Origin of the sequence: Salmonella sp. NW884, assembly GCF_051700745.1 — a bacterium.
GTDB classification, from domain to species: Bacteria; Pseudomonadota; Gammaproteobacteria; order Enterobacterales; family Enterobacteriaceae; genus Salmonella; species Salmonella enterica.
In genome coordinates, this window is the sequence record NZ_JAMMDE010000009.1 from 115,343 (window position 1) to 173,013 (window position 57,671).

Here is a 57,671-nt window from a genome sequence, read left to right on the forward strand (position 1 = left end):
TCGCTGAAAACGCATCAGGCTCACTTAGCTTTCCTCAGTGGCAACCAGCATGTAGCCAAACCCGCGAACCGTGCGAATGCGCGACTTGCCGACTTTGTCGCGCAAATTATGTATATGCACTTCCAGAGTGTTGGTCGAGGGTTCGTTATCCCAGTTGTAGATATCGTTATAAAGAATTTCCCGGTGCACCGGACTGCCTGCCTTGAGCATCAACCGTGAGAGCAACGCGTACTCCTTAGGCGTCAGGGTCAGCTCCTGTCCATCCCTCCATGCCTGATGGCGGCCTATATTGAGCGTCAGATTGCCAACCGTCAGTTCACTTTCACCCTGATTATTATGGCGGCGCAGCAGCGCGCGGATGCGAGCGTGCAACTCCTCCAGGGCGAAGGGTTTAACCAGATAATCATCTGCGCCGACATCCAGCCCGGTAATGCGATCGTTGAGCGTATCGCGGGCGGTCAGAATGAGTACCGGCAGGGTGTATTTTTTCTGTCGGATTCGCGTCAGGAAATGCAGGCCATCCTCATCGGGCAGCCCTAAATCCAGCACCATCAGACTGTAATGACCAGACTCCAGACTATGCTCGGCGGCACGCGCTGTCGAAACGCCATCACACGCATAGCCTTCGGTTTGCGCGGCGAGTATTAACCCCTGTAATAATAGCGTGTCGTCTTCAACAATCAGTATCTTCATTCGCTTAGTCTCCTGCACGGTTGCAGAATATCATCTGCGGCCTGGTAATACGTCGTTTGTACGCCGGTTAATCCCAGCATGGTTGAGAAAAGATTGTCCTGTGAATAATCCAGCGTGCTCGCCCGTTTTTGCAGGCAGGCCTGATCCACCTGATAACGCTGTTGATAATCTTTAGAAAGCCAAATGAGCATCGGGACATGTTTTTGCGTATCCGGCGCAATGGAATACGGCAAACCGTGTAAATAAACGCCATTTTCACCCAATGATTCGCCGTGATCGGAAAGATAGACCAGGCTGGTGGTGAATTTATCCTGATGAGATTTCAGCAGATTAATGGCTTTATCTACAATATAGTCCACGTACAGCACGGTATTATCATAGGTGTTGATCAACTGCTGTTGGGAACAGTTCTGAATTTCGTTCGTGTCACAGGTTGGGGTAAATTTTTTAAACTGCGGTGGATAACGGTTGTAATAGGTTGGGCCGTGGCTGCCGATGGTATGCAGTACAATAACGCCATCGCCTTTCAAATGGTCGATATAGTCTTCCAGACCGTGAAATAACACCTCATCGTAGCACTCGCCGTCGATACATTGTCCGGGCAGGTTTAGCTCGGTGACATTTTGATGCGGAACGCGATCGCATGCGCCTTTACAGCCGCCGTCATTATCATTCCACAGTACGTTAATCCCCGCGCGCTGGATAATATCCAGCAGCCCTTCCTGGTGATGCGCCAGCTCTTCGTCATAATGTTTGCGCGGCATATCAGAAAACATGCAGGGAACGGAGATCGCGGTCGCCGTACCGCAAGAGGTGGTATGCGGGAAATAGATCACATCGTCTTTCGCCAGCCGCGGATTGGTGTCGCGCGGATAGCCGCCAAGAGAGAAATCATCGCCGCGCGAGGTTTCGCCAACGATGAGAATCGTCAGGTTTTTGCGATCGCCTTTCAGCATTAATGGATTGCGATGGGCATCCTCGCCAATGCGTACCAGCGGCAAATTCGCCAGCCGTTGATGCGAATACCATGACCAACTGGCGACAATACTGTTCGATGGGCTTAACGCTTTGATCAACTGTTTATTATTTCGAAATAGCGAGGCGTAATCTTTATAGAAAAAGGCGGCGACCAGAATAACTAATAAAATAGAGATCAGGACGCTGGCCAGGCGGTAAAGCCCGCTACGTAAGCGCGGCGTCGCCGGACGGATTTTGACCCAGAAGGCAATCACGGCTGCCAGAACGCCGCTTAATCCCAGAGTCAGCACCATTTGCGGCGTCATCAGCGCAAAGGTTTCCGCGGGCGTGGTATCCATCATATTGGCGATCATGGAGCGATCGATGATGATGCCGTAAGTCAAAATAAAATACTGCGCGGCAGCGCCGACCAGAATAAAAACGCAGGCCAGCAGTCGGTTTAGCCAAATAAATGAGGCCAGCGTCAGCACACTATTGACCACGCTAAACGCGACGACCGGCATGGAAATAAACACCAGCACATTGCGCAGCGAGTTTAACGGTAGGTCTTGTAGTACCTGCTTGTAGAACGCAATGTTCAGGCAGACGGCAATATAAAAGGAAAAAAGCAGAAGCCAGGCGATTTGCCCAAGAACAGGTCTTTTAAGAAAGCGCTTTAACATGTTGATGCGTCCATCGATTCGGTGACGCTAATCGTGACAAAGTAAAATTAAGTGAACCTTAAGAACTTAATGTTGGTGGTGGCCGGATAACCTGCGCTATCCGGCCTGTTGCGATAACATTAACTACACGTGGTCAATCTTGTTTAACCGGCGCATCCAGCGGATACGGGTTTTTGTGAATGCGGTTGTAGTTCAACGCATACAGCGCGGTGATCACCATCAACGTGACGAACGACCACATCACTTCTTTGGCGCCGGAACCGATAACCGCCCAGATGCAATATACAAACGCGACGAAGGTAATCAGCAGATACAGCGGGCGCGCTTTACCAAAGTGACCGTGGCCCAACAGTAACAGCGCGGCACAGGTGTAAAGATAAGGCACCAGGGTGAAGATAACCGACACGGAGGAGACCAGACCAAACTCTTTCGCGGCGTTCGGCGACATACTGCTGAACTGGAAGATAGTCATCAGCACGCCGACGATAAGCAACCCAGCCACTGGCGTACCAGCTTTATTAACCCGCGCGAAGATCGGCGGGAAGAGACCATCGTCCGCCGCCGCTTTTGCGGTTTGACCGGCAAGCAGCGTCCAGCCGCCGAGAGAGCCCAGGCAACCCGCTGCCGCACAGAAGGAAACAATAGCCCCTGCGGTATCGCCCAGCGCCATACGCGCCGCGTCACCGAAAGGCGATGCCGACACACGCAGCGCCGCGTTGGGGATCATCCCCATAATCGCCGTTGTGGAGAGTACATAGCAGACGGCGGCGATCAGTACCCCGCCGATGGTGGCGATAGGCACGTTGCGTTTCGGGTTTTTGACCACCCCGGCCGCAACGGAGGCGCTTTCTACCCCGATGAATGACCACAGCGTAACGTTCAACGTGCTTTGAATCGCCCCGAAGGTATTCATGCCGCTCACGTTCCAGGCCGCCATATAGGTTTCGCCTTTAAACCAGAACCAGCCGAAGACCGCAATCCCTACGATAGGCACCAGCGCCAGTACGGTGGCGACGGCCTGTACGCGGGTAATCATTTTCGGCCCGACGATGTTCAGCAGAACAAAAATCCACAGCACCGCGACGCAGGTAAGCGTTAATACCAGCGGATCTTTCAGAATCGGGAAGAAATAGCTCAGATAGCCGACGCCGATAACGACCATCGCGATATTACCGATCCAGCATGCCAGCCAGTACAGCACGTTCGTTTGATAGCCCAAAAACGGCCCGAAGCAGCGGCGTGCGTAGGCATAGGAACCGCCGGGACTGGGATCTAAGGACGACATTTTGGCATAAACCATCGACAGCGCCAGGGCGCCGATGATAGTGACCAGCCATCCGTAGATTGCAATCCCGCCAGTGGCCGCCAGGTTGGCAGGGAGTAAGAATACCCCTGAACCCATAATATTCCCCGATACCATTAAGGTGACGGGGATTAGGCCCACTTTGTGAGCATCAGCATCCGAAGACATAATTTGGACTCCTGAAAAGGTGACTTCGTTACGATAAATTACGTCGTATCATACCCCCTCAGAATGCCGCTGAATTATGTCGGAGACGGGTTATCGCCAATGCTGTTATTATCGTGTCTTATCGTTGAGTGTAGAAAAATTAGGCAGCCGATCGTTCCCGATGTTGGCTAACATAATGCAGGGGGGTCATACCATAAAACTCTTTAAACACGGAAATAAAGTACGATGTGCTGTTATACCCACACAGCTGTGAGACTTGAGAGATATTCTTTCCGTCCATTAATAATTGGTTTACGGCATAACGCATTCGGCAGGTCGTGATTATTTGGCTATAACTGGTATTCTCGTTTTTGAGCTTTTTCTTTAACAAGCTTGGACTCAGGCACAGGCAACTGGCAACGGCGCTCAGATTCCAGTCTTTATGAATATCGCTCTGAATGATGTGGTAAACGCTGTCACTGATGCGGCTGCGCAGCATGTGCATTAACAAAGAAATAAATTTTTTGTGGTCAAGAAAGCGGGATAAAACGGTGAAAAGGAGCGCACGGGTACGTTCACTAACAATTTCATCCGGTGCTTCCATCGCGCTGTAGCGGGCAGCGACCCTGAAGATATCCGGCGTCAGACAGTTGGCGGTCAATAAGGGATCGGCGTTGCGTTGCCAGACGGGAAGGTGTGAGAGATCTTTATTCAGGAATTGTAAATAGTCTTTAATATTATTGCGACTCACTTGTATTACTAGCACGCTATTTAATGATGAAATGTCAATAACGTTATTTTCACAAGCCAGAATGGCCATATAATTCGCTTTTAAACTGATTGGCTCCTTACCATTTACTCGTAACCATGTATCTTTTTCGGTTAATAACACTATGCAAGGCTCGTTGCTGCAAATCCTCATACCCGAACTCCTGGAATATGAACATAAAAGACCGGATCTCGCCAAACGGGAGAGATAACGGGGACTGAGTCAATTGTGTGATGAATTGAAACTGCACTAAAATAACTTTCCTGAATAATATTACAATATTTGTACGATGAATTAGGGTGTACAAAAAGTTGTACGCGAGTGGCAACTTGTCATTTTTGTATAAAAAAAGCGCGGGATGGGGCCCGCGCAAAAAGGTATGACAGTATTATTGTTTTGCAGCAATACTCAGGGAATACATGCCATCCTCAAAAAAAAGACTCTTTGTGATTAGGCTTTCACGCACATAACGTGATATACGCCATCAATAATTTCCGTGCCTTCGGTTTCATGCTCAAAGCCAGGGAAGTGATGATCCCAGGATTGCAGTGAGCGTAAGTAACCCACCTGCGGACTGTTTTCATCGCCAAAGTTTTCGCCGGAGAGCAGCATCGGGATTCCTGGCGGGTAAGGAATAACGGAGTTCGCCGCAATGCGACCCGGTAGATTTTCAATCGCCACCATTTCAATATTGTCGTTCACGATCGCGTTGTAGGCGTCGCGCGGGGTAATCTCCGCAACCGGCAGGGTGGAATAGGCGGCGTTGAGACGGGCGCCCGGGTTATTTTCACGTAGCCAGGCAAACATTTTATCGCCCAGGTCATGAATACCCATGTTCGCGTAAGTGTCAGGATAATCCTGCACCAGTTCCGGCATCACCTGCGCCAGCGGCGTATTCGCGTCGTAATGATGTTTGAAGGAGCACAGCGTGTTGATCAGCGTTCCCCATTTCCCGCGAGTTACCCCCATAGAGAACAGGAACATAATCTGAAAGTCGGTGGTGCGGGTCGGCACGATACCGTGGCGGCCAAGCCATGCTGTGACCAGTGCAGCAGGTACGCCGGATGCTTCCAGTTCGCCATCGTCGCCCATACCCGGCGCCAGGATACTGACTTTAATCGGGTCCAGCATACTCCAGTTATCCGGCAGGTCTTTAAAGCCGTGCCAGGTTTCTCCGGGGCGCATGACCCAGCAGTTCTGGTCGGTGGCCAGCAGTTTTGCCGGCGCGTCGGCGAAGTCATATGTTTTACCGGTTTGTGGATCGGTGACGACGTCTTTATTCCACGGTTTAAAGAACCAGTCGCCTTCATCGGTAAACTCTTTATAAAGACGCGCCATCGCCTGACGGAAATCAACCGCTTCGTCAATCACCTCTTGAGTCAGGGACAGACCGCTGTTACCGTCCATCATCGATACCGCCACATCGTTGGATGCGCAGATGGCATATAACGGAGAGGTGGTGGCATGCATCATATATGCCTGGTTGAAGCGGGAGAAATTCACCGCGCCACGGCCTTCACGGACGTGAATGTAGGAAGCTTGTGAAAGCGCATTCAGGAGTTTGTGCGTGGAGTGGGTGGCAAACACGGTCGGACCGTTATGGTCGCCTGGCTCGCCGCGCATCGCGTAGTGATCGCAATAAATCGGGTTGAAGCGCGCATAGCCGTACCATGCTTCGTCGAAGTGAATGCGATCGCTGGTTTTTGCCAGCAGATCCTGCGCCTCTTTGGCGTTATAGCATACGCCGTCATAGGTACAGTTGGTCACCACGCTGTAAGACGGTTTCTGTCCAGCTTTGGTTTTGGTCAGCGGGCTGGTGCTGATTTTTTTCTGCAAGGTTTCAGGCTGCATTTCCTGCGGGTAGATTGGCCCGATAATGCCGTAACGGTTACGGCTTGGCACCATATATACCGGTTTGGCCCCAGTGAGGATCAGCCCCTGCTCGATGGATTTATGGCAGTTACGATCCAGTACAACGACATCATTATCCGTCATACAGGCCTGCATAATAGTACGGTTAGAACCTGAGGTCCCGACAACCACGGACCAGGAGCGGTCAGCACCGAATACGCGGGCGGCATTTTTCTCGCTTTCGCCAAACGCGCCGGTATGGTCGAGGAGTGAACCGAGCGTGGTACGCTCAATCCCCATATCGCTGCGGAACAGGTTTTCGCCATAATAATCGTGATAAAAGCGACCGGCAGGCGTTTTAGTGAAACCGACGCCGCCCTGGTGTCCCGGCGCCGCCCATGAATATTCATGAATGTCGCTGTATTTCATCAACGCGTTAAACAGCGGTGGTAACAGCTGCTGGCGATACCGGGTCATGGCGGCAACGGCGCGTCCGGCGATAAAGTCAGCGGTGTCTTCCAGAATCCAGGCGAATTCATCGACAAGCTCCAGCAGGTCGCGGTCCAGCGATGCCGTCGCTTTTTCCCTGTCGCCTAACAGGAAAACGGGCACGTTTTGCTGACGCTCGTGAAGCTTACCGATCAATTGCCTGACGCTCAGGTGCTCATCCGGTTGTTCCATTTGGTAGCTAAACATCAGACAGTCAATGGCTTCGTTCGCGGACAAGATGGCATAGCCGTCATCGAAGGATGTCGATTTAATGACGGTAACATTTTGTTGGCTCAAGGCATCCGCCAGACGCTCAACCGCGTTGCCAACCCAGGTGTCCTGATGCAGAAACTCACTTTCAACAATTAATACTTTCATCATCTTTTACCCGGTTGTGGAGGCCGTGCAATTTACGCCTTGCCGACCCGCCGTATGAATGTGACGTGGGCAAGTATTACCCCGTCAAATAGGGGGTGTAAAGTGATGGAATAATGGTCAGTTATTGATATTATTGTTTAATAAACAATGGGTTAATTATTGATAGCGAGCGATTTCACCCGCGGTTTATCGACAGGTGAATTATTTTTTTGGCTGATAGTGGTATCCGGCTTTAGCCGGGCATCGTCTGGCGTCGTTGCTGGCTTAGCTTGCGATATTGTTGCGGCGACATACCGACAAATTTGCTAAAAGTACTGTAAAAACGGCTGCTGGATCGAAACCCGGCAGTCAGAGCGACATCGAGGATCGTTTTGTCAGTATCGCTCAATAAGGCACGTACGTGATTGATGCGCATCGCCGTGATGTACTGCTTCATCGTCAATTGCATAACCCGCTGGAATATCCCCATCGCGTAGTTAGCATTGAGTTTGACATGCTCCGCGACGTCGTTAATGGTGAGCGCCTGATCGTAGTTATCGGCAATAAATCCCAGCATCTGGCTTACGTAAAACTGCGCATGGCGTGAGACGCTATTCTTGTGGGTGCGTGATGTTTTATTGAGCAAAATGGGCTGCCAGCCGGAAAGGCTAAAGCGTTTAAGCATCAGACCGATTTCATCGATCGCCAACTGGCGAATTTGCTCATTCGGGCTGCTTGTTTCCTGCTGCCAGCGCAACACTTCAAAGGTGCTAAGCTGCTGGGTCGCCAGTGATTTAACCACCATCCCGTGCGTGACATGGTTGATAAGATCGCGATCCAGCGGCCAGGAGAGAAACAGGTGCATCGGCAAACTGAAAATCGCCATCTGGCGGCAGTTGCCGGGGCGGGTAAGCTGGTGTGGCGTACAGGCCCAAAACAGGGTGATATGTCCCTGCTTTATCTGCACGACTTCATTGTTGATTAAATACTCCACATCGCCGTCAAACGGAACATTCACTTCTACTTGCCCATGCCAGTGACTGCTGGCCATTCTGTGCGGCGGCCTCAGTTCAACGTCCAGTCGTTGATATTCGGAATAGAGCGACAGCGGGCTACGGGTTTGCTTTTCATCGCCGTTGCACATGTGCGGGTCGGGCGGGAGGAGGGATATTGCTTGCGTACTCATCGTCACTCCATTTCCTGAATTATCAGAATTATGCCCCTTTAGCCGGGAGGAAACCGGGAATCCGGACACAGAATCCGTCGATATTGTAGAGCGTAGCCTGACTATCAGGCCGAATACTCTGCTTTTTACGCCATTTTGTCCCAAAAACTCAGATCTCCCGCGCGCCAGCATACGATCTGAGTTTTCGGGAATGCTCATCGGGGAAGACGGAGGTTTTCACCGGGAACGCGTGCCACCATGAAGGTGTTCACTACTGTTCTGGAGAGTCATGATGACGGCACCCAAAATTACCTTTATCGGCGCAGGTTCTACGATTTTCGTCAAAAATATCCTCGGCGATGTGTTTCACCGCGAGGCGCTAAAATCAGCGCATGTCGCCCTGATGGATATTGACGAAACCCGGCTGGAAGAGTCGCACATTGTGGTACGGAAACTGATGGACTCAGCGGGCGCTTCTGGCCGGATTACCTGCCATACCCACCAGAAAGCGGCGCTACAGGATGCGGATTTCGTGGTGGTCGCCTTTCAGATTGGCGGCTATGAACCCTGCACCGTGACCGATTTTGAGGTTTGTAAGCGTCATGGCCTGGAACAGACGATCGCCGATACGCTGGGGCCGGGCGGCATTATGCGCGCGCTGCGGACCATCCCGCATCTGTGGCGGATTTGCGAAGACATGACGGAAGTTTGTCCGAAAGCCACCATGCTCAATTACGTCAACCCGATGGCGATGAATACCTGGGCGATGTATGCCCGTTATCCGCATATCAAACAGGTCGGCCTGTGCCATTCGGTACAGGGAACGGCGGAAGAACTGGCGCGCGACCTGAATATCGATCCCGCCTCGCTGCGCTACCGCTGCGCCGGCATTAACCACATGGCGTTTTACCTCGAACTGGAGCGCAAAACGGCTGACGGGACTTATGTCGATCTCTATCCTGAATTGCTGGCGGCCTATGACGCCGGACAGGCGCCGAAGCCCAATATTCACGGCAATGAACGCTGCCAGAACATTGTGCGCTATGAGATGTTCAAAAAGTTGGGCTACTTCGTCACCGAGTCATCAGAGCATTTTGCCGAGTACACGCCGTGGTTTATTAAACCGGGACGCGAGGATCTGATTGCACGTTACAAGGTGCCGCTGGATGAATATCCGAAACGCTGCGTAGAACAACTGGCGAACTGGCATAAAGAGCTGGAGGAGTATAAAACCGCCGAGCGTATCGACATCAAACCGTCCCGCGAGTACGCCAGCACCATTATGAACGCTCTGTGGACCGGCGAGCCGAGCGTGATTTACGGCAATGTGCGTAATGAGGGGCTGATTGATAACCTGCCGCAGGGAAGCTGCGTGGAAGTGGCTTGTCTGGTGGATGCCAACGGCATTCAACCGACGAAGGTGGGGACGATCCCTTCCCATCTGGCGGCGATGATGCAGACCAACATCAACGTGCAAACGCTGTTGACCGAAGCCATCCTCACGGAAAACCGCGATCGCGTGTATCACGCGGCGATGATGGACCCTCATACCGCAGCGGTGCTGGGTATCGAAGAAATCTATGCGTTGGTTGACGATCTGATCGCCGCGCATGGCGACTGGCTTCCGGCCTGGTTACGCCGTTAATCTCCAGCCGCGCTGGACGGCAGATCCGGCGTTTAACCTCTACTAACAGAAGGCGGGCGCTGGTAACAGCGACCCGGTACCCTATGAGCATCTCTCTGACAACAAAGCTGAGTTACGGGTTCGGTGCGTTTGGTAAGGATTTCGCCATCGGCATTGTGTATATGTACCTGATGTATTACTACACCGATGTGGTGGGACTCTCGGTCGGCCTCGTCGGCACCCTCTTTCTGGTCGCGCGAATCTGGGATGCGATAAACGATCCCATCATGGGCTGGATTGTCAACGCCACGCGTTCGCGGTGGGGGAAATTTAAGCCGTGGATATTGATCGGCACCTTAACCAATTCGCTGGTGCTTTTCCTGCTGTTCAGCGCTCATCTTTTTGAGGGAACCGCGCAGGTTGTATTTGTCTGCGTAACCTACATCCTGTGGGGCATGACGTATACCATTATGGATATCCCATTTTGGTCGCTGGTGCCGACCATTACGCTTGATAAGCGAGAACGCGAACAACTGGTGCCGTTCCCGCGTTTCTTCGCCAGTCTGGCTGGCTTCGTCACTGCCGGTATAACGCTGCCGTTTGTGAACTATGTTGGCGGGGCGGATCGTGGGTTCGGCTTTCAGATGTTTACGCTGGTACTGATTGCGTTCTTTATCGCCTCGACTATCGTGACATTACGCAACGTACACGAAGTGTACTCCTCCGACAACGGTGTAACGGCAGGCCGCCCACATCTGACGTTAAAAACGATCGTTGGATTGATATACAAAAACGATCAGCTCTCTTGCCTGTTGGGAATGGCGCTGGCGTATAACATTGCCTCCAATATTATCAATGGCTTTGCGATCTACTACTTCACCTATGTGATTGGCGATGCCGATCTTTTTCCCTATTACCTTTCTTACGCCGGCGCGGCGAATCTGCTGACGCTGATTGTCTTCCCCCGGCTGGTGAAAATGTTATCGCGGCGGATATTGTGGGCGGGCGCCTCCGTGATGCCAGTTCTGAGTTGCGCAGGGCTCTTCGCGATGGCGTTGGCGGATGTCCATAATGCCGCTTTAATCGTGGCGGCGGGTATTTTCCTGAATATCGGGACCGCGCTCTTTTGGGTGCTTCAGGTGATCATGGTGGCGGATACGGTCGATTATGGGGAATTTAAGCTCAATATTCGCTGCGAGAGTATCGCTTATTCCGTACAGACGATGGTTGTGAAGGGCGGCTCGGCGTTTGCGGCGTTCTTTATCGCTCTGGTGCTGGGGCTGATTGGCTACACGCCGAACGTGGCGCAGTCTGCGCAAACCCTGCAGGGGATGCAGTTTATTATGATTGTCCTGCCGGTACTGTTTTTCATGATGACGTTGGTTCTCTACTTCCGCTACTACCGTTTGAACGGCGATATGCTGCGCAAGATTCAGATCCACCTGCTGGATAAATACCGGAAAACGCCGCCATTCGTCGAACAGCCGGATAGCCCGGCGATTTCTGTGGTAGCGACCAGCGATGTAAAAGCGTGAGCATGGTCTCTCGTGCAGGCCGGATAAGCCGGATAAGCGTAGCGCCATCCGGCAATTAACCGATAACGCGGCCCGGGAGAACGCCGGGCCTGCCAGGTTATTTCGCGCAGTTAGCGCACTGTTTGCTGACAATCTGCTGGAAGAAATCGTTGCCTTTGTCATCCACCAGGATAAAGGCCGGGAAATCTTCTACTTCAATTTTCCAGATAGCTTCCATGCCGAGTTCCGGATACTCGACGCACTCCAGATGCTTAATGCTCTGCTGTGCCAGTACCGCCGCCGGGCCGCCGATACTGCCCAAATAAAAGCCGCCATGTTTTTTACAGGCATCCGTGACCTGCTGACTACGGTTGCCTTTCGCCAGCATGATCATACTGCCGCCGTGGGATTGCAGCAGATCGACATAAGAGTCCATTCGGCCTGCGGTGGTGGGGCCTAATGAGCCAGATGGATAACCTGCCGGCGTTTTTGCCGGACCTGCGTAATAGATGGGATGGTCTTTAATATACTGCGGCAGGTCTTCGCCGGATTCAATACGCTCTTTTAGCTTCGCGTGGGCGATATCGCGACCTACGATAATGGTGCCCGTCAGCGACAGGCGAGTCGAGACCGGGTACTGCGATAGCTGGGCGAGGATCTCTTTCATCGGACGGTTAAGATCGACTTTCACCGCGTCGCCTTCGCCCGCCTGACGCAGCGCTGGCGGAATATACTGGCCCGGATTGTGTTCCAGTTTTTCGATCCAGATGCCTTCGCGGTTGATTTTCGCTTTGATGTTACGGTCTGCCGAGCAGGAGACGCCCATCCCCACCGGACAGGAAGCGCCGTGACGCGGCAGGCGAATTACGCGAATATCGTGGGCGAAATATTTCCCGCCGAACTGGGCGCCGAGGCCAAGTTTTTGCGCTTCTTCCAGCAGTTCCTGTTCCAGGTGGAGATCGCGGAATGCCTGGCCGTGCTCGTTACCTTCCGTCGGCAGCGCGTCGTAATAGTGGGTGCTGGCGAGCTTAACGGTTTTCAGCGTGCTTTCCGCCGAGGTGCCGCCAATGACAAAGGCGATATGGTATGGTGGACAGGCCGCGGTGCCCAGCGTGCGCATTTTCTCAACGAGGAAGTTTTTCAGCTTGCCTGGGGTGAGCAGCGCTTTGGTCTCCTGATAGAGATACGTTTTGTTTGCTGAACCGCCGCCTTTCGCCACGCAAAGGAACTTGTACTCGTCGCCATCGACGGCATAGAGATCGATTTGCGCTGGCAGGTTGCTGCCGGTATTGACCTCTTTGTACATATCCAGCGGGGCGTTCTGCGAGTAGCGCAGGTTATCTTCTATATAGGTATTAAACACGCCTTTGGAGAGCGCGGCTTCATCGCCGCCTCCCGTCCAGACGCGTTGGCCTTTTTTACCCATGATAATCGCCGTGCCGGTATCCTGGCAGGTCGGCAGAATGCCTTTGGCGGCGATCTCGGAGTTTCTCAGGAATTGCAACGCCACATATTTGTCGTTTTCGCTGGCTTCGGGGTCATGGAGAATGGCGGCGACTTGCTGCTGGTGTTCAGGACGGAGCATAAAAGACGCATCATGGAAGGCCTGCTGAGCCAGCAACGTTAACGCCTGCGGCTCAACGTTGAGGATAGATTCTCCATTGAATTCACTGACGCTGACATAATCGGAGGTGAGCAGATAATACTCTGTTTTGTCCTCTCCCATCGGGAAAGGCGCCTGATAGATAAACTCTTTTTTCGACATGTGCTTCCAGCCTAATAGTAAGAAAATGTATTAAGAGACTCATGGGCCAGGCTCTAAGTCGCGCGCCGCGCATAACTTGGCGGCGCGCGCGGCCATTACAGGAATCCGTACATTGCGGCAAAGATCCAGCCAAAGACGCAGGAGACGCTCACGCCAATCAAACCCGGCAGAATGAAGCTGTGGTTAATGACGAAGCGACCAATACGGGTTGTGCCGGAACGGTCAAACTGAATCGCCGCCAGATCGCTTGGGTAGGTCGGCAGGATATAGTAGCCATAACATGCCGGCGCAGAGGCCACGATATACGCCGGATCGACACCGATAGCCAGCGCGACGGGAACAATCGCCGCCAGCGCCGCTGCCTGGGAGTTAACAAACTTGGAGACCAGAAGCAGAACGATGGCATAGGCCCACGGATACTCTTTGACCATTTCGCCCAGCACGCCCTGAATTTCCGACATATGCGCGCCGAACATGGTTTCCGCCATCCAGGCGATCCCGTATACCGCGACAATCGCAATCATACCGGAACGAAAAACTTCGTTTTTTGAGATAGACGCAGGATTGGTTTTGGTCAGAATGATAATGAGCGCCCCGGTCAGCAGCATGAACATCTGAATGACCAGCACCATCGACAACGGTTTGCCGCCGAAGGTTGGACGTAAGTCGGAGTCCGCGCCCAGGAGAGCGACCACGGCAATAGCCGCCAGGAAGATCCACATCGCCAGCCAGTTGCTTTTCGGCAGTTTTTTATCCAGCAGCGTCGCGGTATCGCCGTACACGTACTGACGGTTTTCCGGTACGGAAATAAATTTCTGAAACGCTTCGTCTTTATCCAGATCTTTACCGCGGAACCAACTAAAAATACCGATTGCCAGGATACCGAGCAGGGTAGACGGGATGGTGATCGACAGCAGATCGAGGAACTCCAGATGTTTTCCGTCAAATGTCACGTTGCCCAGCATCGCTACCAGAGAAACAACGGCGACGGAAACCGGACTGGCGATGATACCCATTTGCGCGCCGATAGAACTGGCCGCCATTGGACGTTCCGGACGGATATTATTCTTGATCGCCACGTCATAGATAATCGGCAAAATGGTGTAGACCACGTGGCCTGTCCCACACAGAATCGTCAGGGTACAGGTGACGAACGGCGCCACAATAGAGACGTATTTGGGGTTGCGACGCAGCAGCTTTTCGGCAATCTGCAACATCACATCCAGTCCGCCTGACGCCTGCAACGTTGCCGACGCGGCGACTACCGCGATAATGACCAGCATTACGTCAACGGGCGGTTTACCTGGCTGGAGATGGAAAACAAACACCAGAATGACCAGACCGATACCGCCCAACAACCCGAGCGCGATCCCGCCCTTTCGGGCGCCATAAAACAGACATATTAATATTATGAGAAGCTGTATACTAAATAACATTTTTATTTATCCTCGCGATAAACCCAGTCAATTTTGATAAATGGATCACAGCCATCTTCTGATTTGTGTGAATGAACATCAGGAAATGGCGAATATTCAATGCGCCAGTGGCGACGATTAACGATTAAGCTTTTTACAGAGTTGCTTTAAGTAATTATTTTCTTGCGATGGTGATGTTCAGAGGGAAGCACCCTCTGGCGATGGGCAGGCGGAGTCAGCGAGAGCAGTAAATTATGATTTGTCTGTTTTAAAAACAGGCGTTTATTATTTGATTTTTGTGTCTCGCCATCAGGTAAATCACGAGATAAATCGAACAGCATGTGACTTATGTGATCATTGTCACGCCATTTTTTTAAATTATTAGTATGGCGTGTGGAGACGCGTATCTGCTCACCAATATACGTATTGTCCATAGGCGTAGCACAAGCTCCATTGCTACAAACATAATTTTATTTAAGTGTCAGGAAAATTCCGGACAAATCCCTTTTTTAATAAAAATACACACTCTCGGCATGGGATAATACTTAATTAACTTTTGTTAGCGTTTTGAAATTAAAAACAGCGCAGAGCGCTGTAATAATAGAAAATAACGTTAACAGGCCTGGGGTGAGTATATTTGATCTGACACAATTTCCCAGGTTTGTTATTAATGTGATAGCGTTTTTATTGGCATTGTTATAATAAATGTTACCAGGATATAACGCTTCGCGTCGGCTTTATGCGGTATCCTTACTGACAATATTGTTTCAGTAAAGAGTAATGTTCCGGCTGAACGCGGTAGCGGTAAACCGGCCTGCCGGTCACGCCGTAATGAATACTGGTAAACAAGATATGGCAATTCACCAGCCAGATGAGATATTTACGGCAGGAGACGCGCGAGATATTCACTTCGTTGGCCAACTCGTCGGTAGAAAATTCCTGCTCCTGATGCGCATCAATCCACTGGCATAAGGTGCGTAGCGTTTGCTGCGTCAGCCCTTTTGGTAGCCGACGAGGCTCCTGCTCGCTGGATGAATTACCGTGAATGAGCAGGTCAAGCTCAGACTGTTCGTAATACTGGCGTTTTTCCATCGCCGTTTTCTTACGTAGCCAGCCGGTCAGCGCTTCTTCAAAGCGCGTGGCCTGAAAAGGCTTGATCAGATAATCCACCACGCCGTAGTGAAGCGAATCTTTAATGGTGGCGGCGTCAGCGGCAGAAGAAATGACAATAACGTCGCTTTTGCAGCCTGCGCTGTGCAGGACAGGCAGCAGATCCAATCCGTTTTCCTGCTGCATGTAGATATCCAGCAGGATTAGGTCAATGTGATTTTCACTGTTGAAGATAAACTCTTTCGCTTTTTCCAGCGTCGAAGCGGTTCCACAACAATGAAAACCGGAGATTTGCGCGACATAGCGGCGATTTAACTCCGCGACCATCGCATCGTCATCGACAATTAATACATTGATCATAGGCTGGTCCTTTTTCCATCCCAGGGTAACTGTACAAAAAATTGTGTGAAGATCCCAGGCTCGGACTCCACGGAAATTACGCCGCCAAGCGCTTCAACCTGCTGTTTAACCAGCGCTAAACCGACGCCGCGTTCGGCGCCTTTCGACGAGACGCCTTTTTCAAAAATCGCCTCGATGCGCTCAGGTTCGATACCCGGACCGTCATCGCTCACTTCGCAATGCAGCCAGCCATGACGGTAGTGTAACGAGACGCTGATTTCGCCGCCGGATTCCTGGCTCAACGCTTCCAGCGCGTTTTCAATCAAATTACCCAGCGCCGTAATCAGCACCGTAACCTGATCTTCATTGTTATTATCCGGTAACTGGCTGTCGCTGCTTATCACCAGGCTGTGCCCGAAATCAGAGGCGCGGGTAATCTTACTGAGCAAAAAGCCAGCGATAATCGGCGACTTTATTTTACCCAGCAGCAAACCGATCTCTTCCTGATAGTTATTGGCCGTCTTGATAATATACGCTTCAAGCTGCTTATAACTCTTCAGGTGCAATAATCCCAGAATCACATGTAATTTGTTCATGAATTCGTGGGATCGTTCACGGAGCGCATCCGCGTAGTTCACCATCCCGTCCAACCGCTGCATCAGTTGGCGAACTTCTGTTTTATCCCTGAAGGTGGATATCGCGCCGATAATTTCGCCATTGCTGCGCACCGGAACGGTATTCACCAGCAGCAGGCGGCCTTTGACGATGATCTCTTCATCGCGGCGCGGCGTACCGTCACGCAACACTTCGCTAATGTCCACCACCTGCGACCAGGCATGACTCAGGGTGGATAATCTGGCGTCATCCTGCGTTTTTCGATAATCGAGCAGCGCCTGCGCCGCATGGTTAATCAACGTGACTTCGCCGCTATCATCCACGGCGATAACGCCCTCTTTGATTGACTGCAGCATCGCCTGGCGTTGTTCAAACAGGGTTGAGATCTCATAGGGTTCGAGGCCAAACAGGATACGTTTCAGCACCTTGACCAGCGCATACGTGCCTAATAACCCCACCAGAGCGCCGAACAGAATGGACCAGATAATACTGCCGCGGCTATTGTTGATCTGCTGCGTAACGTGACTGAGTTCCAGGCCAATCGCTACCACGCCGATCTGCCGGTGGTGTTCATCATAAACCGGTGTGAAAACGCGCAGCGCTTTGGCAAGAAAGCCGCGATTAATGGCAACGTTTTCCTTTCCCTGCAGCGCGAGCAGAATGTCATCGCCTTTGAACGGTTGGCCGATTCGCTGCGTTTCTGGGTGCGAATAACGGATGCCCTGCATGTTGGTCACCACAATAAACAAAAAGCCATTATGCTGGCTCACCGCTTCGGCGAGCGTCTGAATGCCGCTTTCCGCAGGCGGTTTTTTCAGCCCCTCGCGAACTGCCGGAGAGTCCGCCAGCGAGCGAGCCACCGCCAGCGCTTTATCTGCCAGCGCGTCGCGCGTCATGCTGCTGATTTGCGAAAAATAGATCAGATGGACCACAACGAGCACCGAAAACAAAACGGCGCTGACCATCAGAATGACGGTAGTGCCGAGTTTCATGGGGCGTTTGCGTAACGCCCGGCATGGCAGGGAGTGTTTCATAGTGGACCTGAGCGGACGAATCGTAAGGTTATTATCCCTGATGAGGCGTCTAATTCAAAGGCATAGGCGATGTTGCTCCAGTGTTGAAAAGCCCGTCTTGCCTTGCAGGGCGCGCTACCTGCTCATGTCGTTAATTAATATCGCCGGATACCGTGATGGGTAATTTATTTTCATCAGAATTACATAAAATAATTTTTCATTAATTTTTATAATAACGTATGCGGTATCACATTTTATTTTTACTGACGTTCAGAATGCGTTTGATCACAATCAATCAGCGCTAATGTTTAATCTATTATGATTAGTTTTCATTACATATTATTAATAATTATGGAAGCAATGTGAGAAATAAAAAATGGAAATAAAAAAATGGCTGAACACAACCATAACCCGACGTGATGCTATTGTCGCTACTGCAAAAGTAGGGGCGGCGGTGACGCTAAGCCAGGCGATTACGCTGCCTTTTGCTACCACTGCCCAGGCGCAGGATACCCCGATACCGAAGGATGCCAACGGCGAAACCGTCAGGCACAGCGCCTGTCTGGTCAACTGTGGCAGCCGATGCCCGCTTAAGGTTATCGTGAAAAATGATCGCATTGTGCGTATTGAACCGGAAGACGCGAAAGATGACGCGGTATTCGGCGAGCATCAGATTCGTCCCTGCCTGCGCGGGCGTTCCAGTCGCTGGCGCGTCTATAGCCCGGATCGCATTAAGTATCCGATGAAAAGAGTGGGAAAACGCGGCGAAGGAAAATTTAAACGTATTTCATGGGATGAGGCCACAGCCTTTATTGCGGCGGAATTAACGCGCGTTAGCGAAAAATATGGCCGGGAAGCTATTTATTATAATTATCAATCCGGCGCGTATTATCACACGCAGGGTAGACCCGCCTGGATAAGATTACTAAATCTCACCGGCGGTTATTTAAATTATCACAACACCTATTCCACGGCGCAAATCGCCACCGCCACGCCTTATACCCACGGTGATTATGTCGGTAGCCATTTTACGCAGATCGCGCATTCCGATCTGGTGGTGCTATTTGGCCTGAACCTCTCAGAAACGCGGATGTCCGGCGGCGGTCAGGTTGAAGAGCTGCGCCGGGCGCTGGAGACCTCGAAAGCCCGAGTCATTATTATCGATCCGCGCTATACCGATTCGGTGATTACCGAACACGCCGAATGGCTACCGATTCGCCCAACCACGGACGCCGCGCTAGTCGCCGGCATAGCGCATACGCTGATTACCGAACAGCTTCTCGACGAGGCGCTGGTAAACCGCTATTGCGTCGGCTATGACCGTAGCACCTTGCCGGACACGGCTGCGCCTAACGCCAGCTATAAAGATTATGTTCTTGGCACGGGCGACGACGGTATCGCGAAAACCCCGGAATGGGCGGCGGATATCACCGGTATTCCGGCAACGCGTATTCGCCAACTGGCGCGCGAAATCGCCTCGGCGCGCGCCTGCTATATTTGCCAGGGCTGGGGGCCGCAGCGTCATGCCAACGGCGAACAAACCGTGCGTGCTATTCAGACGCTGCCAGCGTTAACAGGCCACTTCGGGCGGCCCGGCACCAACAATGGCAACTGGCCTTACGGTACGCCGTATGGCGTGCCATTGTTGCCTGTCGGTAAGAATCCGATCACAACCTCTATTCCTTGCTATCTGTGGACGGACGCCATTCAGCATCCGGAGAAAATGACCGCGACGACAATGGGGGTGAAAGGCGCGGACAGGCTAAAAACCGGGATTAAGCTGTTTTTCAACCAGGCCGGTAATACCTTGCTGAATCAGCACGGCGAAACGAACCGCACCCGACAAATTCTCGCGGATGAATCGCTGTGTGAAACCATTATCGTGATTGAAAACCATATGACGCCCAGCGCGATGTATGCGGATCTGCTGTTGCCGGAGACCAGCTATCTTGAGGCGGAAGACCTGGTGGACAGCTCCTATGCGGCGGGATCGCATAACTATATGATTGCGATTCAGAAAACCGTTAAACCGATGTGGGAAGTGCGCAGCACGTATGACATCTGCGCGGATATCGCCGGGCATCTTGGACTGCGCGAGCAATATACCGAGGGCCGAACTCAGGCGCAGTGGGCGGAGATGCACTATCAGCAGATCCGTGAAAAACGTCCATACCTACCGGAGTGGAGCGTGGCGAAAGAGATGGGCGTGATTGACCAGCGTATCGCTACCGAGCAGCAGAGCCTTGCGTTTGCCGATTTCCGTGCCGACGCCGAGTCTAATCCACTCTCCACGCCGTCGGGCAAAATTGAAATTTATTCCCAGGCGCTGGCGGATCTGGCGCAAACGTGGACTTTGCCAGAAGGCGAGCGAATTCCCGCATTGCCGGAATTTTGTCCGGCGAAAGAGTCGCACCTTAACAAAGCATTGACGGCGAAGTATCCGTTGCAGTTAAGCGGTTTCCATACCAAAGGGCATACCCACTCGACCTACAGCAATGTGCTGATGCTGCATGAGGCGGTGCCGGATGAAGTCTGGATTAACCCGATTGACGCCAGCGCCCGCCAACTGAAGTCCGGCGATCGGGTGCATGTATTCAATGACCGCGGCGTGGTGGAGCTTCCCTGTAAAGTGACCCAGCGCATTTTACCCGGCGTGGCGGCGATGCCGCAGGGCGCGTGGACGCGGCTTGACGGCAACGGCGTTGATGTCGGCGGCTGTATCAATACGCTGACCAGCCACCATCCTTCGCCGCTGGCGAAAGGCAATCCGCAGCATACCAATCTGGTTGAAATTAAACGCGCTTAAGGAGTGATGTACGATGAAACAGTATGGCTTTTATGTTGACTCCTCGCGCTGTTCAGGCTGTAAAACCTGCCAGGTAAGCTGCAAGGATAATAAAGATCTGGATGTCGGTCCGAAACTGCGCCGCGTCTATGAATATGGCGGCGGAAGCTGGGTGAAAGAGGGGGAAAGCTGGCATCACGACACCTTTACCTACTATCTCTCTATTGCTTGTAACCATTGCGATGAGCCGGTATGTGTCTCCGGCTGTCCGACCGGGGCGATGCATAAACGCAAAGAAGATGGTCTGGTCGTGGTGGATGACAGCGTATGCGTCGGCTGTCGTTATTGTGAAATGCGCTGCCCCTACGGCGCGCCGCAGTTTGATACGCAGGCGAACGTGATGCGTAAGTGCGACGGTTGTCTTGACCGACTGGAGAACAATCTGCGCCCTATTTGTGTGGATTCTTGCCCGCAGCGAGCGCTGGATTTCGGCCCTGTCGATGAATTACGGGCAAAATATGGCACGGAGAATCAAATCGCGCCGCTGCCTTCGGCGTCGTTCACCCATCCTAACCTCATTATTAAACCGCATCCGAAAGCGAGACCCACGGGCGATACGGAAGGCGCAATCATGAACATTCGGGAGGTGCGCCATGCATGAGTTACCGCTGGTCTTTTTTACGGTCTTTACCCAGAGCGCGGTCGGCGCGTTTATTCTGCTGCTGATTGGCGGCGCAATGGGGCTGGTCGCGCCGCGGCGTAAGGCTATCGGTCTGTTCTCGGTGATGTGCCTGTTTGGGCTTGGCGTCGTTGTCGGCACCTTCCACGTCGGGCAACCGCTGCGCGCGCTGAATATGCTGCTGCGCGTCGGACATTCGCCGATGAGTAACGAGATTGTCTTGTCGGCGGCTTTTGCGGCGCTCGGCGGGCTGGGGGCGCTCGGTTTGTTGCTGAACCGGGCGACGCCGCTGTGTAACGCGTTGGTCTGGTTGGCGGCGATAGTCGGAGTAGTCTTCTTATACGCCGTTCCGCAGATTTACCAACTGCCGACGGTGGCGACCTGGCGTTCATCTTACACCACGGCAATGATGATATTGACGCCGTTGATTGGCGGCGGCGCGTTGGCGGCATTGTTTGGCGTGCGCCGTCTGGGGCTACTGGTCAGCGTATTGGCGATTTTGGTGAGCTTTTGTCTGCGCCCGGGCTATATGGCGACGCTGATGAGCGCCGATAGCGCTCTGACCGCTGCGCAACATAGCTGGTTTACCGCCCAGGCGATATTGCTGGCGGCGGGCGTGGTCGGGGTGGTGGTCTGCGCACGCCTGAAATCGAGCGCTGCGGTGCTGGCCATGACGGCAGTGGTGGTTATCGCGGCGGAGTTGGCGGGTAGGATTGCGTTTTACAATCTGTGGACGCTGCCAATGTAGTTTTTTGCCCGGCTTGTGCCATGTAAGCCTGATAAGCGTAGCGTCATCAGGCGAGATATTTCAGGAGCTATTGCTATGCCTTCCCGTGCTGTTTTGCCGCGTATCCTCGGCGCACTGTTTTACTACTCCCCTGAGAGGCCGGAGGTGAAAGCGTTGTTCGATTGTTTGCCAACGTTGCCTGAGCTTTACCCCTGGCGCGATCGCGGACATATTGAATCACTGTGTGCGTCATGGTCGCTACCGGATGATGATGCGCTTACATGGCAATTTTCCGTATTGTTTGAAGGCCAGGGAAAGATGCCCGTCCCGCCCTGGGGATCGGTCTATCTGGAAAAAGATAATTTGCTGATGGGGGAAACCACCGCCGATTATCGAGCTTTTTTACAGTCGCAGGGAATGGTATTCACTGACCGTGAACGCGAGCCGGAAGATCAGTTTGGCCTGATGCTATTAGCCTGTAGCGATCTGCTGGCACGAGGCGACAACGTGGCGGCCAACCGGTTACTGGAGGCGCATCTGCTGCCCTGGGGATTCCGCTATCTGGAATTGCTGCAACGCAATACCGTTAGCGCCTTCTATGCCCGGCTTGCCGTCGTAGCGACCTGTTATCTGCAGGATGTTCAGCAGCAACAGGGACTACAGCCAGAGAATAAACGGTTGTTTTTCTGAGGTATTGGTCGGGTTTTGATGGCGTGCCGTAATACTTGTGCCGCCATCGTGCCCGCTGTTGCGTCAGCGGGCACAGTTTACTATTACAGCTCCGGCGTCTTTTTGAAACCGGTCAGCATCAGCACCAGGCTCTGTTTTGAGTCCGCTGGCATTAAGTCGTAGTGATTTCCCTGACGGTCGCCGCCGATATACCAGGATATTTCCGTTTTCCCTTCCGCCAGCGCTTTGCGCACCGCTTTATCGACATCAACCATGCGATACTCATGTGAATGGTCCAGATATAACACGGCATCGGAACGGTAGTTGATCGCCGGTTTATTGTTCCAGGACACGGTACTGACGTGCCAGTCACTGCTGGTCGGGTAAAAGAAAATTTGATCGGCGCCGTTCGCTTCCGTTTTGCCGCCAAAAAGGCGAATACGGTATTTGAATAGCGAAGCGTCCATATTGGCAGGCAGGGGCGGGATCTTAAATTTCACCAGCGTGAGCGTTTCCGGGTGCTGCGTGCGTCCGCCATTTGTCCAGTCATCCTGTACGTACAAGGTATCGACGCTGGCATGAGGCTTGTCGTCTTCGCTGCTTACCCAGGTATTTTCTTCCGCTTTACTGTAGGCGTAAGGAACCGTAGTGCCGCAATCCAGTCCCTGATTCATACACAGATCCGTCATAAACTGCGCGCCATCTTCCGTCCAGCCATTCATAAAATCGGCATGGGCGGTATAAAGACTTCCCCAGCGCTCTTCCCGGGTTTCGCCATGCATTACCGGGTCCATCGACAATTCCACTTTGGACGTATCCAGCGAGGAGATCTGCGGGAGTACCCAGGCGATGTTCATATTCACCGTTGGGATTTTGACCGGATAGTTTGCGGAACATTTCCCGTGGTCGGCATAGATAGCGTTATTGTGGCTATGGGTTGGTTTCAGGTTGACGCCATCCCAACAGTTGGGGAAAGCGATCCCGATATTAAACTGGACGGCATCGCCCGCTTTACGCAGGCCGCATATTTCGCCTACCTTGTTGGTGTAACCTTTGCCGTTGGCACATAAAAAGGTGATTGCGGTACTGGGGCCAGTACCGTGATGGTCGCCGGCCAGTAACTCCAGCCCGGCCGGGAATGGATGGAGCGGATATTGCGCTACATTTGTGGATTGATAATAGGTCTTTTGGTAGGCCGGATTTACGATTTCACCATCAGGTAATTTCATGGACGGCGCCCAGTAAGCGGAGCTGTCGGCTTTATTATCACAGGTGGTATCGGGTTGCGCGCGCAACGTCTGGTAGGTAGAGACCGCATCGGTGTGGGTGTTGCCAAAAAAGTCATGCCACATCGCCTGATTAGCTTTACCAAACATCATAATCGCGTCATCGCCCAGCGTGTGGTGATAGCCGCACACGACATGCGCCTGAGGACCGGCATGGGCCGGGAATGCGCCAGCGGCAACGAGCGTAGCCAGGCTGACGGTAATAAGGTTGAGTTTCATTTTTTTGCTGCCCGGTTGAATAGAAGTGGGAGCAGCAATAGCAGATCAGATTGCGGTGTTACATCTCATTAATTATCACTTTTTGTCATTTGCCCTGCATACAGGGGCGAATTTGCAGACGTACTATTTAAATAATTAGCCGAAACTACCCTCCTCTTGATTATGTCAATTTACAAAAAGGGTACGTTAGTGATTAAAATCGGGCTTTTTGTGATAACCCTCACTATTTCATTTTGCCTATGCTAATGGCGCTCGCCATAACCGAATAACGATTCTATCGGACATCGGCTTTATTTTTAAGAAATGCGTTACGACATCAGTCGTGACGCGATCTGCTATGGATTTTTTATGAGATTACTAAAACGCGTTATTGTGGTTGTACTCTTGGGCGTGATTTTATTTATGGTCAGGGACGATATACGCTATGTTTATCAACTGATCCTCAAATATGGTGATAAACCCTCGGCGCTAGCACTGAGTAGCTATAAAGCGGTTATTCAGCAAAAACCAGTCGCAGGAGTTAAGAGTAACCTTTCAGGTTTGACCTACTCCGCCGAAGACAGGATGCTTTTCGCCGTTATTAATAATCCCCCTGAACTGGTCTGGTTAACGACAGAAGGGCAGCTGGTAGGGCGGATGCCGCTGCAGGGCATCCACGACCCGGAGTCTATTGCATGGAGTGGGGGTAACCAGTTCCAGATAGGCAGTGAGAAAGATGGCGCGGTCTATAAAACACAGGTGGATATTCAGCGCGGCACCATGCAGATAATCTCCATGGTGAAGCTTGAGGGCTATGACAAAGCAAAAAATAAAGGGCTGGAAGGTACGGCATGGGATGCGAAAAATAAGAGATTATATGCCGCAAAAGAAAGAAAACCCATTATGATCAAAGAAGTAGAGATGAGCAAAAATGGTATCACCAGAGCGTTGCCTTCTGCCATCACTGCGAGTGTGAGCGATGTCTCCGGACTTGAATACCATGCCCCAACGGATTCGCTGCTGGTGTTGTCGGACGAGTCAAAAATGATTCTGGAGGTCAGTTCCGAGTGGCGGGTGCGCGATCGATTGTTCCTGACGGCGGAGTGGTCAGGGCTCAGAGACGATATCCCCCAGCCAGAAGGGATTGCCATGGATAATGAAAATAATTTGTATATTGTGAGTGAACCAAATCTGTTTTATAAATTTTCGTGTGATATACAGAATGACTAAAATCTATTTTTACTGTCACAGTATGCTAAAACAGAACAAGGTTATTAATACCATGATTTGACGATTGCTTGATTCGTTGATTCATTGTTGGGGATATTTATGTTTTACTTACCTCAGTAACGGATTACTTTGTGGTGTAGCGTAACGGTAATTGTCCTCCTCATATTTGCGGCAGCGTAGTCTGCCGCTTTTTTTTATAAATTAACTCTCCATGTAATAATTAACAGACAATGAATGTTATTCTGTTTTTTTCAGCAGGCCTCCGAAGAGGCCTCGCAGGGTGATGTTTAGTTATCAGGCATAATATTCTTCATCAACACTTACCGAATGCCATGTCGCCTCGCTAAGCGAAATCATTTCATCTACGCCGGAACTCTTGTTAACCGGGTTTTTCGTCGGCGATGTGCCTGTAAATGTTCCACTGGCGGTGTAGTCCGTATTGTTGACCGTGACCTTCATCTGAATATCCTGATGCGCCTCCACGACTCCCTTAAGGGTGACGGTATTATCCAGACTGCTAACAGTCGATCCCAACGTTGGTTCGGCGGGCGGTTGTGTATCAATAGTCAGCTTAATTGTTGCGTGAGCTTCTGAGGAGCCGATAAAGGTCGGTGTATTGATGTTAGTGATATTATCGCCTCTGGCGCCAATATCACTATTATCCTTCATGGAACGTACTGGCGGTGTAGAGTCGAACGTCAGCCAGCCGATAGACAGAGAAGAATTATCCATAGCGTTTGCGGAACGATCTCTGAAGATGATATCCAGAATTGCCTTGCCTACCACTCTAGCAACATTTTAGAAAAAATTACGTAATATCGACTGATATGTAAAACTCATTCAGCATCAAATGGATTAATTCAACATCAGTAGTAATATCCATTTTTTTATAGGCCGATCTCTTTTGTGTTGAAATCGTTTTTATATTTCGATCTAATAAATTTGAGCAACTTTTAACAGATAATCCTGCTGCCACGTAATAAATAACTTTTTTCTCGCTCAATGTTAGGTCGAATTTTTTAGCGAGCAACAGAATCCCGTCTCTTATATTAATATGTTTTGCTTTGTTCTTATACTGCATTGTCAGATATCTCAATTAACATATTGATGACGAGAGGAAGATAAAAACGCTAAAAATTCCGATGGTGTAGTTTTGAAATGTTTTTTAAAAACGCATGTAAAATAAGAAGCACTATCATAACCACACATATAAGCCACTCGAGTAATATTATATTCACTATTGCGTAGAAGTTTTGTCGCTTTATTCATTCGCGCATTAAGGTAAACTTCACTGAATGAGGTGTGCTCTTGTTTCAATTTCCTTTTTAATGTGGAACAACTCATATAGAGTGAGTCAGAAATATCCTTGAGCGCCCATTTTCGACTTATGTCGCTTATAATAATATTATAGATGTTTTCGGCTAATGTATTTTGCGATAGTTCTCTGAAGAGAGCAAATGCTTCGGGTTCATAGATGAACTCTGAAAGGAGAAATCTTATTAAATATTCCTTTTTATCTTGGGACAGTTTTTGGCTTTTATTTGAAGAGTGTAAGAGGTTGAATACTCTTGCTACGCCTGTTTCTATTGGCGCTAACAGATGTTTTGTCGTCGGTTTTGTTAATGGGGCCGAAAAGTCTGCATGTTCATACAGAAAAAAATTATAAGCATTTTTTATTGACGCTGAATCTAATTCAATTAAGTTATAATTTAACTGTTCATGAGTCTCTTCCATAGTGATATGAATAGTTTGATCTTTAGCTAAAAATATTAACATTGGCCCTGATGCCGTAATATACTCCCCGGACGATGTCGTAATTGAAATTTTACCCGTGGTGAGCTTGATGAGTACGGACTGCAGTAAATTTAATCCCTGAAGTGATAAGGATTTCCTCTGCCAGTTTTGCGCTGATTGTAAACATTCAATGCTCCCCACCTGGACAGGTGAGGGATTAAATACTTTTAGCATGATAATTTCCTTTTATTAAATGTGCGTGTATATCAAAAATTATTCTGAAAAATATTTCAAAAAAACTAATATATAGCTATATAATTATTTGCGAACTTAAGGTATCAGGTGGCGATCTTTTCATTTTCTATGGAAAATGCTATTTTATATTGCATTTCTACATATTATAGTATCGTTAAAAAACTATGTCGCGTATAAAAAAAGATGGAAATTTACAAGAATTGGCTCATGTTATTATCAAATTATCTCTTTAAAATTTGAATTAAGTAATAATTGCCTTTAATCTTTTAGAGAATAGCTCTTTAATTTCATGGAGGTAGTTAGCATAAGGTATAAGATCTGATGTTAATTTGTGATAAGGTTTATCCTGGAGGTAAATATTAACGCTCTCGGTTAGGAAAGGCATACAACGCGGTAAATATATACGGCGGCGGGTAGATGGCGTGGCGATATCCGGAAGTTTGAGGGGGAGGGGAAGCATTCAATCGTATGGTTGGCTTTATGAAAAACGGTGTAACACGTTATTGAGGTTCTGACTGTGCGTATCCGTTAGGTTTATGCTTTCTGATTATATAATGTTGCGTGTTTTGGCGCGGCAGTATTGAATCTTTTGCTGCGTCGGCCCCGAGGAGGAATCACTCACAGCGAATGCCAGCGCACAGCCTGGTACTGAATCTATAAATGAGTAGAAAACCTTTCGGTTCGCTACTCCGGTTCCATTCCTTCTAAATTTATCGTAATGACATCTGCGTTACGCGTGTTGTATACTTAATATCCACAGAAGTACAAGAGGACAACACTATGCCAGCCGCAAACAGTATGGCGATGAAACGTGAAACTCTGAACCTGCGTATCAAACCCGCCGAGCGCGATCTTATTGATCGAGCGGCGAAAGCCAGAGGGAAAAACCGCACAGACTTTGTGCTGGAAGCTGCCCGTGCTGCCGCAGAAGAAGCGCTTATCGAACAACGCATCATTATGGCCGATCCAGAGGCTTATCAGGAATTTCTCGTTCGTTTGGATCAAACACCTTCACCTAATGCCGCACTGCGTAAAACCATGCAGACCCCTGCGCCGTGGGAGCAGGAAAAATGATCTCCACCCCTGAGCCGCTTCATGCCGGACATATTCTTACTCCGTTTTGCTGCGGTGTGGATTCTATGGATAACTGGCTGAAACAGCGGGCGATGAAAAATCAGACCACTGGCGCGTCCCGTACCTTTGTGTGTTGTGGCAGCGATTCGAACGTACTGGCCTATTACTCGCTGGCGTCCAGCGCGGTCACGACGAATACCTCCCCCGGTCGCTTTCGTCGCAATATGCCTGACCCGATTCCGGTTGTGGTATTGGGGCGTCTGGCGGTGGATAAATCGCTTCATGGGCAGGGCGTTGGTCGGGCGCTGGTACGCGACGCAGGGCTGCGGGTTATTCAGGTGGCGGAGATTATCGGCATTCGCGGGATGCTGGTTCACGCCCTGTCGGATGAAGCGCGGGAATTTTACCAGCGGGTGGGGTTTGTACCGTCGCCGATGGATCCGATGATGTTGATGGTGACGTTGGGGGATTTGGTGGAGAGTGTTTAAACTCCAGAACGTATCTCTTGGCTTCTGATGGCCGGAATTCGCTGTGGACAGTCAGTGAGCCAGACCGGTTTTACCGCTTCAGCCGGACAACGACATCATGAGTGCGGACTTTAATTTGGCTGAGAAGGAGCTCCTCCCGGAAGTATTCGATACGGTCTGGACGGACTGCAAACGGGGGAAGGGGGCGTTGAATTCATGCGAATCGGGGAAACCAAAGGCATTCTCCACGCCCGGTCGCCCCTACGCAGTTGCACTTCCTTTCATTTGCTGTGGCCAGTTTGCGGGAAGACTTTCACCTTCAGTAATTAAGTTCGGGGCGTTCTTCTTTACTCAATAAATTATTTTTGTCGTTCAGCTCCTCACGGACTTTTGCCAGTGACTTCTGAAAAGCCGGGATTGTTTGCAGCCTTGCAAACTCTACTGCTCCCACATAACGGCCAGCATCAACATCGCTTTGCCAGTGAGCACCGCATATCACTCTGCTTTGCCCGAACTCCCATCCTCGTCTGGCGAGCTCCTGCGCGCGTTCCGGTCTGGCCTGGGATAATACTAATGCCAGAAGTGTACCATAAGCAGTATGCCCGGAAGGGTAAGAGCCATCTTTTCGCAAAGTATTCTCATCTTCAGGACGGCAGGTAGAATGATTAAATAAGACAAAGGGACGAGTACGCATATAATATTTTTTTGCCGAAGCAGTAGCGTAGTAGCCGCCCATTTTCAGAAGATTCTGTAACATATTCCAGGTTTCTGGCGTATCTTTGGGATTAATTTTAGCACCCACTACTGGCGAGAATATTCTGGCTATATTTTCCACGCTTACATCTGCATCCTCAGCAGCTTGTTTCCATCGTGGGGAACCTTTTATCGCATAGCCCTTAAAATAAGCCTCCTTATCATAGCGGAAAGCCGGATCATCATTACCTGGCGGTGGTGGTAAGTAGAACTGACTGTTCACTGATTCTTCAGGAGAATGAAAGGGTTGCACTGTTTCTGCTGATGTGTATTTAGCTACGATCAGTGGTAGAAAAAATACTAAATAACGACTTTTCATAAAGACTCACTCCGGATCAGGCAATAATAAACAGATGTAATCCTATAATGATTTATTGCAATGGTTATTCAACATACAGGTAAAAAAGCAGGACGCTGCACTGGTATTATTGTCTGTCCATACCGGACTGACTGCAGCGGACAACAGAACAATACCGTACTTCCTGCTAACAGCATTTTGTTTAACTTTTCTCCCCGGTTGTTTTTTATCTGCGTGCCTGACTGACACGCATTAGGTTAAAATGTTTACGTAATAACAAACTATGAATAAGTATTTTAAAGTATGTGCTCTGTTACCCCGACAACTACCACCAGTCATGATGTGCTGAGTATTAATTTATGATTATGAACAAGAGTCGGAAACAGTATGTAAGAATAAAGAAACCGAAAAAGAAAAAATACTAAAATTGGCGAAGGGATTATTGTTGTCAGTGATGGAAAAGTTCATGGCGGAGATATTGGATTCACTTGTCGGGGCTAGCGAACCGTCAGATGGAGTGATACGCGTTATTACTGGTAATAATCTCCCTGTAGCTAAGTAAGCTTTTGACCCAGGCCCAAAGATGAGCGGCTGATCGCCGAAGCGCTGGGCGTTGCGCCAGAGAAAATCTGGCCTTCTCGTTATAGCTAGTCAGGCCGGAGATGGGGGCTACGGATTTCCATTCCCAGAAAAGCAAAAACCCAGCCATAGGCTGGGTTTTCTGAATAAGTGGTGCCCGGACTCGGAATCGAACCAAGGACACGGGGATTTTCAATCCCCTGCTCTACCGACTGAGCTATCCGGGCAACGGGGCGCATTAAACCGTAAAGGGGCGCGGTCGTCAACGGCTTTACACGAAAAAAGTGATAAAAGCGCGCTGACTGCCTGCTTTTCAGGCAAAATGCATAAAATCAGTACCCCGTCAGGTGAGCGCGCCACCCTGACGGCACTGTGCAAAACGCAGAATATCTTCCGCCAACCGCTGAGCGGTATCTACATCAGCCTGACTGCGGTTGACCAGCATTCGGCTGAGACAACCTTCCAGCACCAGCTCCATCTGCCTTGCGACCATCGCCGGATCGTCAATTTCCAGCGTGGTCAGTAGCTCATGGGTAAAATCATGTGCCGCGCGTTTTTGTTGATTGGCCAGTTGGTGAATAGGATGGGTTGGGTCGGGATAAAACGTACAGGCGGCAATGAACAAGCAACCAGGATAACGGTTATTACTGACACATTCCGAAAGCGCGCTGTAGCGTGCCAGTAGCTTTTGTTCAGCAGAAAGCGTCTCATCAAGAAGAAGCTGGCGTCGCCAGATATCTACCTGCTGACTCAGATAACGTAGCGCGTCATATAAAATGGCTTCTTTATCTGGCCAGAAACGCTGTAATGTGTCGAGTGGGCGATTTACGCGCTCCGCCACCATTTCCAGCGTAGTATCGGCTATCCCTTGCGTCTCCAGTAATTTCAGGGCTTCTCCCAGAATATCTTCACGTTGCACGGTATTCTCCTCCGTCTTTGCTTTTGCAAGTGTCGCTCACGGTTGGCGATCGTGCAAATGCGCGCTAAAGGTGGCGGCGTCCATAAAGCCGGTGACTCGCGCTTGCGGTTGTTCCTGGCCTTGGGCATCAAAGAACAGAATGGTGGGCAGCCCGAGGACTTGCAGATGCTTTAACAGCGCGACGTCCTGCGCATTGTTAGCGGTGACGTTAGCCTGCAAGAGCACCGTGTCGCCGAGCGCCTGCTGAACCCGCGGATCGCTGAAGGTATACTTTTCAAACTCTTTACAGGCCACGCACCAGTCGGCGTAGAAATCCAGCATGACGGGTTTGCCTTTGGCCTGCGCCAGCGCCTGATTGAGTTCGTCCACGGTAGAAATAGCCGTGAAATTGAGGTGCGCTGGAGCTTGCGCGGATGGCGATCCGAACGCCCAATCCTGTAGAGGTCGCACGCTAATGAGCGCTGCCGCCAGCAGGATAATCTGTACGATACGCATCCACGCTCGTCTGGCCTGAAGGCTGGTGATAAAGGCCCAACCAAAGAAAGCGACGCCCAGCAGCGACCACAGACGTAAACCCCAAGCCTCGCCAATAATCCGCTCCAGTAAAAAGACCGGTAACGCGAGGATCACGAAACCAAAAGCGGTTTTGACATGCGCCATCCACGGGCCGCTTTTCGGTAACAGGCGGTTGCCAAACACGGTGACCAGCATTAGCGGCAGACCCATACCTAATGCATACAAATACAGCGTACCGCCGCCCAGCCACATGTTGCCGCTCTGAGCGATATAAAGCAGGATCGCGCTTAATGGCGCTGTGGTACAGGGCGAGCAAATTAATCCGGCAATCGCCCCCATAACAAAAACACCTCCGGGCAAGCCGCCTTGCTGACGATTACTCATTAATGTCAGCCGGGTTTGCAGTGAGGAGGGGAGCTGTAGTGTGAACAGGCCAAACATCGACAACGCAAGCAGGGTGAACACGATGGCAAGGCCGATTAACACATAAGGGTGCTGCAGCGCCGCCTGAAACTGTAATCCCGCCGCGGCGACGACCAGACCCAGTGCGGTATAGGTCAGCGCCATCCCTTGTACATAGATAAAGGCCAGCAGCAGTGCGCGCCCCGTCGACAAACGCTGCCTTCCCCCCAGGACAATACCGGAAATCAGCGGATACATGGGTAAAACGCAGGGCGTAAAGGCAATGCCGATGCCGATCAGCAGCGCCCAGAGCGCGGAAAAAGGTAGCTGGGCGGCGGGTTTTGACGTCTCACTCGTCTGGGTGACAGCAGGCGTCGGCGTGGCGTCTATCGCCGCGGCAACTTCACTTAGCGGCACCGTTTTCGTTTCCGGCGGATAACAGAATCCCGCATCGGCGCACCCCTGGTACGTTATCGTTAATGTCGCGCCAGCCGCCGCCTGGTTAACCGTTACCGGAACGTTTAGCCGCTTACGGTAGATTTCGCTTTTTCCGTAGAACTCATCTTCATGCCAGACGCCTGCCGGGAGTTGGACTGCGGCGATATCCGCTTTCGTCGGCGTGATACTGATTTGTTTACGGTAAAGGTAGTAACCCTCTTTTACCTGCCAGGAGAGGGTAAGATCGTGTTGATTTTGCTGAAAATCAAAAACAAACGCCCGGTCGGCAGGGACGAACTGCGAGCGACCCGGCGCGTCGAATAATCCGGCGAAGGCGGATGTGCTGCACAGCAGCAGGATCAGCGTAAAGATGCGTTGAGCCATGAGAGGTAATCAGTATCTCCGTGAGTAACAGGTAAAACCAGAAGTTCAGGCGTTTGATACGGGTGATGAGACTTCAGGCAGTCGATAAGCGCTTGCTGATGTGAAACGGTGGTTTTTAAGATCATTTGAACTTCATACTCCTGCTCCAGCTTGCCTTCCCAGTAGTACAGCGATGTCGCGCCGGGGAGGAGGGTGGCGCAGGCGGCCAGTTTTTCCGCCAGCACTTTGGCGGCCAGATCCTGGGCGGTAGCTTCATCCGGGGCGGTACAAAGCACCACAACGGCCTCGGGGATGGAAATATCCTGACTCTTAACATCAAGCATAAACACCTCGAAAGAACAAAAAGACCCGCAAGTGAACGGTCACTATACAACGGACGAGGGCAGGATGTTAGTCAAAGGGCGGGAGAATGCGGGGCGTGATACGCCCCGCGGGTGAAACACTTACAGCATAAAGCTGCCCAGCAGGAAGCCGAAGCAGACAGCCAGAACGACGCCCAGGGTGCCTGGGATGAAGAACGGATGGTTAAAGACGAATTTACCGATACGGGTTGTACCGGTGTCATCCATCTGTACCGCCGCAACCAGAGTCGGGTAGGTCGGCAAAATGAACAGGCCGGAAACGGCGGCGAAGGAAGCGACTGCCGTCAGCGGAGAGACGTTCAGCGCCAGCGCCATCGGCATCAGCGCTTTCGCCGTTGCCGCCTGAGAGTAGAGCAGCGCGGAAGCAAAGAAGAAGATGACGGCCAGCAGCCACGGATGACCCTGGATGACGCTACCCGCAGTGTCTTTGATCCAGTCGATGTTAGCGGATACGAAGGTATCGCCCAGCCACGCCACGCCCAGAATACAGATACAGGCGCTCATCCCTGCTTTAAAGGTACTGGAGTTGAGGATGGCGTCAGTTTCCACTTTACACAGGATGGTGGTCAGCGTTGCGACGCTCAACATGATGATCAAAATAGCGTTGGTGGTGTTCATCAGCGGTTTCTCAACCAGGCCGAGGCTCGGACTGTTAACAATCGCATAAACAACCACGCAAATAACGCCCAGCAGGAACAGCCAGACGGAATTTTTTGCCATCGGTTTGATTTCAATCTGCTTTTCACCACGCAGTTCAATCAATCCTTCTTCCAGACGCTTGCGGTAAATCGGGTCGTCCGACAGTTTGGAGTTGAACAGCATCGTGACCAGGAAGGACATCACCAGCACCGCCAGCAGCGTAGAGGGGATAACCACGGACAGCAGGTGAATGTAGCTAATGCCATGACCTTCCATAACAGAAGACATATACACCACGGCCGCAGAAATCGGCGAGGCGGTAATCGCAATCTGCGCGGATACCACGGCGGTCGAGAGCGGACGGCAAGGTTTGATTCCCTGCTCCTTCGCGACTTCAGCAATAACCGGCAGCGTTGCCAGGGAAATGTTCCCGGTACCAGCAAAAATAGTCAGGAAATAGGTCACAATCGGTGCGAGGATAGTGATGTATTTCGGGTTCTTACGCAGCAGTTTTTCCGTCTGGTTTACCAAATAATCCAGACCGCCCGCGACCTGCATAGCAGAGATCGCGGCGATAACCGCCATGATGATGGAAATGACATCGAATGGAATTGTCCCTGGCTTCACGCCGATGGCGGCAAGTACCAGAACACCCAGCCCACCTGCGAATCCAATACCGATGCCCCCAAGTCTGGCGCCCAAAAAGATTGCCAGCAAAACAATGATAAGTTCGACAACTATCATATTAGCCTTCCTTGTTGTTTAACAAGTTGATATTAAATTGTTGTTATTTGGTAACTTCTTGTAAGAAAAAAGGCACGTCATCGTGACGTGCCTCTTTGGTACTACCCTGTACGATTACTGTTCGCTTTCATCAGTATAACGTTTAGCTTTATAAGCCGGGTGCATCAAGTTCTGTACGGAGAAAATATCGTCCAGCTCGGCTTCCGTTAACAGGCCGCGCTCCAGCACAACTTCACGTACGCTCTTACCGGTTTCAGCACAGATTTTACCGACGATGTCGCCGTTGTGGTGGCCGATGAACGGGTTGAGGTAAGTGACGATACCGATGGAGTTGTAAACGTACCCTTCGCACACTTCTTTATTCGCGGTAATGCCGTTAACGCATTTTTCCAGCAGGTTGTAGCACGCGTTGCTCAGAATGTGGATGGATTCGAACATCGCCTGACCGATAACCGGCTCCATAACGTTCAACTGCAACTGACCGGCTTCCGCCGCCATCGTAACGGTGGTGTCGTTACCGATGACTTTAAAGCATACCTGGTTTACGACTTCCGGTACAACCGGGTTCACTTTGGCTGGCATGATGGAAGAGCCCGCCTGCAGTTCCGGCAGGTTGATCTCGTTCAGGCCGGCACGAGGACCAGAAGAGAGCAAGCGCAGGTCGTTACAGATTTTGGACATCTTCACTGCCAGACGTTTCAGCGCGCTGTGAACCATAACATATGCGCCACAGTCAGATGTCGCCTCAATCAGATCTTCAGCCGGAACACAGGCGAAACCAGTGACTTCAGCCAGTTTTTTCACCGCCAGCGGAGAGTATTCTTTCGGCGTGTTCAGACCAGTACCGATTGCCGTTGCGCCAAGGTTGACTTCCAGAAGCAGCTCAGCAGTACGCTCGATGCTTTTCACTTCTTCTTTCAGCAGGATGCTGAATGCACGGAATTCTTGACCAAGCGTCATCGGTACGGCGTCCTGCAACTGGGTACGACCCATTTTCAGGATGTCCTGGAATTCAACCGCTTTACGTTCGAAACCTTCACGCAACTGGTTGATGGCATCGATCAGTTTGACGATAGAGGCGTAAACCGCTACACGGAAGCCTGTCGGATAGGCGTCGTTAGTGGATTGACATTTATTCACGTGGTCGTTCGGGTTCAGGTACTGATATTCACCTTTCTGATGACCCATCAGTTCCAGCCCGATATTGGCCAGCACTTCGTTGGTATTCATGTTGACGGAAGTGCCCGCGCCGCCCTGGTAGACATCTACCGGGAACTGGTCCATGCACTTACCGTTGTTAAGGACTTCATCACATGCGGCAATGATGGCATTCGCCACACTCTTAGGAATGGTTTGCAGCTCTTTGTTGGCCAGCGCCGCCGCTTTTTTTACCATAACCATGCCACGCACAAATTCAGGGATGTCGCTGATTTTGTTATTGCTAATGTAGAAGTTTTCAATCGCTCTCAGAGTGTGAACACCATAGTAGGCTTCAGCTGGAACTTCCCTGGTACCCAACAGATCTTCTTCGATACGAATGTTGTTTGACATGTGAACCTTCTTTTTCAAGCTGCCAATGATTTTTACTTTAAAACACACAGGATATATGTGATTTCGAATGTTTTCTGACCGACGATTATCCCCTCCATCGGCCTGATAAACGAGATCATATGCTGCTTCAGAATTCCTACCGTAATCTGGATCACTTAAAGTGTGGGAATTTACCCCTTATTTATTATTTTGTGAAATAGGTCACCGCTTTAGTATTACTACCTAAAATAGGTGTACAAACCACTTGAAATTTTGCTACGCACCACCATATCGAATCGATGCGAATCGCAACCCCATTCAAATGGTCGTCGCAGACGGCCATGACTTACAGGAGAGTCCTTTGCGCTGGATACCCTTTTTAGCTGTCTTTCTCTATGTTTACATTGAGATTTCTATCTTTATCCAGGTCGCCCATGTGCTTGGCGTCCTGATGACGCTAATCCTGGTGATTTTTACGTCTGTTATCGGTATGTCGCTGGTACGTAACCAGGGTTTTAAAAACTTTTTGCTGATGCAACAAAAAATGGCGGCCGGTGAGAGCCCGGCGGCAGAAATGATTAAGAGTGTATCGCTGATCATCGCTGGCTTACTGCTCCTGTTGCCGGGATTTTTCACCGATTTTCTCGGCCTTCTCCTTTTGTTACCGCCAGTGCAAAAACATTTGACGCTGAAGTTGCTGCCGCATTTACGTTTTTCCCGGATGCCGGGCGGCGGGTTTAGCGCGGGTACTGGCGGTGGCGAAACATTTGACGGCGAGTATCAGCGTAAAGATGACGATCGCGATCGTATTGAACATAAAGACGATCGTCGGGATTAAAGGTAGAGATGCTGGTCGGATAAGTCGCGTGAGGCGTTATCCGGCCAACAGATACGTCTTACGCCATGCGTTTTCGCTTCGGTAAAAACAGCCATAATGCTGCCAGCATAATAATGGCATATAAGCTTTTCCACCCCAGCATTACCAGCAATAACAGGCACAGTAGACAACCCGTCACCGCCAGTGCATAGCAGCGCCCTTTCAACAGTCGACAGCCCGCCAGCATACAAAGCAGATAGAGCATAATAAAAATACCGTTAGCATAGACGATCAGCGCATTGAGGTTAATCTTCAGGGCGTAGACGACCAGGGAACTCACGCAACAACAGGCCAGAATAACGTTTAACGCGTGCAAGGGAAGGCGCCCGGGAGAGAGTTGAGCCAGATAGTGATCGGGCTGATATTGCATTTGCGTCCATATCAGACGCGCAAAACTCTGAGCATACACATTCAGGCTGGCAAAGCAGGTGAGATAACCAATAATGCAGGCTACCCACAACGCCTGGATACCGAAGAGATGAACAATAATAAGCGGTAGCGAGGCTGTTGCCGCTATCTTGTCGCTATAGACGCCAAAATGCAGCACCACGGCGGTACAGGTCCAATAAATGGCGCCGGCCAGCATCAGGCCAATGATCAATGCGCGCGGAAAATCACGTTCAGGATTTTTAAATTCAGACGACAAATGCGTAAAAGCCTCAATTCCCACAAATCCCCAGAACATGATCGCCAGGGCGGTACACAGCCGGGAAAAGGTGATTTCGTTTGCGGCTGGGAAGGTGATATCCGCAGGTTTAATCGCGCCTTTCCACAGAATGGCGGCAATAAGCGCGATAATTAATCCAGCGATAATGGCTTGCAGGTTGGCGCTGGAGCTGGCGCCGCGCGATCCCATAAACCATAGTAAACCTAGAGTACCCAGCTCCCCAAATAAGAGCTGTTCCCTTTGCCAGCCAAACAGCGCCTGGCCGAAACCCACCGCAATATGCAAGGCTGCGGGAAAACTAACAGGAATAACTGATAAAAACAGCCAACTGATCACTCGTTGCAGACGCGGGCCAAATGCCATCCCGACAAAATGCGCTACGCCGCCAGCGTGTGGAAAATGACGCCCCAGCACAGCAAAGACAATCGCAATAGGGAAAATCAAAATAATGAGCAGCGGCCATGCCCAAAGGCTGATGTCGCCTGCCGCCAGCGCAGCCAGCTCCGGAAGCGCAAAAACGCCAGTCCCTAATAATGATGTGGTTAACAAGATAACGCCCTGAACCAACCCAAGCTCTTTTTTTAGTTCATTCATCAGCTCATTATCCGGCGGCATTGTAACGTCAGGTGACGACAGGCATTTTTAAGCGTATCACACACGCCTTTTCTTATAGCAGGATGTTCTAAACCTTGGGTAAACGTGAGATAAGTAGCGTTTTTACCGCTTTTTTCGCTCAGAAGAATTTTTTTTCATCTCCCCCCTTGAAGGGGCAAAACCCCATCCCCATCTCTCTGGTCACCAGCCGGGAAACCGTTTACGGGCCGGCGTCACCCATAACTGATAATGACTTTCTCAAAGGAGAGCTATCAATGAGTATTCGTCCGTTACATGATCGTGTGATCGTCAAACGTAAAGAAGTTGAGTCCAAATCTGCTGGCGGCATCGTACTGACCGGTTCCGCAGCGGGTAAATCAACTCGTGGCGAAATCATCGCTGTCGGTAAGGGTCGCATCCTGGACAACGGTACTGTACAGCCGCTGGACGTGAAAGTTGGCGACATCGTTATTTTTAACGATGGCTACGGTGTGAAATCTGAAAAGATCGACAATGAAGAAGTGTTGATCATGTCTGAAAGCGACATTCTGGCAATTGTTGAAGCGTAATCCGCGAACGACACTGAACATACGAATTTAAGGGAAAGAGAAAATGGCAGCTAAAGACGTAAAATTCGGTAACGACGCTCGTGTGAAAATGCTGCGCGGCGTAAACGTACTGGCAGATGCAGTGAAAGTAACCCTCGGTCCGAAAGGCCGTAACGTGGTTCTGGATAAATCTTTCGGTGCGCCGACTATCACTAAAGATGGTGTTTCCGTAGCGCGTGAAATCGAACTGGAAGACAAGTTTGAAAACATGGGCGCGCAGATGGTGAAAGAAGTTGCCTCTAAAGCGAACGATGCTGCAGGCGACGGCACCACCACCGCGACCGTACTGGCGCAGTCCATCATTACCGAAGGCCTGAAAGCCGTTGCTGCGGGCATGAACCCGATGGACCTGAAACGTGGTATCGACAAAGCGGTTGCTGCGGCGGTTGAAGAGCTGAAAGCCCTGTCCGTACCGTGCTCCGACTCTAAAGCGATTGCTCAGGTAGGTACTATCTCCGCTAACTCCGACGAAACCGTAGGTAAACTGATCGCGGAAGCGATGGATAAAGTCGGTAAAGAAGGCGTCATCACCGTTGAAGATGGTACCGGTCTGCAGGACGAACTGGACGTGGTTGAAGGTATGCAGTTTGACCGCGGCTACCTGTCTCCTTACTTCATCAACAAGCCGGAAACTGGCGCAGTAGAGCTGGAAAGCCCGTTCATCCTGCTGGCTGATAAGAAAATCTCCAACATCCGCGAAATGCTGCCGGTTCTGGAAGCCGTTGCAAAAGCAGGCAAACCGCTGCTGATCATCGCTGAAGATGTTGAAGGCGAAGCGCTGGCTACCCTGGTTGTTAACACCATGCGTGGCATCGTGAAAGTGGCTGCTGTTAAGGCACCGGGCTTCGGCGATCGTCGTAAGGCGATGCTGCAGGATATCGCTACCCTGACCGGCGGTACCGTAATCTCTGAAGAGATCGGTATGGAGCTGGAAAAAGCAACCCTGGAAGACCTGGGTCAGGCGAAACGCGTTGTGATCAACAAAGACACCACCACCATCATCGATGGCGTGGGTGAAGAAGCTGCCATCCAGGGCCGTGTTGCTCAGATCCGTCAGCAGATTGAAGAAGCGACCTCCGACTACGATCGTGAAAAACTGCAGGAGCGCGTAGCGAAACTGGCAGGCGGCGTTGCGGTAATCAAAGTTGGCGCTGCGACCGAAGTTGAAATGAAAGAGAAAAAAGCACGCGTTGAAGACGCCCTGCACGCGACCCGTGCTGCGGTAGAAGAAGGCGTGGTTGCTGGTGGTGGCGTTGCGCTGATCCGCGTTGCTTCTAAAATTGCTGACCTGAAAGGCCAGAACGAAGACCAGAACGTGGGTATCAAAGTTGCGCTGCGCGCAATGGAAGCTCCGCTGCGTCAGATCGTGCTGAACTGCGGCGAAGAGCCGTCTGTTGTCGCTAACACCGTTAAAGGCGGCGACGGTAACTACGGTTACAACGCAGCAACTGAAGAATACGGCAACATGATCGATATGGGTATCCTGGACCCAACCAAAGTTACCCGTTCTGCGCTGCAGTACGCGGCTTCTGTGGCTGGTCTGATGATCACTACCGAGTGCATGGTGACCGACCTGCCGAAAAGCGATGCTCCTGATTTAGGCGCTGCTGGCGGCATGGGTGGTATGGGTGGTATGGGCGGAATGATGTAATGCGACGAGAGTCGCATTCCTCTGCGTAACTTGCTGAATAAACAGAGAATTTCCCTCTCTGACAGTTAGCTTACGCGCCCCGTGAGAGCGGGTCAAGTACCCGTTCTCACATCCCTTTAGCGTAGCATAAGGTGGAGTCGCTTCGGCGGCGGAATACGCACCCATAGCTTGGGTTACCTTTCAGTGATGAGCAGTAACGCGCCCATTACTTTCTCTCAGTTATCCGCAGTAGTTTACTCTGCGCGGAGTGCCCATCAGGGCAGACGTCGGTGATTCCCAAATCGACGTTACATCCTTAACGATTATGGCGAAGCTTGCCATACATCATCACTTCATCCTTTCATGGATTCATGAACAGGACGGGATCGTTTTGCTCGCGATCTTCACAAGAGGAATGCAGCGCAAGCTGTACGGGTGATTGTTCTGTCGCTGTTTCTTGAGCAGAAATAGTGAAGAAGAACCCGTTGTTCAGCCAACGGTAGCCTAGGGATAGTGCGTCACTGGCAACGGTGGGGTGCGGAGCTTCCTGACAACGTACTCCCGCGCAAGCGGCGGTTGATATCCGTGAGGAAATTAACTGGATTGGTCTAACGACATGACCATGAGAGGCCAGGCTGTATCGTAAGGTTAACGTACGTGAACTGCTGTTAAACACCGTCAGCCGCATTGAGCGTAAGTCGTTGATACGCTTTGACCAAAAGGTGGGTGGACAGGTTATCTCTTTTACATCTGGGGATACGCTGATATGAGCGCCACCGGTGGATAGGCAGAACCTAACCGATACGTGTCATCTGTACGGAACTCGGTAAGCCCGTATATTCGCCTCGTTGAGGCAGGGGAGTCGCAAGGCGAACTGTTGGGTATGCGGGTAAGGGAGGTTGGAAAAAGCAAACGCTGCGCTGTAATGGCGTGGATAGAGGCATGAAACAGGGCCTCACCGGAAACGGGGCAGACTTCCAACTGGTCTTAAATCGTAATAAGGCTTGTAAAGCTTATTGAATGTAAAACCCCGAGGGGCGAAACGTGATTTCTCCCTCGGGGGGAATCCACGTTCGTCCTCAGGGTGCTCTCGACAGAGCATTCAGGAGGATAGCAAGGTGAATACCGAAACGCGAGTTGAATCGCAGGCGGTATCTGCGTCTTCCCGCCCGGAAAGGTGGCACGCCATTAACTGGCGTAAAACCTCAGAAGCGGTGAGAAAGCTACAGGTACGCATTGCGAAGGCAGCGCAACGGCAGGAGTGGCGGCGGGTAAAAGCGCTGCAACGAATGCTGACCCGTTCGCTGGCGGCTAAGGCATTAGCGGTCAGGCGAGTCACGGAAAACCGGGGCAAGGATACCCCCGGAGTGGATGGAAAGTTATGGAGTACCCCGAAAACCAAATGGGAGGCCATCTTCGATATGAAGAGAACCGGATATCACCCTAAACCGCTGCGGCGGGTGTATATCCCGAAGTCGAACGGCAAGTTGCGTCCGCTCGGGATACCGACTATGAGAGACAGGGCCATGCAGGCGTTATATCTGCTGGCGCTGGAACCCGTATCGGAAACGACAGCCGACCGCAACAGTTATGGTTTTCGTCCGATGCGTTCAACGGCGGACGCTATTGAACAGTGCTTTGTAGCGCTCAGCCGGGGCAACTCGGCGCAGTGGGTGCTGGAGGGCGACATCAAAGGGTGCTTTGATAACATCAGTCATGACTGGTTACTCTCGCATATTCCGATGGATAAGCAGGTGCTGGGTAAATGGCTGAAGGCAGGCTACATGGAATCTGGTCATTACCATGCAACCGGTGCGGGAACGCCTCAGGGCGGTATTATCTCACCGGTACTGGCCAATATGGCGCTCGACGGGCTGGAAGCGGTGCTTGAATCCCGATTTGGGGTGAAGAATACCAAAGCCAGCTACAAGACCAAGGTCAACTATGTGCGTTATGCAGACGACTTTATCATCACCGGTATCTCGCAAGAGTTGCTGGAGAATGAAGTCAAACCTCTCGTTGAAGCCTTTATGGCGGAGCGGGGGTTGCAACTGTCGCCGGAGAAAACGGTGATAACGCACATTGAGCAGGGTTTTGACTTCCTCGGCCAGAACGTGCGCAAGTATCGCGGGAAAATGCTGATAAAGCCTTCCCGTAAGAACCTGCGAACGTTTCTGGCGAAAGTGAGGGACATTGTGAAGCGTCACCCGACACAGCCGCAAAACTGGCTGATACATCAGCTCAACCCGGTATTGCGGGGATGGGCCAACTATCACCGGCATGTGGTGGCGAAGGAGACGTTCAGCTATGTGGATTACCGTGTCTGGAAGCTGCTCTGGCGCTGGTGTTGCAGGCGGCATAAAAACCGCTACAAACGCTGGGTGAAGGCGAAATACTTTCACACAGTGGGTAGCCGGCACTGGACGTTTCAATGGCGGGAGGATAAGGAGAATCCGGTGACTTTAGTCTATGCAAAAGACACCGTCATTAAACGACATACCAAGATAAAGGCGGAGGCTAACCCTTATCTGCCTGAATGGGAAATGTACTTCGAGCAGCGCCTTGAGCGCAACTGGAAGGAAACCATGCAGGGCAGGAAGAAGTTGCTGGCGCTCTGGCTCAGGCAGGAAAAACGCTGTCCGCTCTGTAACCAGTTAATTACTATGGAAACAGGCTGGCACGTTCACCATAAGCACCAGAAACATCTGGGCGGCGGTGACGAGCTTGAGAATCTGGTCATGCTGCATCCGGGCTGTCACATCCAGTGGCACGTGAATTGTGATAACATGGAAATACATACAGTGGTTGATAGGTAATACTATGGAACAGCACAAAACTATCCTACAAGCTTTGGCGAATGGTTCATTTGGTAACTTTATAAATGAATCATCAGATATGGATATCAACATCTTTGAAGAGTTACTTTCTTCCGGGATGGTGACGGCCATTGATGCTTGTACCTTTGATGGAAAAGAATATCTTGATCCTAAGATAACTTTGAGAGGGCGGGAGTTTCTGAATCAACTGACAGCTAAGCCGAAAGAATCGGCATGGAAAGTCTGGTTCAAAACTTGGTGGAAAGTAATTGTGGCTGTTACTGCTGTCTTAAGTTCCATTGCCACAATTGCGGGATATTTCAAATAATCGCGCAACCGGTTCAACCCGTCGGTTGAACTTATTAAGGCTTGAGCCGTATGCGGGGAAACTCGCTCGTACGGTTCTTAGGGGGCGGCGGCGCAGTAATGCGCTGCTGCTACCCGACATTGCCCACACCCTGCATCCTTCAGGCTGCAGATGCGTTGGCTAACCCCAGTCACTTACTTGAGTAAGTGACTGGGGATTACCGCCTTCCTGCAACCAGAATGATTTGGGTGCTTATCTCCCAGAATTGAGAAACCCCCGGGCAGAAATGACCGGGGGTTTTTCTTTTAGTCATCTTTTTAGTATAAGATTCAGATACGGACAAAACGTCCAGCTCATTGATTATGGGGAATAACATGCACGTGAAATATTTAGCAGGGATCGTTGGCGCCGCGCTGCTGATGGCGGGTTGTAGCTCCAGCAACGAACTCACCGCTGCCGGCCAAAATGTACGCTTTGTCGAAGATAAGCCAGGCGCGGAATGCCAGCTAATTGGTACGGCAACCGGTAAACAGAGTAACTGGTTTTCAGGCCAGCACGGCGAAGAGGGTGGCTCAATGCGTGGCGCAGCGAACGATCTGCGTAATCAGGCAGCCGCGATGGGTGGAAACGTGCTGTATGGCGTAAGTAGTCCGTCACAGGGCATGTTGTCCAGTTTTGTCCCGACGGCCAGCGAGATGAACGGCCAGGTTTATAAATGTCCGAATTGATATGTCTGAATCGTAACGCCCTCTGAAAGATTCAGAGGGCGATATGGTTAGCGTTTTTCCTGCGATGACGCCATGCGTAGATTATGCAACGCGCGCATGCATTGATCTTGCGTCAGACGCGCTGCTTTACCGGTTCCAAGCGTTCTGACAAAAACCTTACACGGTTTTCCTTCCAGCTTTTTAAGACGCGGGCTGAAATTCAGCAAGCGGCGTGATATCGCTTCAGCTTCTTTAGAGCCTGACTGACTACGGGTCTTAATGATGGTGCCGCAATCATGCGATTGTCCTGCCTCATCCGTATAACGATAAACGAGCGCTAAATAATGGTTATACAGATTATGTTTCCAGTCAGGCTGGTTATAGGTATCGAATTCGATATTACCGTTTTCCAGGCAGTCAGCATCGTATAATGGTAAAAAGTCCAGCATTGAAGAAATACGCAATGCGAGCTCACGCATTTCGGCATTATTAATGGCGTGAATAATAGCCATCACCAGAACTTCAACCTGCCACTCACCGACCTGTAAATCAAGATGGCTACCATTGTGCAGCTTTAACGTAAAGGTTAATACTTTTTCTGTATTATCGCTCAACGCTAAAGATTCAACACGCTGATTAACATCGGCGTTTTCCAGCTCTTCACGGAGTATTGCCGGAATATTCTCATGCATTTTAAGCACATGACTGCTTTTAGCTTTCTGGCGTTTTTCCTGCTCTTGTTCCGGAAGCGAGTGTTGTAGATAAAGCCGGTGTTCAAGGCCGATCAACAAGTCTCGCAGCGCGAGCACAGGAAAGAAAAGCAGTGTTTCTTTATTTCTCAGTGACTTCACCTTAAGCGCCAGCGCGATAAACTTATCATTGTGACGAATAACGCCGGTATTTAGTCCCTTAATCGTTAAGGCCATGTCAATTCTCCACAAATATAAAATAATTAAATGTTTTACTGCAATGTATTTGATATATAAATTGTTTATGCCGTCCTATAAAAAGGAGAACCAGTATAATTCGAAAATGCAGTACACGCTAAGCGAGTCCTAAAACGGACTTTATTGAAAAGAGAGGACCGGAAAGGTGTATTTAACGAAGGTTAGTTTATCCTCGCCAAAGGGTGAGGAGAATCGCGGGGGAGTCTCCTCGTAATATTGCGCGGTAATATTTTTCGTCGTCCCTGACGCGCCCGCGAGGATTAGCACTGCCGAAGCTGTAAATCCAGCGGTGTTTTGCTCGGTTCGCCGCCGATTTCACGCGCCAGTCTTGGCACCATATAGCCGGATACCAGCGTGAGCAGTTCGCGCATGATTTGCCGGGCTTCGTCATCGGTGACCATAAAATGCGCGGCGCCCTGCACTTTATCCAGCACATGCAGGTAATAGGGCATCACGCCGGCGTCAAATAGCGCGTTGCTCAGATTCGCCAGCGTTCGCGCGTTATCATTCACGCCACGCAGCAGGACGCTCTGGTTGAGAAGCGTGACGCCCACGTGGCGCAGTTTCTTCATCGCCAGGCAGAATGCCTCGTCCACTTCATTAGCGTGGTTGATATGGTTCACCAACAAAATTTGCAGACGTGACTGGTCAAAGCGGGCGACCAGTTCGTCAGTAATGCGTGCCGGGATGACGATAGGCAACCGACTGTGGATGCGTAGCCGCTTGACGTGCTTAATGGCTTCCAGTTGCGTGAGCAGCCAGTCCAGCTCATGATCTTTCGCCATCAGCGGATCGCCGCCGGAAAAAATGATCTCATCCAGTTCCGGGTGTGCGGCGATATACTCCAGCGCGACTGTCCAGTTGCGCTTATTGCCTTGATTCTCCGCATACGGGAAGTGACGACGGAAACAGTAGCGGCAATTTACCGCACATCCGCCTTTTACCAGCAATAGCGCCCGGTTTTGGTATTTATGCAATAATCCTGGCACCACGCTGTGTTGCTCTTCCAGCGGGTCGGTGGAGAAACCGGGGGCGACAATAAATTCATCCCGGGACGTCAGTACTTGACGTAAAAGAGGATCGTCAGGGTTGCCCTTCTCCATGCGCGCAATAAAAGCGCGCGGCACGCGGAGGGCAAACAAGCGCCTGGCGTCCTGTCCTGCCCGGAGGTTTTCATCAGCTTCAATCTGTAAAAGATGCAGCAGTTCGTCGGGATTGGTCACAACATCGGCAAGTTGCGCTAACCAATCTTCTCGCAATGGGGTATTTAGGGTTACAATATGCGCCATTTTGTGGCTTAGCTACCAGTTAACAATTTCAGAGGGCCTTATGGCGACTTACTATAGCAACGATTTTCGTTCCGGTCTTAAAATCATGTTGGATGGCGAACCTTATGCGGTTGAATCCAGTGAATTCGTGAAACCGGGTAAAGGCCAGGCGTTTGCCCGCGTTAAGCTGCGCCGTCTGCTGACCGGCACGCGCGTTGAGAAAACCTTCAAATCGACCGATTCCGCTGAAGGCGCGGATGTAGTCGATATGAACCTGACTTACCTGTACAACGACGGTGAGTTCTGGCATTTCATGAACAACGAAACCTTCGAGCAGCTGTCTGCAGATGCCAAGGCTATCGGCGACAACGCAAAATGGCTGTTGGATCAGGCGGAATGCATCGTAACCCTGTGGAACGGTCAGCCTATCTCTGTCACTCCGCCGAACTTTGTTGAACTGGAAATTGTTGATACCGACCCAGGTCTGAAGGGCGATACCGCAGGTACTGGCGGCAAACCAGCCACGCTGTCTACTGGCGCAGTGGTTAAAGTTCCGCTGTTCGTGCAGATTGGCGAAGTGATCAAAGTCGATACCCGTTCCGGCGAATACGTATCTCGCGTAAAATAATTTACGTTATCGGGAAAAATGGTGCAGCGTATGCTGCGCCATCCTATTTTTTGCGCCTCAATGATGAAACGCTTTATCTGCCTTGTCGCACTGGTTCTTCTTACCGGCACATTATTAACGGCATGTAATACCGCCCGCGGCTTCGGCGAAGATATTCAGCATCTTGGCCACGCCATCTCCCGCGCAGCCAGCTAATCGCTTCTCGTCTTCCTAAAATTAGTCGATCGCCCGTCATTTTCTGGGATGTTGTCTATTATTAAGTTGCTATACACAAACAACATTGGCTAGAAAAGGAAGACATTATGGTTAAAAAGACAATTGCAGCGATCTTTTCTGTTTTGGTACTTTCCACTGTATTAACTGCTTGTAATACCACGCGCGGCGTGGGCGAGGACATCTCGGACGGTGGTAGTGCGATCTCTGGCGCTGCAACCAGAGCTCAGCAGTAATCATCAACGGTACGGCATGGCGTCGTACCGTTAATCGATTTTCTCCGGAAGCATAAGAAAGGGAGAATACCGATTATCCATATGAAGTTTCATACGGATATTACGCTTATAGGTGTAAACCGTTTTCCCGTGAATGCCAAGCGCATACGCAATCTCTTTATTGCTGGTGCCTTCCGTCCACATCGCGAGCACTTTTTCCTCCTGCGGAGAGAGCAATGGCGTGGCGCTTTCCGGCGCTTCCTGCAGTGGATGAGTATATAGCGCTCCTTTAATTCGTTGTGCAAGCTCATGTAAAGGCGTGTGTTTAGATAACACCGCATGACTGGCATATTGCGGTCTGTACGGCATATTCCCTGACTGTAATAATACCAACGGCGTCATCCTGCAGGCGGCAAAAAATGCATTGATAGGCTGCTCGGGTAAGGCATCGTTGAGAAAACCATATAAATCAGCGATAACCAGATGGGGCTTCCATTGCAGAATATGTTCTTTCGCCAGTATAAGGTTATTCATCCCGGATACCAGCAGTGAAGAACTGAGCACATCAGTGTGATTAAGCCAGGCCTCCATGCCCGTACGGGTAAAGTGGCATCGGTCTATCACTAAAATTTTCAACATAGTTTTTTGCACCCGGAAGTAGATAAAGCACTTTCTTTCCCAGAAGGCGTTCCATCATAGAGAACTCCTGTGGGCGCTAAATGCGAAAACTACGCGGCTTAAAAGGGCCAATTCCCGCCTTTAGACGGAAAAAAATAAAAAGGTTGAAATTCATTTTCTCTCAGGCAAGAATGGCTTTTCATCCGTATACGTTACAGGACGACCTGTAAACGCTATTCTCACCGGGGACGGCCCCATTAATTATCTGGAGCCTGCTATGTCCTGGATCATTCTATTAATCGCTGGTTTACTTGAAGTGGTATGGGCTGTCGGCCTGAAGTATACCCACGGTTTTTCTCGTCTGACCCCCAGTATTATCACCATTACGGCCATGGTTATCAGTATGGCGTTACTTTCCTGGGCAATGAAAACGCTGCCCGTTGGAACGGCGTACGCCATCTGGACCGGCATCGGCGCCGTCGGGGCGGCAATCACCGGTATCCTTCTGTTGGGCGAGTCTGCCTCACCGGCGCGTTTGCTCAGTCTTGGCTTGATCGTCGCGGGTATCATTGGGCTAAAACTCAGTGCGCATTAATTCGTCGCTGATATTGCTACGAACCTGATTGTTTTACCCAAATTAATTTATTGACGTCAAACCCCTCCCGGGTCGCGACGGCCAGCATTTGCTGTTTTATTTCCTCAGAAAGCGTTGGCGTGCGAGAGAGTATCCACAGATAGTCGCGATCCGGGCCGCACACCAGCGCATGACGGTATTCCCGGTCAAGCGCAATCACGTTATAGCCGCCGTAGAACGGGCCGAAAAAAGAGACCTTGAGCGCGGCGCGGTTTGGACTACCGGTAAAATACGCTTTGCCTTCTGTTTTTTGCCACATTCCCCGATCCGGGTTATAGCCTTTATTGATGACATTAATCCCGCCATCGTCACGCAGACTATAGGTGGCCGTGACTTGTTCCAGCCCACGTTCAAATCGATGATCGAGGCGTGCGATCTCATACCAGGTGCCGAGGTAACGTTTGGCATCAAAGTTATTTACCACGGTAACGCCTTTAGGCGGAGTAGGCGAACTACAGGCGACAACCAGAAATGCAGCCGTAACTGCAGCAACGACGGGCAGAATGCGCATAAAATTTTCCTTCCAGTGTTTTTTCTAAGTGTAGAACCTGGCGGGAAAATGAGAGGCAGGAAAAGAAAAAACGCCCTCTTATCGGGTAGATAAGAGGGCGTCGTGGCAACTTAGAGAGTGATAACGCCAATCGCCGTCACAACGGTCAGGATTGCCGCCAGGCCGTAGAAGACCCATTTGCCCGCAGGCACGTGGATTTTCAGGTCATGCATCGCGTGGTGCATACGGTGTAGGCCACACCATAGCGGCAGCACGATCATCAGGAACAGAAAAACGCGACCAATAAAGCTTTGGGCGAACGTCAGTACGCGCTCAAAACTCAGGGCATCGCCCGGAAATAGCCCCAGCGGCAGCATGATGCCAACCAGTAGCACGATCACCGGCGCGATGATCGCGCCCCACATACCGCCTGCGCCAAACAGTCCCCAGAATACGGGTTCATCAGAACGTTTTGGGTTTGGATTAATCATCCGGGACTCCTTACCAGAACAGGGCAACATACAGAATGACTACGGTGACTACCGCAGTGACCACCCAAAGCCCTTTGATGATTGGCTCTGGCCCCATTTTTTCGTCTTTTACAATGATATTGGCCGCCTTCGGCGCCAGTTCAAACCAGGTTTTGGTGTGCAGCAGCGCGGCCGCCAGGGTGATCAGGTTTAAGATCACTACCACCGGGTTTTGTAAAAAGCCGACGAATCCCATCCAGGATTCCGCGCCGTGTTTGAGCGCAAACAGACCGAAAATCAGTTCAATACTGAACCAGACTGCCGGCACCGCTGTGCCTTCGCGCAGCATATAAAAGCGATAAAACGGCAGTTTTTTCCACCAGGTGGACGTCATCGGCCGCACATAGGGTTTGCGTTTAGTCGTCATGTTGCACTCCTTAGCGTGGTTTCAGGGTGGCGATAAGAAAGTCTTTCGAGCTTTCCACTTTACCCTGCTGAATGGCCGCAGCCGGATCGACATGTTTTGGACAGACTTCGGAGCAGTAGCCCACGAAAGTACAGGTCCATACGCCGTTCGGACTGTTCAACTGCGCCATACGCTCCTTCTTACCGTGATCGCGGCTATCTTCGTTATAGCGATGCGCCAACGTAATCGCAGCCGGTCCGATAAATTCAGGATTCAGACCGAACTGCGGGCACGCGGCGTAGCACAGACCACAGTTGATGCAACCGGAGAACTGGTGATACTTCGCCATTTGCGCCGGGGTCTGGACATTCGGCCCCTGATCTGGCGTGCGAGAGTTGCCAATAATGTACGGTTTAATCGCTTCCAGGCTTTCGATAAAGTGCGTCATATCGACAACCAGATCGCGCTCAATCGGGAAGTTCGCCAGCGCTTCCACCTTCATACCGTTGGTGTAATCGCGCAGGAAGGTTTTACACGCCAGTTTAGGGACGTTGTTGACCATCATGCCGCAGGAGCCGCAGATCGCCATACGGCAGGACCAGCGGTAGCTCAGGTCTGGCGACAGGTTATCTTTGATGTAGCCCAACGCGTCCAGTAGCGATGTTGTTTCATCATAAGGAACTTCATAGAAAGCACTGTGCGGCGCGGTATCGGTTTCCGGGTTATAGCGCACCACCTCAACTTTCAGGTTTTTCATCTCAGCCATTCGCCTTCTCCTTCTTATCGGCTGCTTCCGCTTCACCGCCGTAAACACGTTTGGCTGGCGGCAGGGTGGTGATTTTCACGTCGCTGTATTCCAGACGGGTCGTGCCATCAGCATCGCGGAAGGCGAGGGTGTGCTTGAGGAAGTTCACATCGTCGCGCTCGGTACAGCCTTCATCCAGACGCTGATGCGCGCCGCGGGACTCTTTACGCGCCAGCGCAGAGTGCGCCATACATTCCGCCACGTTCAGACCATGACCCAGTTCGATGGTATACAGCAGGTCAGTGTTGAACACGCTGGAGGTATCGGAGATACGTACGCGTTTGAAACGTTCCTGAAGCTCGGCCAGTTTATCAACGGTTTTCTGCATCAGTTCCGGGGTACGGTAAATACCGCAACCTTCTTCCATAGACAGACCCATCTCATCGCGGATCTTCGACCAGTTTTCGTTGCCTTCCTGGTTCACCAGATTTTTCAGACGTTGTTCAATATCGGCAACCTGGGCGTCGAGCGCGGCGCTATTTGCGGCGCCTGCCGTAGCAGCGCGTTCCATTGCTTGTTCGCCAGCCAGACGACCAAACACCACCAGTTCCGCCAGCGAGTTGGAACCGAGGCGGTTCGCGCCATGCAGGCCAACAGAGGAGCATTCGCCAACGGCAAACAGCCCTTTGACACGGCTTTCACAGTTCTGGTCGGTTTCAATGCCGCCCATGGTGTAGTGCGCGGTCGGACGTACTGGAATCGGTTCTTTAACCGGATCGACGCCGACATAGGCTTTCGCCAGTTCGCAAATGAACGGCAGACGTTCATGCAGTTTCTTCTCGCCGAGATGACGCAGGTCGAGGTGAACCACATCGCCGCGCGGCGTGGAGATGGTGTTGCCTTTACGCCATTCGTGCCAGAAAGCCTGGGATACTTTGTCGCGCGGCCCCAGTTCCATATATTTGTTTTTCGGCTCGCCCAGCGGCGTTTCGGGGCCCATGCCGTAGTCTTGCAGATAACGGTAGCCATTTTTATTGACCAGAATACCGCCTTCGCCGCGGCAACCTTCAGTCATCAGGATACCGGAACCTGGCAGGCCGGTCGGGTGATACTGAACGAATTCCATATCACGCAGCGGAACGCCGTGGCTCAGCGCCATGCCCATCCCGTCGCCGGTGACGATGCCGCCGTTGGTGTTATAGCGGTATACGCGGCCTGCGCCGCCTGTCGCCATGACCACGGCGTTGGCGCGGATTTGCACCAGCGTGCCTTCCATCATGTTCATTGCCACCAGGCCGCGCGCATGGTTGTCATCAACCAGAATATCCAGCACGAAATGTTCGTCAAAGCGCTGGATTTGTGGGAACTGCAGGGAAGTCTGGAACAGGGTATGCAGCATATGGAAGCCGGTTTTATCCGCGGCGAACCAGGTACGCTCGATTTTCATACCACCGAAGCGACGCACGTTAACGCTACCGTCCGGACGGCGGCTCCACGGGCAGCCCCATTGCTCCAGCTGCGTCATCTCAGTGGGACAATGGTGGACAAAGTAATCCACGACATCCTGCTCACACAGCCAGTCTCCGCCTGCTACCGTATCGTGAAAATGGTAGTCAAAGCTGTCATGATCCTGGGCGACAGCGGCTGAACCCCCTTCGGCAGCGACGGTGTGGCTGCGCATCGGGTACACTTTTGAGATCAGTGCGATTTTAGCATTGGGATTCGCCTGTGCGGCAGCAATTGCAGCACGTAATCCCGCGCCACCGGCGCCTATAATGGCAAGATCGGCTTGAAAGGTTTGCACGACATTCCTCCAGATTATTGTAATTTCACCCTCGCGCAGCCAGATAAAGCCTCTGGGTTCTGCGAAGTATGAATGCGTTTCCACTGCTCCTTTATGGGTACAACAGTATAGTCTCAGGGATGTGAGGGAAATTTGACGTGTTCGATTTTTTTAGCGTATCAGAGGGATGAATTATCATTGATTTTGATTAATTTAATTACTAAACCATCTGAAATCACTTTTTTTACCCTCCAGAAGGCGCCCGATACGCCTGCGCAAAATTTGTTTCGCCCGCGCGTTGCGAGTAGACTTCGTGACCTTGTCTTAAACTGGAGAAAGAATCATGAGCGAAACGGCAACCTGGCAGCCGAGCGCGTCCATCCCCAATTTATTAAAACGTGCGGCGATTATGGCGGAAATCCGTCGTTTCTTTGCCGATCGTGGAGTGCTTGAGGTTGAGACGCCCTGCATGAGTCAGGCGACGGTCACAGACATTCATCTGTTCCCGTTCGAAACGCGTTTCGTCGGACCTGGCCATTCCCAGGGGATCAACCTCTATTTAATGACCAGTCCGGAATACCATATGAAACGCCTGCTGGCGGCAGGGTGCGGTCCGGTTTTCCAGCTATGCCGCAGTTTCCGTAATGAAGAGATGGGACGACATCATAATCCGGAATTCACCATGCTGGAGTGGTATCGCCCGCATTACGATATGTACCGCCTGATGAATGAAGTGGATGATTTGCTTCAGCAAGTGCTGGATTGTCAACCTGCGGAAAGTCTCTCCTATCAACAGGCGTTTCTGCGCCATCTGGAGATTGACCCGTTATCAGCAGATAAAACGCAGCTGCGTGAGGTGGCGGCAAAGCTTGATTTAAGCAATATCGCCGATACGGAAGAAGACCGTGATACGTTGCTGCAACTGCTGTTCACGATGGGGGTTGAGCCGCATATAGGTAAAGAAAAGCCGACCTTTATTTATCACTTTCCGGCAAGTCAGGCATCGCTGGCACAAATCAGTACCGAGGATCATCGCGTCGCCGAGCGCTTTGAGGTGTACTACAAAGGTATTGAGCTGGCGAATGGTTTCCACGAACTGACGGACGCACGTGAGCAACAACAGCGCTTTGAACAGGACAATCGTAAGCGCGCCGCTCGCGGTCTGCCGCAGCAGCCGATTGACCAAAATCTACTGGATGCGCTGGCCGCCGGTCTACCGGATTGTTCCGGCGTGGCGCTGGGTGTTGATCGTCTGGTGATGCTGGCGCTGGGAGCAGAAAGCCTGGCGGACGTGATTGCTTTTACGGTCGATCGGGCGTAAATCTGAAATTCACTCTTTCGCGAGATAAAATGGCGCAATAAGCGCCATTTTGTAGCATATTTTTTCAATTATCCTCTGTTTGCCACAACATAAGGCTGGAACTTTGATGCCATTTAGGTATCAATCCTGTGTTGATTTTTTTATCGCTGACCTTCGTAAAAAAGAAGGCGGCGTCAATCGGTGAGCGGCGTCTGGCAAACGCGCTCGAGCGTAAGGGATGGTTGAATGACCCACACGATAAAAAAGATGAGCCTTATTGGGCTTATCCTGATGATTTTTACTTCTGTTTTTGGTTTTGCGAATAGCCCGTCGGCGTTTTATTTAATGGGGTATAGCGCAATCCCGTGGTATATATTTTCTGCCTTGCTGTTTTTTATTCCATTCGCCTTAATGATGGCTGAAATGGGTTCCGCTTATCGCAAAGAAGAGGGCGGGATCTATTCGTGGATGAATAATAGCGTGGGGCCACGTTACGCGTTTATTGGCACGTTTATGTGGTTTTCATCGTATGTCATATGGATGGTAAGTACGGCGGCAAAAATTTGGGTACCGTTTTCTACTTTTGTTTTTGGCGCCGATATGACGCAGCACTGGCGTATTGCAGGGCTTGAGCCTACGCAGGTTGTCGGGCTGCTCGCCGTCGGCTGGATGATTCTGGTGACGTGTGTCGCCGCCAGAGGGATCAATAAAATTGCGCGAATTACGGCGGTCGGAGGTATTGCCGTAATGTGTCTTAATTTAGTTTTATTGTTAGTGAGTGTCGCTATTTTGTTATTAAATGGTGGGCATTTTGCACAAGAAATTAATTTTACCTCGTCACCGAATCCGGGTTATCACTCCGGCCTGGCAATGTTGTCATTTGTGGTATTTGCTATTTTTGCGTACGGCGGTATTGAGGCTGTCGGCGGACTGGTGGATAAAACCGAAAAACCGGAAAAGAATTTTGCGAAAGGCATTGTCTTCGCGGCCATTGTGATTTCAATTGGTTATTCTTTGGCGATCTTTTTATGGGGCGTCAGCACTAACTGGCAACAGATATTAAGTAATAGCGCCGTTAACTTAGGGAATATCACCTACATTCTGATGTCGAGTTTAGGCACGACATTAGGTAACGCGTTAAACCTTTCTCCGGAAGCAGCGATGACGGTGGGCGTCTGGTTTGCGCGTATCACCGGCCTTTCTATGTTTCTGGCTTATACCGGCGCGTTTTTTACGTTGAGCTATTCACCGCTGAAAGCCATTATTCAGGGGACGCCAAAAGCGTTGTGGCCCGCGCCGATGACGACACTGAACGCTAACGGTATGCCGGCGACCGCTATGTGGCTACAGTGCGTACTGGTGAGTCTGTTTATTTTGCTGGTCTCTTTTGGTGGTGACACTGCATCGGCGTTTTATAACAAACTCACGCTGATGGCGAACGTCTCAATGACCTTGCCATACCTGTTCCTTGCGCTGGCATTTCCCTTCTTTAAAGCGCGTCAGGATCTGGAGCGGCCATTTGTTCTCTTTAAAACCAAAGCCTCTACCCTGGTCGCGACGGGTGTTGTGGTGCTGGTGGTGACGTTTGCCAACGTCTTTACCATCATCCAGCCAGTGATTGAAGCTGGGGACTGGGACAGCGCCTTGTGGATGATCGGCGGCCCGATCTTCTTCTCGCTGCTGGCGATGGCAATTTATCAGAATTACAGCAGCCGCATGAGCGCCGATCCGGAGTGGGCGGCGGAGTAATCTTTGTCCGGATAGCGTTAGCTCATCGGCTTTATGAAAAGGATATTTATAATGAGTCCGAAAATGTTTGCATTGTGCGCTATCTGGATTTTACTGGCTATCCCACTCATCGCTGTATTTTCAGTCCTGGATAAAGAGTGGATGATTGGCGAGGGTGGGATAAACAACATTTGTGATGTGATGAGAACTGTCGAAAATGATGATTCCAGAGGTTTTGGCGCGATGATGACGCTGCCCCTGTTTTTCCCGTTTTTTTACGTTACTGTGTATAAGAAAATACGTAGTTGGTTTTTGTACTGTGTCGCGTTGGTGATATTTGCTTACTGGTCCTGGCAATTCTTCCTGCGCTATCAGTTTTGTGTGTGATCTATGCTAAAAGACCTGATAAGCCTATGTCATCGAGTCTTTTAGCGTCATCCGGCACCATTGCGTTTACAAACTGCCCGCCGGGCGGCTGGTTTTACCCGCTGACGTTAACGTTCTCCCCGTTTGTTTACCTCCGAGACTCTCCAGACGCATCTGGAACGGCGGGAACGGCATATCAATACCGTGCTCGCGGAAGCCCGCCAGAATCAATTGGTGGATCTCATGGCGTAATGGCATACGGTGTCCCATTTCCGCGGCATAGATACGCAGTTCGAAAATCTGAATACCCTGCTGGAGATCCACCAGAAAGATTTCAGGCGGCGGGTTGTCCAGCACCAAAGAACAGCGCTGCGCCGCCGTCAGCAGAATTTGCGTCACCTCTTCGCTATTGGCATCCGCCGGCGCCGGGATGGTTAACACCACGCGCGTAACGGAGTCAGATAGCGACCAGTTGATAAACTGTTCGGTGATAAAGGCTTTATTCGGCACGATAATCTCTTTACGATCCCAGTCGCTGATGGTGGTGGCGCGGGTATTGATTTTGGTCACGCTGCCGGTGAGATCGCGAATGGTCACCGTATCGCCGATACGAATCGGCTTTTCAAACAAAATAATCAGGCCGGAGATAAAGTTAGCGAAAATTTCTTGCAGGCCAAAACCAAGCCCAACGCCGAGCGCGGCCACCAGCCATTGTAGCTTCGACCACTCAATGCCGATCATCGAGAAACCGACCAGCCCGCCAATCAGCATTAACAGATATTTGGTGATGGTCGTGATGGCGTAACCGGTACCAGGCGTTAAATCGAGATGCTGTAATAACGCCAGTTCCAGCAGCGCAGGCAGATTACGCACCAACTGCGTGGTGATGATAAAGACCAGAATCGCAATGAGCACCGCCCCGAGGGTAATCGGCTCCAGGCTTTCCACGCCTTGCACCGTAGAGGTGACATCCCACAGCGAAATATTCTCCAGGAAGCCGAATGCCGAGTGGATTTCCGACCACAGTACAATTACCGATAGCAGGGCGATAAGCATCAGAATTGAGCGGACCAGACGCAGCGACTGAGCGCTAATAGCGTCAAGATCGATTTCACTTTCATCGATGTCGACCGCGCCTTCCAGGCTGGAGGAGTGCGCCGGTTCTTCTTCGCCGCGC

Annotated in this window: 54 protein-coding genes, 1 tRNA gene and 2 pseudogenes (2 of these 57 running past the window's edge); 23 read left to right on the forward strand and 34 right to left on the reverse strand. The window is 51.0% G+C overall.

Annotated features, from left to right (window positions below; all coding sequences use genetic code 11):
• The 7 genes from pmrB to melR form a co-directional block, all read right to left on the reverse strand.
• A protein-coding gene (gene pmrB, locus NA197_RS18280; RefSeq protein WP_001212189.1) for a two-component system sensor histidine kinase PmrB crosses the window boundary here: on the reverse strand, window positions 1-15 show its start. The gene continues 1,056 nt to the left of window position 1, outside the view; only the first 15 of its 1,071 coding nucleotides appear in the window; the start codon lies at window positions 13-15; the stop codon falls past the left edge of the window.
• Between the two features lie 9 nt (window positions 16-24).
• On the reverse strand, window positions 25-693 hold the full coding sequence (gene pmrA / locus NA197_RS18285; protein WP_000697899.1) for a two-component system response regulator PmrA: 669 nt from the start codon (window positions 691-693) through the stop codon (window positions 25-27).
• Window positions 690-2,333: a phosphoethanolamine transferase EptA gene (eptA, locus tag NA197_RS18290; RefSeq protein WP_000919290.1), complete on the reverse strand. Its 1,644-nt coding sequence runs from the start codon at window positions 2,331-2,333 to the stop codon at window positions 690-692. Before eptA ends, pmrA begins: the two co-directional genes overlap by 4 nt.
• 133 nt (window positions 2,334-2,466) lie before the next feature.
• A complete protein-coding gene (adiC, locus tag NA197_RS18295; RefSeq protein ID WP_000093130.1) occupies window positions 2,467-3,804 on the reverse strand; it encodes an arginine/agmatine antiporter in 1,338 nt (445 codons plus the stop codon).
• A 139-nt stretch (window positions 3,805-3,943) separates the two neighbouring features.
• Entirely contained in the window at window positions 3,944-4,705 is a 762-nt protein-coding gene (locus NA197_RS18300; protein WP_001217081.1) for an AraC family transcriptional regulator, read from the reverse strand.
• A 297-nt stretch (window positions 4,706-5,002) separates the two neighbouring features.
• Window positions 5,003-7,270, reverse strand: coding sequence for an arginine decarboxylase (gene adiA / locus NA197_RS18305; protein WP_088759405.1), 2,268 nt, complete (start codon window positions 7,268-7,270; stop codon window positions 5,003-5,005).
• Window positions 7,271-7,502: 232 nt separating this feature from the next.
• Window positions 7,503-8,435: a transcriptional regulator MelR gene (gene melR, locus NA197_RS18310; protein WP_000106992.1), complete on the reverse strand. Its 933-nt coding sequence runs from the start codon at window positions 8,433-8,435 to the stop codon at window positions 7,503-7,505.
• Between the two features lie 268 nt (window positions 8,436-8,703).
• Here melR and melA point away from each other — a divergent pair, with 268 nt between their 5' ends.
• Both melA and melB read left to right on the forward strand, forming a co-directional pair.
• Entirely contained in the window at window positions 8,704-10,059 is a 1,356-nt protein-coding gene (gene melA / locus NA197_RS18315) for an alpha-galactosidase (protein ID WP_001728428.1), read from the forward strand.
• 83 nt (window positions 10,060-10,142) lie between these two features.
• Complete coding sequence (melB, locus tag NA197_RS18320; protein ID WP_000028070.1) at window positions 10,143-11,573, forward strand: melibiose:sodium transporter MelB; 1,431 nt, start codon at window positions 10,143-10,145, stop codon at window positions 11,571-11,573.
• A 97-nt stretch (window positions 11,574-11,670) separates the two neighbouring features.
• Here melB and fumA read toward each other — a convergent pair whose 3' ends face one another.
• The 5 genes from fumA to NA197_RS18345 form a co-directional block, all read right to left on the reverse strand.
• Window positions 11,671-13,317, reverse strand: coding sequence for a class I fumarate hydratase FumA (gene fumA / locus NA197_RS18325; protein ID WP_000037190.1), 1,647 nt, complete (start codon window positions 13,315-13,317; stop codon window positions 11,671-11,673).
• A 95-nt stretch (window positions 13,318-13,412) separates the two neighbouring features.
• The gene (gene dcuB / locus NA197_RS18330) at window positions 13,413-14,753 is read right to left on the reverse strand and encodes an anaerobic C4-dicarboxylate transporter DcuB (protein ID WP_000899149.1); all 1,341 of its coding nucleotides are present in this window, start codon (window positions 14,751-14,753) and stop codon (window positions 13,413-13,415) included.
• 146 nt (window positions 14,754-14,899) lie between these two features.
• Window positions 14,900-15,166 (reverse strand): hypothetical protein, encoded by a 267-nt coding sequence (locus NA197_RS18335; protein WP_010989095.1) that lies wholly within the window; start codon window positions 15,164-15,166, stop codon window positions 14,900-14,902.
• A gap of 316 nt (window positions 15,167-15,482) precedes the next feature.
• On the reverse strand, window positions 15,483-16,202 hold the full coding sequence (gene dcuR, locus NA197_RS18340) for a two-component system response regulator DcuR (protein ID WP_000611307.1): 720 nt from the start codon (window positions 16,200-16,202) through the stop codon (window positions 15,483-15,485).
• Window positions 16,199-17,830: a sensor histidine kinase gene (locus tag NA197_RS18345; protein WP_000682911.1), complete on the reverse strand. Its 1,632-nt coding sequence runs from the start codon at window positions 17,828-17,830 to the stop codon at window positions 16,199-16,201. Before NA197_RS18345 ends, dcuR begins: the two co-directional genes overlap by 4 nt.
• Before the next feature lie 355 nt (window positions 17,831-18,185).
• Here NA197_RS18345 and NA197_RS18350 point away from each other — a divergent pair, with 355 nt between their 5' ends.
• The 4 genes from NA197_RS18350 to NA197_RS18365 all read left to right on the forward strand — a co-directional run bounded on the left by NA197_RS18350 (window position 18,186) and on the right by NA197_RS18365 (window position 22,690).
• Window positions 18,186-20,615, forward strand: a complete 2,430-nt coding sequence (locus NA197_RS18350; RefSeq protein WP_064042926.1) for a DMSO/selenate family reductase complex A subunit — start codon at window positions 18,186-18,188, stop codon at window positions 20,613-20,615.
• A 13-nt stretch (window positions 20,616-20,628) separates the two neighbouring features.
• The gene (locus tag NA197_RS18355) at window positions 20,629-21,255 is read left to right on the forward strand and encodes a DMSO/selenate family reductase complex B subunit (protein ID WP_000816143.1); all 627 of its coding nucleotides are present in this window, start codon (window positions 20,629-20,631) and stop codon (window positions 21,253-21,255) included.
• Window positions 21,248-22,021, forward strand: a complete 774-nt coding sequence (locus NA197_RS18360) for a dimethyl sulfoxide reductase anchor subunit family protein (RefSeq protein WP_064042927.1) — start codon at window positions 21,248-21,250, stop codon at window positions 22,019-22,021. Before NA197_RS18355 ends, NA197_RS18360 begins: the two co-directional genes overlap by 8 nt.
• A 75-nt stretch (window positions 22,022-22,096) precedes the next feature.
• The gene (locus NA197_RS18365) at window positions 22,097-22,690 is read left to right on the forward strand and encodes a TorD/DmsD family molecular chaperone (RefSeq protein WP_001584224.1); all 594 of its coding nucleotides are present in this window, start codon (window positions 22,097-22,099) and stop codon (window positions 22,688-22,690) included.
• An 83-nt stretch (window positions 22,691-22,773) separates the two neighbouring features.
• Here NA197_RS18365 and NA197_RS18370 read toward each other — a convergent pair whose 3' ends face one another.
• Window positions 22,774-24,174, reverse strand: coding sequence for a CBM96 family carbohydrate-binding protein (locus tag NA197_RS18370; protein WP_064042928.1), 1,401 nt, complete (start codon window positions 24,172-24,174; stop codon window positions 22,774-22,776).
• Window positions 24,175-24,477: 303 nt separating this feature from the next.
• Between NA197_RS18370 and NA197_RS18375 the strand changes: the two genes are divergently transcribed.
• Window positions 24,478-25,383 (forward strand): SdiA-regulated domain-containing protein, encoded by a 906-nt coding sequence (locus tag NA197_RS18375; RefSeq protein ID WP_064042929.1) that lies wholly within the window; start codon window positions 24,478-24,480, stop codon window positions 25,381-25,383.
• Between the two features lie 294 nt (window positions 25,384-25,677).
• On the opposite strand, the gene NA197_RS18380 is transcribed toward NA197_RS18375, so the two are convergent.
• The 4 genes and pseudogenes from NA197_RS18380 to NA197_RS18395 all read right to left on the reverse strand — a co-directional run bounded on the left by NA197_RS18380 (window position 25,678) and on the right by NA197_RS18395 (window position 27,836).
• Window positions 25,678-26,115, reverse strand: a complete 438-nt coding sequence (locus tag NA197_RS18380) for an Ig-like domain-containing protein (protein ID WP_001584227.1) — start codon at window positions 26,113-26,115, stop codon at window positions 25,678-25,680.
• Window positions 26,116-26,191: 76 nt separating this feature from the next.
• Window positions 26,192-26,479, reverse strand: a complete 288-nt coding sequence (gene rtsB / locus NA197_RS18385; RefSeq protein WP_001269916.1) for a transcriptional regulator RtsB — start codon at window positions 26,477-26,479, stop codon at window positions 26,192-26,194.
• Window positions 26,476-27,351: an AraC family transcriptional regulator gene (locus tag NA197_RS18390; protein ID WP_000921674.1), complete on the reverse strand. Its 876-nt coding sequence runs from the start codon at window positions 27,349-27,351 to the stop codon at window positions 26,476-26,478. Before NA197_RS18390 ends, rtsB begins: the two co-directional genes overlap by 4 nt.
• 262 nt (window positions 27,352-27,613) lie before the next feature.
• A pseudogene (locus tag NA197_RS18395) lies at window positions 27,614-27,836 on the reverse strand (hypothetical protein).
• A 316-nt stretch (window positions 27,837-28,152) separates the two neighbouring features.
• On the opposite strand from NA197_RS18395, the gene NA197_RS18400 reads away from it, so the two are divergent.
• A complete protein-coding gene (locus tag NA197_RS18400; RefSeq protein ID WP_001110452.1) occupies window positions 28,153-28,446 on the forward strand; it encodes a DUF1778 domain-containing protein in 294 nt (97 codons plus the stop codon).
• A complete protein-coding gene (locus NA197_RS18405; RefSeq protein ID WP_064042931.1) occupies window positions 28,443-28,934 on the forward strand; it encodes a GNAT family N-acetyltransferase in 492 nt (163 codons plus the stop codon). Before NA197_RS18400 ends, NA197_RS18405 begins: the two co-directional genes overlap by 4 nt.
• A 298-nt stretch (window positions 28,935-29,232) precedes the next feature.
• Here NA197_RS18405 and NA197_RS18410 read toward each other — a convergent pair whose 3' ends face one another.
• Entirely contained in the window at window positions 29,233-29,985 is a 753-nt protein-coding gene (locus NA197_RS18410; RefSeq protein WP_064042932.1) for a non-specific acid phosphatase, read from the reverse strand.
• 555 nt (window positions 29,986-30,540) lie between these two features.
• On the opposite strand from NA197_RS18410, the pseudogene NA197_RS18415 reads away from it, so the two are divergent.
• A pseudogene (locus NA197_RS18415) lies at window positions 30,541-30,615 on the forward strand (helix-turn-helix domain-containing protein); the annotation flags it as partial.
• Between the two features lie 79 nt (window positions 30,616-30,694).
• On the opposite strand, the gene NA197_RS18420 reads toward NA197_RS18415, so the two are convergent.
• The 6 genes from NA197_RS18420 to aspA form a co-directional block, all read right to left on the reverse strand.
• Window positions 30,695-30,770 (reverse strand) — tRNA-Phe (locus NA197_RS18420).
• A gap of 116 nt (window positions 30,771-30,886) precedes the next feature.
• On the reverse strand, window positions 30,887-31,462 hold the full coding sequence (locus NA197_RS18425) for a transcriptional regulator (protein WP_001188509.1): 576 nt from the start codon (window positions 31,460-31,462) through the stop codon (window positions 30,887-30,889).
• A 36-nt stretch (window positions 31,463-31,498) separates the two neighbouring features.
• Window positions 31,499-33,202 (reverse strand): protein-disulfide reductase DsbD, encoded by a 1,704-nt coding sequence (locus tag NA197_RS18430; protein WP_064042933.1) that lies wholly within the window; start codon window positions 33,200-33,202, stop codon window positions 31,499-31,501.
• Window positions 33,178-33,525, reverse strand: coding sequence for a divalent cation tolerance protein CutA (gene cutA / locus NA197_RS18435; RefSeq protein WP_000887832.1), 348 nt, complete (start codon window positions 33,523-33,525; stop codon window positions 33,178-33,180). The genes NA197_RS18430 and cutA overlap by 25 nt, the downstream gene beginning before the upstream one ends.
• 120 nt (window positions 33,526-33,645) lie before the next feature.
• Window positions 33,646-34,947 carry an anaerobic C4-dicarboxylate transporter DcuA gene (gene dcuA / locus NA197_RS18440; protein WP_000637595.1) on the reverse strand — a complete coding sequence of 434 codons (1,302 nt, stop codon included), beginning with the start codon at window positions 34,945-34,947 and terminating at the stop codon, window positions 33,646-33,648.
• Window positions 34,948-35,061: 114 nt separating this feature from the next.
• Entirely contained in the window at window positions 35,062-36,498 is a 1,437-nt protein-coding gene (gene aspA, locus NA197_RS18445) for an aspartate ammonia-lyase (protein ID WP_000069440.1), read from the reverse strand.
• Between the two features lie 340 nt (window positions 36,499-36,838).
• On the opposite strand from aspA, the gene NA197_RS18450 reads away from it, so the two are divergent.
• Window positions 36,839-37,315 carry an FxsA family protein gene (locus tag NA197_RS18450; RefSeq protein ID WP_001267291.1) on the forward strand — a complete coding sequence of 159 codons (477 nt, stop codon included), beginning with the start codon at window positions 36,839-36,841 and terminating at the stop codon, window positions 37,313-37,315.
• A gap of 58 nt (window positions 37,316-37,373) precedes the next feature.
• Here NA197_RS18450 and yjeH read toward each other — a convergent pair whose 3' ends face one another.
• Complete coding sequence (gene yjeH, locus NA197_RS18455) at window positions 37,374-38,615, reverse strand: L-methionine/branched-chain amino acid transporter (RefSeq protein WP_064042937.1); 1,242 nt, start codon at window positions 38,613-38,615, stop codon at window positions 37,374-37,376.
• A 275-nt stretch (window positions 38,616-38,890) separates the two neighbouring features.
• Here yjeH and NA197_RS18460 point away from each other — a divergent pair, with 275 nt between their 5' ends.
• From NA197_RS18460 to NA197_RS18480, 5 genes are all read left to right on the forward strand, one after another.
• Window positions 38,891-39,184: a co-chaperone GroES gene (locus tag NA197_RS18460; protein WP_000027827.1), complete on the forward strand. Its 294-nt coding sequence runs from the start codon at window positions 38,891-38,893 to the stop codon at window positions 39,182-39,184.
• A gap of 43 nt (window positions 39,185-39,227) precedes the next feature.
• Window positions 39,228-40,874, forward strand: a complete 1,647-nt coding sequence (gene groL, locus NA197_RS18465; protein WP_000729126.1) for a chaperonin GroEL — start codon at window positions 39,228-39,230, stop codon at window positions 40,872-40,874.
• Window positions 40,875-41,971: 1,097 nt separating this feature from the next.
• Window positions 41,972-43,669 (forward strand): group II intron reverse transcriptase/maturase, encoded by a 1,698-nt coding sequence (gene ltrA, locus NA197_RS18470; protein ID WP_064042934.1) that lies wholly within the window; start codon window positions 41,972-41,974, stop codon window positions 43,667-43,669.
• Window positions 43,670-43,673: 4 nt separating this feature from the next.
• Window positions 43,674-43,997, forward strand: coding sequence for a hypothetical protein (locus NA197_RS18475; RefSeq protein ID WP_064042935.1), 324 nt, complete (start codon window positions 43,674-43,676; stop codon window positions 43,995-43,997).
• Window positions 43,998-44,350: 353 nt separating this feature from the next.
• Window positions 44,351-44,704 carry a DUF4156 domain-containing protein gene (locus NA197_RS18480; protein WP_000558210.1) on the forward strand — a complete coding sequence of 118 codons (354 nt, stop codon included), beginning with the start codon at window positions 44,351-44,353 and terminating at the stop codon, window positions 44,702-44,704.
• A 47-nt stretch (window positions 44,705-44,751) separates the two neighbouring features.
• Here NA197_RS18480 and NA197_RS18485 read toward each other — a convergent pair whose 3' ends face one another.
• Both NA197_RS18485 and epmB read right to left on the reverse strand, forming a co-directional pair.
• On the reverse strand, window positions 44,752-45,609 hold the full coding sequence (locus NA197_RS18485; RefSeq protein WP_001229227.1) for a YjeJ family protein: 858 nt from the start codon (window positions 45,607-45,609) through the stop codon (window positions 44,752-44,754).
• 281 nt (window positions 45,610-45,890) lie between these two features.
• Window positions 45,891-46,919, reverse strand: a complete 1,029-nt coding sequence (gene epmB / locus NA197_RS18490; RefSeq protein WP_000940482.1) for an EF-P beta-lysylation protein EpmB — start codon at window positions 46,917-46,919, stop codon at window positions 45,891-45,893.
• 40 nt (window positions 46,920-46,959) lie between these two features.
• Here epmB and efp point away from each other — a divergent pair, with 40 nt between their 5' ends.
• From efp to ecnB, 3 genes are all read left to right on the forward strand, one after another.
• Window positions 46,960-47,526 (forward strand): elongation factor P, encoded by a 567-nt coding sequence (efp, locus tag NA197_RS18495; protein WP_000257282.1) that lies wholly within the window; start codon window positions 46,960-46,962, stop codon window positions 47,524-47,526.
• A 60-nt stretch (window positions 47,527-47,586) separates the two neighbouring features.
• Window positions 47,587-47,721, forward strand: coding sequence for an entericidin A/B family lipoprotein (locus NA197_RS18500; RefSeq protein WP_001670700.1), 135 nt, complete (start codon window positions 47,587-47,589; stop codon window positions 47,719-47,721).
• A 107-nt stretch (window positions 47,722-47,828) separates the two neighbouring features.
• Entirely contained in the window at window positions 47,829-47,975 is a 147-nt protein-coding gene (ecnB, locus tag NA197_RS18505) for a lipoprotein toxin entericidin B (protein ID WP_000239598.1), read from the forward strand.
• A gap of 30 nt (window positions 47,976-48,005) precedes the next feature.
• Here ecnB and NA197_RS18510 read toward each other — a convergent pair whose 3' ends face one another.
• Window positions 48,006-48,593, reverse strand: coding sequence for a helix-turn-helix transcriptional regulator (locus NA197_RS18510; protein ID WP_000912959.1), 588 nt, complete (start codon window positions 48,591-48,593; stop codon window positions 48,006-48,008).
• Window positions 48,594-48,849: 256 nt separating this feature from the next.
• Here NA197_RS18510 and sugE point away from each other — a divergent pair, with 256 nt between their 5' ends.
• On the forward strand, window positions 48,850-49,167 hold the full coding sequence (sugE, locus tag NA197_RS18515) for a quaternary ammonium compound efflux SMR transporter SugE (RefSeq protein WP_000118469.1): 318 nt from the start codon (window positions 48,850-48,852) through the stop codon (window positions 49,165-49,167).
• Window positions 49,168-49,183: 16 nt separating this feature from the next.
• Here the strand turns inward: sugE and NA197_RS18520 are convergent, their stop codons facing one another.
• The 5 genes from NA197_RS18520 to frdA all read right to left on the reverse strand — a co-directional run bounded on the left by NA197_RS18520 (window position 49,184) and on the right by frdA (window position 53,121).
• Window positions 49,184-49,717, reverse strand: a complete 534-nt coding sequence (locus NA197_RS18520) for a lipocalin family protein (protein WP_001221670.1) — start codon at window positions 49,715-49,717, stop codon at window positions 49,184-49,186.
• Window positions 49,718-49,827: 110 nt separating this feature from the next.
• The gene (gene frdD / locus NA197_RS18525; protein WP_000609650.1) at window positions 49,828-50,187 is read right to left on the reverse strand and encodes a fumarate reductase subunit FrdD; all 360 of its coding nucleotides are present in this window, start codon (window positions 50,185-50,187) and stop codon (window positions 49,828-49,830) included.
• A gap of 10 nt (window positions 50,188-50,197) precedes the next feature.
• Window positions 50,198-50,593 carry a fumarate reductase subunit FrdC gene (gene frdC / locus NA197_RS18530; RefSeq protein ID WP_000208749.1) on the reverse strand — a complete coding sequence of 132 codons (396 nt, stop codon included), beginning with the start codon at window positions 50,591-50,593 and terminating at the stop codon, window positions 50,198-50,200.
• A 10-nt stretch (window positions 50,594-50,603) separates the two neighbouring features.
• Window positions 50,604-51,338 (reverse strand): fumarate reductase iron-sulfur protein, encoded by a 735-nt coding sequence (frdB, locus tag NA197_RS18535; protein WP_000829509.1) that lies wholly within the window; start codon window positions 51,336-51,338, stop codon window positions 50,604-50,606.
• The gene (gene frdA, locus NA197_RS18540; RefSeq protein ID WP_001192954.1) at window positions 51,331-53,121 is read right to left on the reverse strand and encodes a fumarate reductase (quinol) flavoprotein subunit; all 1,791 of its coding nucleotides are present in this window, start codon (window positions 53,119-53,121) and stop codon (window positions 51,331-51,333) included. Before frdA ends, frdB begins: the two co-directional genes overlap by 8 nt.
• Before the next feature lie 322 nt (window positions 53,122-53,443).
• Here frdA and epmA point away from each other — a divergent pair, with 322 nt between their 5' ends.
• The 3 genes from epmA (at window position 53,444) to NA197_RS18555 (ending at window position 56,515) form a co-directional block, all read left to right on the forward strand.
• On the forward strand, window positions 53,444-54,421 hold the full coding sequence (gene epmA, locus NA197_RS18545) for an elongation factor P--(R)-beta-lysine ligase (RefSeq protein WP_053445425.1): 978 nt from the start codon (window positions 53,444-53,446) through the stop codon (window positions 54,419-54,421).
• A 225-nt stretch (window positions 54,422-54,646) separates the two neighbouring features.
• Window positions 54,647-56,149 (forward strand): glutamate/gamma-aminobutyrate family transporter YjeM, encoded by a 1,503-nt coding sequence (gene yjeM / locus NA197_RS18550; RefSeq protein ID WP_000149876.1) that lies wholly within the window; start codon window positions 54,647-54,649, stop codon window positions 56,147-56,149.
• Between the two features lie 51 nt (window positions 56,150-56,200).
• A complete protein-coding gene (locus NA197_RS18555) occupies window positions 56,201-56,515 on the forward strand; it encodes a YjeO family protein (protein WP_000074654.1) in 315 nt (104 codons plus the stop codon).
• A 66-nt stretch (window positions 56,516-56,581) separates the two neighbouring features.
• On the opposite strand, the gene mscM is transcribed toward NA197_RS18555, so the two are convergent.
• Window positions 56,582-57,671, reverse strand: the final stretch of a protein-coding gene (gene mscM, locus NA197_RS18560; RefSeq protein ID WP_001236755.1) for a miniconductance mechanosensitive channel MscM. It continues 2,237 nt past the right edge of the window; 1,090 of the gene's 3,327 nt are visible here — the last part of the coding sequence; its start codon lies beyond the right edge, outside the window; it ends in the stop codon at window positions 56,582-56,584.

Bases quoted from the DNA above. Each gene is read 5' to 3' on its own strand.
- NA197_RS18400 (WP_001110452.1), top strand. From the start codon at position 28,153: ATGCCAGCCGCAAACAGTATGGCGATGAAACGTGAAACTCTGAACCTG.
- adiA (WP_088759405.1), bottom strand. From the start codon at position 7,270: ATGAAAGTATTAATTGTTGAAAGTGAGTTTCTGCATCAGGACACCTGG.
- melR (WP_000106992.1), bottom strand. From the start codon at position 8,435: ATGAGTACGCAAGCAATATCCCTCCTCCCGCCCGACCCGCACATGTGC.
- ecnB (WP_000239598.1), top strand. From the start codon at position 47,829: ATGGTTAAAAAGACAATTGCAGCGATCTTTTCTGTTTTGGTACTTTCC.
- NA197_RS18430 (WP_064042933.1), bottom strand. From the start codon at position 33,202: ATGGCTCAACGCATCTTTACGCTGATCCTGCTGCTGTGCAGCACATCC.
- epmB (WP_000940482.1), bottom strand. From the start codon at position 46,919: ATGGCGCATATTGTAACCCTAAATACCCCATTGCGAGAAGATTGGTTA.
- melB (WP_000028070.1), top strand. From the start codon at position 10,143: ATGAGCATCTCTCTGACAACAAAGCTGAGTTACGGGTTCGGTGCGTTT.
- NA197_RS18405 (WP_064042931.1), top strand. From the start codon at position 28,443: ATGATCTCCACCCCTGAGCCGCTTCATGCCGGACATATTCTTACTCCG.
- NA197_RS18355 (WP_000816143.1), top strand. From the start codon at position 20,629: ATGAAACAGTATGGCTTTTATGTTGACTCCTCGCGCTGTTCAGGCTGT.
- NA197_RS18345 (WP_000682911.1), bottom strand. From the start codon at position 17,830: ATGAAACACTCCCTGCCATGCCGGGCGTTACGCAAACGCCCCATGAAA.
- NA197_RS18460 (WP_000027827.1), top strand. From the start codon at position 38,891: ATGAGTATTCGTCCGTTACATGATCGTGTGATCGTCAAACGTAAAGAA.
- NA197_RS18485 (WP_001229227.1), bottom strand. From the start codon at position 45,609: ATGGCCTTAACGATTAAGGGACTAAATACCGGCGTTATTCGTCACAAT.
- NA197_RS18350 (WP_064042926.1), top strand. From the start codon at position 18,186: ATGGAAATAAAAAAATGGCTGAACACAACCATAACCCGACGTGATGCT.
- NA197_RS18300 (WP_001217081.1), bottom strand. From the start codon at position 4,705: ATGAGGATTTGCAGCAACGAGCCTTGCATAGTGTTATTAACCGAAAAA.
- NA197_RS18335 (WP_010989095.1), bottom strand. From the start codon at position 15,166: ATGGACAATACGTATATTGGTGAGCAGATACGCGTCTCCACACGCCAT.
- frdB (WP_000829509.1), bottom strand. From the start codon at position 51,338: ATGGCTGAGATGAAAAACCTGAAAGTTGAGGTGGTGCGCTATAACCCG.
- melA (WP_001728428.1), top strand. From the start codon at position 8,704: ATGATGACGGCACCCAAAATTACCTTTATCGGCGCAGGTTCTACGATT.
- dcuB (WP_000899149.1), bottom strand. From the start codon at position 14,753: ATGTTATTTAGTATACAGCTTCTCATAATATTAATATGTCTGTTTTAT.
- groL (WP_000729126.1), top strand. From the start codon at position 39,228: ATGGCAGCTAAAGACGTAAAATTCGGTAACGACGCTCGTGTGAAAATG.
- eptA (WP_000919290.1), bottom strand. From the start codon at position 2,333: ATGTTAAAGCGCTTTCTTAAAAGACCTGTTCTTGGGCAAATCGCCTGG.
- dcuA (WP_000637595.1), bottom strand. From the start codon at position 34,947: ATGATAGTTGTCGAACTTATCATTGTTTTGCTGGCAATCTTTTTGGGC.
- NA197_RS18475 (WP_064042935.1), top strand. From the start codon at position 43,674: ATGGAACAGCACAAAACTATCCTACAAGCTTTGGCGAATGGTTCATTT.
- efp (WP_000257282.1), top strand. From the start codon at position 46,960: ATGGCGACTTACTATAGCAACGATTTTCGTTCCGGTCTTAAAATCATG.
- NA197_RS18555 (WP_000074654.1), top strand. From the start codon at position 56,201: ATGAGTCCGAAAATGTTTGCATTGTGCGCTATCTGGATTTTACTGGCT.
- NA197_RS18410 (WP_064042932.1), bottom strand. From the start codon at position 29,985: ATGAAAAGTCGTTATTTAGTATTTTTTCTACCACTGATCGTAGCTAAA.
- adiC (WP_000093130.1), bottom strand. From the start codon at position 3,804: ATGTCTTCGGATGCTGATGCTCACAAAGTGGGCCTAATCCCCGTCACC.
- NA197_RS18480 (WP_000558210.1), top strand. From the start codon at position 44,351: ATGCACGTGAAATATTTAGCAGGGATCGTTGGCGCCGCGCTGCTGATG.
- NA197_RS18390 (WP_000921674.1), bottom strand. From the start codon at position 27,351: ATGCTAAAAGTATTTAATCCCTCACCTGTCCAGGTGGGGAGCATTGAA.
- NA197_RS18360 (WP_064042927.1), top strand. From the start codon at position 21,248: ATGCATGAGTTACCGCTGGTCTTTTTTACGGTCTTTACCCAGAGCGCG.
- NA197_RS18365 (WP_001584224.1), top strand. From the start codon at position 22,097: ATGCCTTCCCGTGCTGTTTTGCCGCGTATCCTCGGCGCACTGTTTTAC.
- NA197_RS18380 (WP_001584227.1), bottom strand. From the start codon at position 26,115: ATGGATAATTCTTCTCTGTCTATCGGCTGGCTGACGTTCGACTCTACA.
- sugE (WP_000118469.1), top strand. From the start codon at position 48,850: ATGTCCTGGATCATTCTATTAATCGCTGGTTTACTTGAAGTGGTATGG.
- cutA (WP_000887832.1), bottom strand. From the start codon at position 33,525: ATGCTTGATGTTAAGAGTCAGGATATTTCCATCCCCGAGGCCGTTGTG.
- NA197_RS18520 (WP_001221670.1), bottom strand. From the start codon at position 49,717: ATGCGCATTCTGCCCGTCGTTGCTGCAGTTACGGCTGCATTTCTGGTT.
- yjeM (WP_000149876.1), top strand. From the start codon at position 54,647: ATGACCCACACGATAAAAAAGATGAGCCTTATTGGGCTTATCCTGATG.
- yjeH (WP_064042937.1), bottom strand. From the start codon at position 38,615: ATGAATGAACTAAAAAAAGAGCTTGGGTTGGTTCAGGGCGTTATCTTG.
- frdD (WP_000609650.1), bottom strand. From the start codon at position 50,187: ATGATTAATCCAAACCCAAAACGTTCTGATGAACCCGTATTCTGGGGA.
- aspA (WP_000069440.1), bottom strand. From the start codon at position 36,498: ATGTCAAACAACATTCGTATCGAAGAAGATCTGTTGGGTACCAGGGAA.
- pmrA (WP_000697899.1), bottom strand. From the start codon at position 693: ATGAAGATACTGATTGTTGAAGACGACACGCTATTATTACAGGGGTTA.
- NA197_RS18500 (WP_001670700.1), top strand. From the start codon at position 47,587: ATGATGAAACGCTTTATCTGCCTTGTCGCACTGGTTCTTCTTACCGGC.
- NA197_RS18510 (WP_000912959.1), bottom strand. From the start codon at position 48,593: ATGTTGAAAATTTTAGTGATAGACCGATGCCACTTTACCCGTACGGGC.
- epmA (WP_053445425.1), top strand. From the start codon at position 53,444: ATGAGCGAAACGGCAACCTGGCAGCCGAGCGCGTCCATCCCCAATTTA.
- frdC (WP_000208749.1), bottom strand. From the start codon at position 50,593: ATGACGACTAAACGCAAACCCTATGTGCGGCCGATGACGTCCACCTGG.
- fumA (WP_000037190.1), bottom strand. From the start codon at position 13,317: ATGTCGAAAAAAGAGTTTATCTATCAGGCGCCTTTCCCGATGGGAGAG.
- dcuR (WP_000611307.1), bottom strand. From the start codon at position 16,202: ATGATCAATGTATTAATTGTCGATGACGATGCGATGGTCGCGGAGTTA.
- NA197_RS18370 (WP_064042928.1), bottom strand. From the start codon at position 24,174: ATGAAACTCAACCTTATTACCGTCAGCCTGGCTACGCTCGTTGCCGCT.
- NA197_RS18375 (WP_064042929.1), top strand. From the start codon at position 24,478: ATGCGTTACGACATCAGTCGTGACGCGATCTGCTATGGATTTTTTATG.